At 62.3% G+C, this 51,693-nt stretch carries 70 protein-coding genes, 2 tRNA genes and 3 pseudogenes (2 of these 75 only partly in view); 42 read left to right on the top strand and 33 right to left on the bottom strand.

Going from position 1 to position 51,693, the window contains the following annotated elements:
* Nucleotides 1-583, top strand: partial view of a helix-turn-helix domain-containing protein gene (locus ACVWYI_RS19655; RefSeq protein WP_456662943.1) — the 3' portion only. It extends 269 nt beyond the left edge of the window; 583 of the gene's 852 nt are visible here — the last part of the coding sequence; its start codon lies beyond the left edge, outside the window; it ends in the stop codon at nt 581-583.
* Nucleotides 584-1,335: 752 nt separating this feature from the next.
* Here ACVWYI_RS19655 and ACVWYI_RS19660 read toward each other — a convergent pair.
* From ACVWYI_RS19660 to ACVWYI_RS19680, 5 genes are all read right to left on the bottom strand, one after another.
* Nucleotides 1,336-1,557 carry a hypothetical protein gene (locus ACVWYI_RS19660; RefSeq protein WP_456662944.1) on the bottom strand — a complete coding sequence of 74 codons (222 nt, stop codon included), beginning with the start codon at nt 1,555-1,557 and terminating at the stop codon, nt 1,336-1,338.
* A 160-nt stretch (nt 1,558-1,717) separates the two neighbouring features.
* A complete protein-coding gene (locus tag ACVWYI_RS19665; RefSeq protein WP_456662945.1) occupies nt 1,718-2,134 on the bottom strand; it encodes a hypothetical protein in 417 nt (138 codons plus the stop codon).
* An 84-nt stretch (nt 2,135-2,218) separates the two neighbouring features.
* Nucleotides 2,219-2,524, bottom strand: a complete 306-nt coding sequence (locus tag ACVWYI_RS19670) for a hypothetical protein (protein WP_456662946.1) — start codon at nt 2,522-2,524, stop codon at nt 2,219-2,221.
* A gap of 143 nt (nt 2,525-2,667) precedes the next feature.
* The gene (locus ACVWYI_RS19675) at nt 2,668-2,991 is read right to left on the bottom strand and encodes a hypothetical protein (RefSeq protein ID WP_456662947.1); all 324 of its coding nucleotides are present in this window, start codon (nt 2,989-2,991) and stop codon (nt 2,668-2,670) included.
* Between the two features lie 160 nt (nt 2,992-3,151).
* Nucleotides 3,152-3,226: transfer RNA gene (locus tag ACVWYI_RS19680), tRNA-Glu, on the bottom strand.
* Between the two features lie 223 nt (nt 3,227-3,449).
* Here ACVWYI_RS19680 and ACVWYI_RS19685 point away from each other — a divergent pair.
* The 3 genes from ACVWYI_RS19685 to ACVWYI_RS19695 all read left to right on the top strand — a co-directional run bounded on the left by ACVWYI_RS19685 (nt 3,450) and on the right by ACVWYI_RS19695 (nt 4,191).
* Nucleotides 3,450-3,704, top strand: coding sequence for a PilZ domain-containing protein (locus ACVWYI_RS19685; protein ID WP_247445634.1), 255 nt, complete (start codon nt 3,450-3,452; stop codon nt 3,702-3,704).
* Between the two features lie 67 nt (nt 3,705-3,771).
* On the top strand, nt 3,772-4,017 hold the full coding sequence (locus ACVWYI_RS19690) for a hypothetical protein (RefSeq protein WP_247342383.1): 246 nt from the start codon (nt 3,772-3,774) through the stop codon (nt 4,015-4,017).
* A gap of 6 nt (nt 4,018-4,023) precedes the next feature.
* Nucleotides 4,024-4,191: a hypothetical protein gene (locus tag ACVWYI_RS19695; protein ID WP_247342386.1), complete on the top strand. Its 168-nt coding sequence runs from the start codon at nt 4,024-4,026 to the stop codon at nt 4,189-4,191.
* Nucleotides 4,192-4,310: 119 nt separating this feature from the next.
* Here the strand turns inward: ACVWYI_RS19695 and ACVWYI_RS19700 are convergent, their stop codons facing one another.
* Both ACVWYI_RS19700 and ACVWYI_RS19705 read right to left on the bottom strand, forming a co-directional pair.
* Nucleotides 4,311-4,949, bottom strand: coding sequence for a glutathione S-transferase family protein (locus ACVWYI_RS19700; protein ID WP_456662948.1), 639 nt, complete (start codon nt 4,947-4,949; stop codon nt 4,311-4,313).
* Between the two features lie 333 nt (nt 4,950-5,282).
* Nucleotides 5,283-5,735, bottom strand: a complete 453-nt coding sequence (locus ACVWYI_RS19705) for a VOC family protein (protein WP_247445638.1) — start codon at nt 5,733-5,735, stop codon at nt 5,283-5,285.
* Nucleotides 5,736-6,406: 671 nt separating this feature from the next.
* Between ACVWYI_RS19705 and ACVWYI_RS19710 the strand changes: the two genes are divergently transcribed.
* Nucleotides 6,407-6,709 carry a hypothetical protein gene (locus ACVWYI_RS19710; RefSeq protein WP_456662949.1) on the top strand — a complete coding sequence of 101 codons (303 nt, stop codon included), beginning with the start codon at nt 6,407-6,409 and terminating at the stop codon, nt 6,707-6,709.
* Nucleotides 6,710-7,212: 503 nt separating this feature from the next.
* On the opposite strand, the gene ACVWYI_RS19715 is transcribed toward ACVWYI_RS19710, so the two are convergent.
* The 4 genes and pseudogenes from ACVWYI_RS19715 to ACVWYI_RS19730 form a co-directional block, all read right to left on the bottom strand.
* Entirely contained in the window at nt 7,213-7,485 is a 273-nt protein-coding gene (locus ACVWYI_RS19715) for a hypothetical protein (protein ID WP_354053209.1), read from the bottom strand.
* 110 nt (nt 7,486-7,595) lie between these two features.
* Nucleotides 7,596-8,346, bottom strand: a pseudogene (locus ACVWYI_RS19720) (IS5 family transposase).
* Nucleotides 8,347-8,400: 54 nt separating this feature from the next.
* On the bottom strand, nt 8,401-8,703 hold the full coding sequence (locus ACVWYI_RS19725) for a hypothetical protein (protein WP_354103420.1): 303 nt from the start codon (nt 8,701-8,703) through the stop codon (nt 8,401-8,403).
* Nucleotides 8,704-8,851: 148 nt separating this feature from the next.
* Nucleotides 8,852-9,037, bottom strand: coding sequence for a hypothetical protein (locus ACVWYI_RS19730; RefSeq protein WP_247349109.1), 186 nt, complete (start codon nt 9,035-9,037; stop codon nt 8,852-8,854).
* Between the two features lie 406 nt (nt 9,038-9,443).
* Between ACVWYI_RS19730 and ACVWYI_RS19735 the strand changes: the two genes are divergently transcribed.
* Together ACVWYI_RS19735 and ACVWYI_RS19740 are read left to right on the top strand one after the other, a co-directional pair.
* Nucleotides 9,444-9,740, top strand: a complete 297-nt coding sequence (locus ACVWYI_RS19735; protein ID WP_071914190.1) for an HU family DNA-binding protein — start codon at nt 9,444-9,446, stop codon at nt 9,738-9,740.
* 174 nt (nt 9,741-9,914) lie between these two features.
* On the top strand, nt 9,915-10,091 hold the full coding sequence (locus ACVWYI_RS19740; RefSeq protein ID WP_247349108.1) for a DUF2934 domain-containing protein: 177 nt from the start codon (nt 9,915-9,917) through the stop codon (nt 10,089-10,091).
* A gap of 129 nt (nt 10,092-10,220) precedes the next feature.
* On the opposite strand, the gene ACVWYI_RS19745 is transcribed toward ACVWYI_RS19740, so the two are convergent.
* Complete coding sequence (locus tag ACVWYI_RS19745; protein WP_456662950.1) at nt 10,221-10,448, bottom strand: hypothetical protein; 228 nt, start codon at nt 10,446-10,448, stop codon at nt 10,221-10,223.
* Between the two features lie 278 nt (nt 10,449-10,726).
* Between ACVWYI_RS19745 and ACVWYI_RS19750 the strand changes: the two genes are divergently transcribed.
* From ACVWYI_RS19750 to ACVWYI_RS19760, 3 genes are all read left to right on the top strand, one after another.
* Nucleotides 10,727-10,879 carry a hypothetical protein gene (locus ACVWYI_RS19750; protein ID WP_456662951.1) on the top strand — a complete coding sequence of 51 codons (153 nt, stop codon included), beginning with the start codon at nt 10,727-10,729 and terminating at the stop codon, nt 10,877-10,879.
* Nucleotides 10,880-11,472: 593 nt separating this feature from the next.
* Nucleotides 11,473-11,853: a GrlR family regulatory protein gene (locus ACVWYI_RS19755; RefSeq protein WP_456662952.1), complete on the top strand. Its 381-nt coding sequence runs from the start codon at nt 11,473-11,475 to the stop codon at nt 11,851-11,853.
* A gap of 165 nt (nt 11,854-12,018) precedes the next feature.
* Nucleotides 12,019-12,216 (top strand): hypothetical protein, encoded by a 198-nt coding sequence (locus tag ACVWYI_RS19760; protein ID WP_275174558.1) that lies wholly within the window; start codon nt 12,019-12,021, stop codon nt 12,214-12,216.
* A 189-nt stretch (nt 12,217-12,405) separates the two neighbouring features.
* Here the strand turns inward: ACVWYI_RS19760 and ACVWYI_RS19765 are convergent, their stop codons facing one another.
* Nucleotides 12,406-12,918, bottom strand: a complete 513-nt coding sequence (locus ACVWYI_RS19765) for a hypothetical protein (protein WP_456662953.1) — start codon at nt 12,916-12,918, stop codon at nt 12,406-12,408.
* On the opposite strand from ACVWYI_RS19765, the gene ACVWYI_RS19770 reads away from it, so the two are divergent.
* Complete coding sequence (locus ACVWYI_RS19770; protein WP_456662954.1) at nt 12,917-13,222, top strand: hypothetical protein; 306 nt, start codon at nt 12,917-12,919, stop codon at nt 13,220-13,222. The two genes, ACVWYI_RS19765 and ACVWYI_RS19770, sit on opposite strands and share 2 nt — an antisense overlap.
* A 68-nt stretch (nt 13,223-13,290) precedes the next feature.
* Here the strand turns inward: ACVWYI_RS19770 and ACVWYI_RS19775 are convergent, their stop codons facing one another.
* Entirely contained in the window at nt 13,291-13,455 is a 165-nt protein-coding gene (locus ACVWYI_RS19775) for a hypothetical protein (RefSeq protein WP_015686271.1), read from the bottom strand.
* A gap of 308 nt (nt 13,456-13,763) precedes the next feature.
* Between ACVWYI_RS19775 and ACVWYI_RS19780 the strand changes: the two genes are divergently transcribed.
* From ACVWYI_RS19780 to ACVWYI_RS19795, 4 genes are all read left to right on the top strand, one after another.
* Complete coding sequence (locus ACVWYI_RS19780) at nt 13,764-14,525, top strand: SIR2 family NAD-dependent protein deacylase (RefSeq protein WP_354103417.1); 762 nt, start codon at nt 13,764-13,766, stop codon at nt 14,523-14,525.
* 223 nt (nt 14,526-14,748) lie between these two features.
* Nucleotides 14,749-15,381 (top strand): cold-shock protein, encoded by a 633-nt coding sequence (locus tag ACVWYI_RS19785; RefSeq protein WP_247349100.1) that lies wholly within the window; start codon nt 14,749-14,751, stop codon nt 15,379-15,381.
* A gap of 112 nt (nt 15,382-15,493) precedes the next feature.
* Nucleotides 15,494-15,979 (top strand): DUF192 domain-containing protein, encoded by a 486-nt coding sequence (locus tag ACVWYI_RS19790; RefSeq protein WP_247349099.1) that lies wholly within the window; start codon nt 15,494-15,496, stop codon nt 15,977-15,979.
* A 117-nt stretch (nt 15,980-16,096) separates the two neighbouring features.
* A tRNA-Pro gene (locus ACVWYI_RS19795) sits at nt 16,097-16,173 on the top strand.
* Between the two features lie 286 nt (nt 16,174-16,459).
* Here ACVWYI_RS19795 and ACVWYI_RS19800 read toward each other — a convergent pair.
* Both ACVWYI_RS19800 and ACVWYI_RS19805 read right to left on the bottom strand, forming a co-directional pair.
* Entirely contained in the window at nt 16,460-16,642 is a 183-nt protein-coding gene (locus ACVWYI_RS19800; protein WP_354103416.1) for a hypothetical protein, read from the bottom strand.
* Nucleotides 16,643-16,753: 111 nt separating this feature from the next.
* Nucleotides 16,754-16,954: a hypothetical protein gene (locus ACVWYI_RS19805; RefSeq protein ID WP_456662955.1), complete on the bottom strand. Its 201-nt coding sequence runs from the start codon at nt 16,952-16,954 to the stop codon at nt 16,754-16,756.
* 582 nt (nt 16,955-17,536) lie between these two features.
* Between ACVWYI_RS19805 and ACVWYI_RS19810 the strand changes: the two genes are divergently transcribed.
* Both ACVWYI_RS19810 and ACVWYI_RS19815 read left to right on the top strand, forming a co-directional pair.
* A protein-coding gene (locus ACVWYI_RS19810; protein ID WP_456662956.1) for an IS5 family transposase occupies nt 17,537-18,288 on the top strand; the annotation gives its coding sequence in 2 pieces (ribosomal slippage) (nt 17,537-17,867 and nt 17,867-18,288; 753 coding nt in all).
* Nucleotides 18,289-19,073: 785 nt separating this feature from the next.
* Nucleotides 19,074-19,268, top strand: coding sequence for a hypothetical protein (locus ACVWYI_RS19815; protein ID WP_247349094.1), 195 nt, complete (start codon nt 19,074-19,076; stop codon nt 19,266-19,268).
* A 41-nt stretch (nt 19,269-19,309) separates the two neighbouring features.
* Here the strand turns inward: ACVWYI_RS19815 and ACVWYI_RS19820 are convergent, their stop codons facing one another.
* Entirely contained in the window at nt 19,310-20,485 is a 1,176-nt protein-coding gene (locus tag ACVWYI_RS19820) for an OpgC domain-containing protein (RefSeq protein ID WP_354107446.1), read from the bottom strand.
* A gap of 260 nt (nt 20,486-20,745) precedes the next feature.
* Here ACVWYI_RS19820 and ACVWYI_RS19825 point away from each other — a divergent pair, with 260 nt between their 5' ends.
* Complete coding sequence (locus tag ACVWYI_RS19825) at nt 20,746-21,051, top strand: ETC complex I subunit (RefSeq protein WP_247349091.1); 306 nt, start codon at nt 20,746-20,748, stop codon at nt 21,049-21,051.
* Nucleotides 21,052-21,285: 234 nt separating this feature from the next.
* Nucleotides 21,286-21,771: an Lrp/AsnC family transcriptional regulator gene (locus ACVWYI_RS19830; RefSeq protein WP_456662957.1), complete on the top strand. Its 486-nt coding sequence runs from the start codon at nt 21,286-21,288 to the stop codon at nt 21,769-21,771.
* Nucleotides 21,772-21,952: 181 nt separating this feature from the next.
* Here the strand turns inward: ACVWYI_RS19830 and ACVWYI_RS19835 are convergent, their stop codons facing one another.
* The gene (locus tag ACVWYI_RS19835; RefSeq protein WP_247349087.1) at nt 21,953-22,981 is read right to left on the bottom strand and encodes an AraC family transcriptional regulator; all 1,029 of its coding nucleotides are present in this window, start codon (nt 22,979-22,981) and stop codon (nt 21,953-21,955) included.
* Nucleotides 22,982-23,138: 157 nt separating this feature from the next.
* Here ACVWYI_RS19835 and ACVWYI_RS19840 point away from each other — a divergent pair, with 157 nt between their 5' ends.
* Genes ACVWYI_RS19840 through ACVWYI_RS19855 form a run of 4 tightly spaced genes read left to right on the top strand, consistent with a single transcriptional unit; the run spans nt 23,139 to nt 28,828 of the window.
* The gene (locus ACVWYI_RS19840; protein ID WP_276001465.1) at nt 23,139-24,266 is read left to right on the top strand and encodes an isovaleryl-CoA dehydrogenase; all 1,128 of its coding nucleotides are present in this window, start codon (nt 23,139-23,141) and stop codon (nt 24,264-24,266) included.
* Between the two features lie 24 nt (nt 24,267-24,290).
* Nucleotides 24,291-25,895, top strand: a complete 1,605-nt coding sequence (locus ACVWYI_RS19845; protein ID WP_456662958.1) for a carboxyl transferase domain-containing protein — start codon at nt 24,291-24,293, stop codon at nt 25,893-25,895.
* A gap of 4 nt (nt 25,896-25,899) precedes the next feature.
* Nucleotides 25,900-27,915, top strand: a complete 2,016-nt coding sequence (locus ACVWYI_RS19850; protein ID WP_456662959.1) for an acetyl/propionyl/methylcrotonyl-CoA carboxylase subunit alpha — start codon at nt 25,900-25,902, stop codon at nt 27,913-27,915.
* 1 nt (nt 27,916) lies between these two features.
* Entirely contained in the window at nt 27,917-28,828 is a 912-nt protein-coding gene (locus ACVWYI_RS19855; protein ID WP_247445656.1) for a hydroxymethylglutaryl-CoA lyase, read from the top strand.
* A 50-nt stretch (nt 28,829-28,878) separates the two neighbouring features.
* On the opposite strand, the pseudogene tnpC reads toward ACVWYI_RS19855, so the two are convergent.
* The 4 genes and pseudogenes from tnpC to ACVWYI_RS19875 all read right to left on the bottom strand — a co-directional run bounded on the left by tnpC (nt 28,879) and on the right by ACVWYI_RS19875 (nt 33,415).
* Nucleotides 28,879-30,338, bottom strand: a pseudogene (gene tnpC, locus ACVWYI_RS19860) (IS66 family transposase).
* A 148-nt stretch (nt 30,339-30,486) separates the two neighbouring features.
* Nucleotides 30,487-31,845, bottom strand: coding sequence for a TRAP transporter large permease (locus ACVWYI_RS19865; RefSeq protein WP_247349081.1), 1,359 nt, complete (start codon nt 31,843-31,845; stop codon nt 30,487-30,489).
* Entirely contained in the window at nt 31,842-32,396 is a 555-nt protein-coding gene (locus tag ACVWYI_RS19870) for a TRAP transporter small permease (protein ID WP_247445657.1), read from the bottom strand. The genes ACVWYI_RS19865 and ACVWYI_RS19870 overlap by 4 nt, the downstream gene beginning before the upstream one ends.
* Entirely contained in the window at nt 32,393-33,415 is a 1,023-nt protein-coding gene (locus tag ACVWYI_RS19875) for a TRAP transporter substrate-binding protein (protein WP_456662960.1), read from the bottom strand. The genes ACVWYI_RS19870 and ACVWYI_RS19875 overlap by 4 nt, the downstream gene beginning before the upstream one ends.
* Before the next feature lie 320 nt (nt 33,416-33,735).
* Here ACVWYI_RS19875 and ACVWYI_RS19880 point away from each other — a divergent pair, with 320 nt between their 5' ends.
* Nucleotides 33,736-33,972, top strand: a complete 237-nt coding sequence (locus ACVWYI_RS19880; protein WP_354107455.1) for a pentapeptide MXKDX repeat protein — start codon at nt 33,736-33,738, stop codon at nt 33,970-33,972.
* A 137-nt stretch (nt 33,973-34,109) separates the two neighbouring features.
* Here ACVWYI_RS19880 and ACVWYI_RS19885 read toward each other — a convergent pair whose 3' ends face one another.
* Nucleotides 34,110-34,457: a DUF6481 family protein gene (locus ACVWYI_RS19885; RefSeq protein WP_247349077.1), complete on the bottom strand. Its 348-nt coding sequence runs from the start codon at nt 34,455-34,457 to the stop codon at nt 34,110-34,112.
* Between the two features lie 268 nt (nt 34,458-34,725).
* Between ACVWYI_RS19885 and ACVWYI_RS19890 the strand changes: the two genes are divergently transcribed.
* The 3 genes from ACVWYI_RS19890 to ACVWYI_RS19900 all read left to right on the top strand — a co-directional run bounded on the left by ACVWYI_RS19890 (nt 34,726) and on the right by ACVWYI_RS19900 (nt 36,287).
* A complete protein-coding gene (locus ACVWYI_RS19890) occupies nt 34,726-34,959 on the top strand; it encodes a hypothetical protein (RefSeq protein ID WP_354107456.1) in 234 nt (77 codons plus the stop codon).
* 97 nt (nt 34,960-35,056) lie between these two features.
* Nucleotides 35,057-35,305: a hypothetical protein gene (locus ACVWYI_RS19895; RefSeq protein ID WP_354107457.1), complete on the top strand. Its 249-nt coding sequence runs from the start codon at nt 35,057-35,059 to the stop codon at nt 35,303-35,305.
* A 184-nt stretch (nt 35,306-35,489) separates the two neighbouring features.
* On the top strand, nt 35,490-36,287 hold the full coding sequence (locus ACVWYI_RS19900; protein ID WP_354107458.1) for a hypothetical protein: 798 nt from the start codon (nt 35,490-35,492) through the stop codon (nt 36,285-36,287).
* Nucleotides 36,288-36,387: 100 nt separating this feature from the next.
* Here the strand turns inward: ACVWYI_RS19900 and ACVWYI_RS19905 are convergent, their stop codons facing one another.
* The gene (locus ACVWYI_RS19905; RefSeq protein WP_354107459.1) at nt 36,388-36,549 is read right to left on the bottom strand and encodes a hypothetical protein; all 162 of its coding nucleotides are present in this window, start codon (nt 36,547-36,549) and stop codon (nt 36,388-36,390) included.
* Nucleotides 36,550-36,767: 218 nt separating this feature from the next.
* On the opposite strand from ACVWYI_RS19905, the gene ACVWYI_RS19910 reads away from it, so the two are divergent.
* A complete protein-coding gene (locus tag ACVWYI_RS19910) occupies nt 36,768-36,917 on the top strand; it encodes a hypothetical protein (protein ID WP_354107460.1) in 150 nt (49 codons plus the stop codon).
* Nucleotides 36,918-37,173: 256 nt separating this feature from the next.
* Nucleotides 37,174-37,392, top strand: coding sequence for a hypothetical protein (locus ACVWYI_RS19915; RefSeq protein WP_247349068.1), 219 nt, complete (start codon nt 37,174-37,176; stop codon nt 37,390-37,392).
* 126 nt (nt 37,393-37,518) lie between these two features.
* Here ACVWYI_RS19915 and ACVWYI_RS19920 read toward each other — a convergent pair whose 3' ends face one another.
* On the bottom strand, nt 37,519-37,746 hold the full coding sequence (locus ACVWYI_RS19920) for a DUF2171 domain-containing protein (protein ID WP_247349066.1): 228 nt from the start codon (nt 37,744-37,746) through the stop codon (nt 37,519-37,521).
* Between the two features lie 118 nt (nt 37,747-37,864).
* Here ACVWYI_RS19920 and ACVWYI_RS19925 point away from each other — a divergent pair, with 118 nt between their 5' ends.
* From ACVWYI_RS19925 to ACVWYI_RS19940, 4 genes are all read left to right on the top strand, one after another.
* A complete protein-coding gene (locus ACVWYI_RS19925) occupies nt 37,865-39,118 on the top strand; it encodes a hypothetical protein (protein WP_456662961.1) in 1,254 nt (417 codons plus the stop codon).
* Between the two features lie 4 nt (nt 39,119-39,122).
* Nucleotides 39,123-39,299 (top strand): hypothetical protein, encoded by a 177-nt coding sequence (locus ACVWYI_RS19930; protein WP_456662962.1) that lies wholly within the window; start codon nt 39,123-39,125, stop codon nt 39,297-39,299.
* Between the two features lie 24 nt (nt 39,300-39,323).
* Entirely contained in the window at nt 39,324-39,497 is a 174-nt protein-coding gene (locus tag ACVWYI_RS19935) for a hypothetical protein (protein WP_247445661.1), read from the top strand.
* A 483-nt stretch (nt 39,498-39,980) separates the two neighbouring features.
* A complete protein-coding gene (locus ACVWYI_RS19940) occupies nt 39,981-41,402 on the top strand; it encodes a DUF6056 family protein (protein WP_456662963.1) in 1,422 nt (473 codons plus the stop codon).
* Nucleotides 41,403-41,405: 3 nt separating this feature from the next.
* Here the strand turns inward: ACVWYI_RS19940 and ACVWYI_RS19945 are convergent, their stop codons facing one another.
* The 4 genes from ACVWYI_RS19945 to ACVWYI_RS19960 form a co-directional block, all read right to left on the bottom strand.
* Nucleotides 41,406-41,936: a hypothetical protein gene (locus ACVWYI_RS19945; protein ID WP_456662964.1), complete on the bottom strand. Its 531-nt coding sequence runs from the start codon at nt 41,934-41,936 to the stop codon at nt 41,406-41,408.
* On the bottom strand, nt 41,887-42,714 hold the full coding sequence (locus ACVWYI_RS19950) for a hypothetical protein (protein ID WP_456662965.1): 828 nt from the start codon (nt 42,712-42,714) through the stop codon (nt 41,887-41,889). Before ACVWYI_RS19950 ends, ACVWYI_RS19945 begins: the two co-directional genes overlap by 50 nt.
* 63 nt (nt 42,715-42,777) lie before the next feature.
* Nucleotides 42,778-43,113: a hypothetical protein gene (locus ACVWYI_RS19955; protein WP_456662966.1), complete on the bottom strand. Its 336-nt coding sequence runs from the start codon at nt 43,111-43,113 to the stop codon at nt 42,778-42,780.
* A gap of 12 nt (nt 43,114-43,125) precedes the next feature.
* Entirely contained in the window at nt 43,126-43,518 is a 393-nt protein-coding gene (locus tag ACVWYI_RS19960) for a hypothetical protein (RefSeq protein WP_456662967.1), read from the bottom strand.
* 50 nt (nt 43,519-43,568) lie between these two features.
* Here ACVWYI_RS19960 and ACVWYI_RS19965 point away from each other — a divergent pair, with 50 nt between their 5' ends.
* From ACVWYI_RS19965 to ACVWYI_RS19975, 3 genes are read left to right on the top strand one after another with little or no spacing between them, the layout of a single operon-like run.
* On the top strand, nt 43,569-44,132 hold the full coding sequence (locus ACVWYI_RS19965) for a glycoside hydrolase family 25 protein (protein ID WP_456664553.1): 564 nt from the start codon (nt 43,569-43,571) through the stop codon (nt 44,130-44,132).
* A gap of 42 nt (nt 44,133-44,174) precedes the next feature.
* Nucleotides 44,175-44,390 carry a hypothetical protein gene (locus ACVWYI_RS19970; RefSeq protein ID WP_456662968.1) on the top strand — a complete coding sequence of 72 codons (216 nt, stop codon included), beginning with the start codon at nt 44,175-44,177 and terminating at the stop codon, nt 44,388-44,390.
* Nucleotides 44,381-44,548, top strand: coding sequence for a hypothetical protein (locus ACVWYI_RS19975; protein WP_247349055.1), 168 nt, complete (start codon nt 44,381-44,383; stop codon nt 44,546-44,548). Before ACVWYI_RS19970 ends, ACVWYI_RS19975 begins: the two co-directional genes overlap by 10 nt.
* A gap of 15 nt (nt 44,549-44,563) precedes the next feature.
* Here the strand turns inward: ACVWYI_RS19975 and ACVWYI_RS19980 are convergent, their stop codons facing one another.
* From ACVWYI_RS19980 to ACVWYI_RS19995, 4 genes are all read right to left on the bottom strand, one after another.
* A complete protein-coding gene (locus ACVWYI_RS19980; RefSeq protein ID WP_456662969.1) occupies nt 44,564-45,019 on the bottom strand; it encodes a hypothetical protein in 456 nt (151 codons plus the stop codon).
* 82 nt (nt 45,020-45,101) lie between these two features.
* Nucleotides 45,102-45,572: a hypothetical protein gene (locus tag ACVWYI_RS19985; RefSeq protein WP_247349051.1), complete on the bottom strand. Its 471-nt coding sequence runs from the start codon at nt 45,570-45,572 to the stop codon at nt 45,102-45,104.
* Nucleotides 45,573-45,595: 23 nt separating this feature from the next.
* The gene (locus ACVWYI_RS19990) at nt 45,596-45,769 is read right to left on the bottom strand and encodes a hypothetical protein (protein WP_247349048.1); all 174 of its coding nucleotides are present in this window, start codon (nt 45,767-45,769) and stop codon (nt 45,596-45,598) included.
* 125 nt (nt 45,770-45,894) lie between these two features.
* Nucleotides 45,895-46,095: a hypothetical protein gene (locus tag ACVWYI_RS19995; protein ID WP_456662970.1), complete on the bottom strand. Its 201-nt coding sequence runs from the start codon at nt 46,093-46,095 to the stop codon at nt 45,895-45,897.
* An 840-nt stretch (nt 46,096-46,935) separates the two neighbouring features.
* Here ACVWYI_RS19995 and ACVWYI_RS20000 point away from each other — a divergent pair.
* From ACVWYI_RS20000 to ACVWYI_RS20025, 6 genes and pseudogenes are all read left to right on the top strand, one after another.
* On the top strand, nt 46,936-47,148 hold the full coding sequence (locus ACVWYI_RS20000) for a hypothetical protein (protein WP_456662971.1): 213 nt from the start codon (nt 46,936-46,938) through the stop codon (nt 47,146-47,148).
* On the top strand, nt 47,149-48,282 hold the full coding sequence (locus tag ACVWYI_RS20005) for an AAA family ATPase (protein WP_456662972.1): 1,134 nt from the start codon (nt 47,149-47,151) through the stop codon (nt 48,280-48,282).
* A gap of 153 nt (nt 48,283-48,435) precedes the next feature.
* Nucleotides 48,436-49,278 (top strand): bifunctional DNA primase/polymerase, encoded by an 843-nt coding sequence (locus ACVWYI_RS20010; protein ID WP_354107469.1) that lies wholly within the window; start codon nt 48,436-48,438, stop codon nt 49,276-49,278.
* A gap of 987 nt (nt 49,279-50,265) precedes the next feature.
* Entirely contained in the window at nt 50,266-50,586 is a 321-nt protein-coding gene (locus ACVWYI_RS20015; RefSeq protein WP_247447409.1) for a hypothetical protein, read from the top strand.
* Between the two features lie 36 nt (nt 50,587-50,622).
* A pseudogene (locus tag ACVWYI_RS20020) lies at nt 50,623-51,244 on the top strand (hypothetical protein).
* Between the two features lie 72 nt (nt 51,245-51,316).
* On the top strand, nt 51,317-51,693 hold the 5' portion of the coding sequence (locus ACVWYI_RS20025; protein ID WP_231190556.1) for a YidB family protein. The gene runs 82 nt beyond the window's last position; 377 of the gene's 459 nt are visible here — the first part of the coding sequence; the start codon lies at nt 51,317-51,319; its stop codon lies off the right edge, out of view.

Below are 51,693 nucleotides of genomic sequence, written 5' to 3' on the forward strand. Positions count from 1 at the left end.
TGCAGCGGGAGAATTCACCGATCCGGTTATGCGGCGCCTGTCCGATGCGCTCGCAGCGACCGAAGCCACGCACGACGCCCATTCCGCCATCATGGCCGACGCCCTGCGGCTTGCGATCCTCACCCGGACGTTCAGCCGGCAGGCCTCCGGCGCACGGGCCGAGCTCGACCCGGCCGACGCCATTCACGAGGAGGACGCCGGCCGGCCCGTACGGTCGCTGCAGAATTGGCGTCTCAAGCGTGTCCTGCAATATGTCGACGAGAATCTGACTGGCAAAATAGCACTTCAGGACATGGCCGCCGTCGCCGGCCTGAGCAGGATGCATTTCGCCGCGCAGTTCCGTGCGGCCGTCGGCGTTCGGCCTCATGAATATCTGCTGAGGCGTCGCATCGAGCGTGCCCAGGAGCTGCTCAAGCAGGCCGAAATTGCACTCGTGGATATCGCCTTGACCGTGGGCTTCCAGACCCAGGCGCATTTCACCACGGTGTTCAAGCGCTTTGTCGGCGATACGCCGTATCAATGGAGGAGCGCCTATCTCGCGCAATTCATGCCGCTGCCGCGCGCAGGAGCAGGCCCGTCATGAACAACATTGGCATTCAAGCCCTTCTGCTGCCGCTCGTGAGCACTCATTTGATGCCGACGCACCATGACCTCATGGGGATGATCGAGTTTGTCCGAGCTCTCGGCAGTTCGTACCGCCTGGCTGCGTCAGAGCCAGAGAGCAGCCTTTTCTATGGACGTCTCGCCCTCAACTTCTGTCGGGGCGCTGTGATGTGGCTAGCACGGTAGGCGGCTGAGCCTTTATGGCTACCTTGCCGCGATTCAGGCGCAAGCATCCCCGCACAAACGCGGCAGAAGCTGCCGGGTTGCGGGTCTTGGCGGACCGCTCAACGAAGCCTGTCCATATGTGTCGTCGGTTCAAGCGCACGTCGTCATGCGCCGAGCAAACCAACGCACAGGCGCGCTGATGATCTGGCGCGGCATCCGAACGACGAGCGGGATGCGCGGCAAAATTCCCAAACATAACAAACATAAGAAGAGAAAAACGGAAATTGCCGAGAGAGCGCACGTTCTGAGCCGAGGGCAGGAACCCTATTTCCTCACGCTCGATCCAATAGACGGTTGGCCGGGGGGAGTACGGCTCCCCTTGGCGTTTCGAGCAATGATCTCGCTAGCGTCGGAAGGCCTCGCGGCGCTGTCTAGCGCGCCGCGATCTCGTTGCGCCATGCCCAAGCTCGGGCACACGATGGGGTCGTCGCTGCGGGTGCAGCCATAGACCCAGAACTCGCCGCCAACCGACCAGATTTCGATGCGGGCCTTACCGATAGATCAGCCTCACGCCAGCGCTCTCTCAGCCGACGACCGCTTGGCGGCGACCTTCGCGATGGTAGCGCGGGAACAGTTGGTGACGCGCTGTATGGTGTTCCACGACTTGCCCTCGGCGAGCATGTCGGCGATGTCGCTGTTGCGCTCGGTGTTCTCGGGGCGGCCTTTGAACTTGCCTTCGGCCATCGCCCTGCTGATGCCCTGCGCCTGTCGGCGGCGGGCGATCTTCAAAATCTTTTCTTCCGATTGCGGCCAGCATGTCGAGCAGCATGCCGTTGATCTCATGGCGCGCGACGGCCCAGTTTACGCGCCGTACTTCGAAAGGCTGGAGCGCGAGATCGCCGCGAGGCCGACGACGTGATGGCCCGCGCCAAGCGCTTCCTGGATGAAGTTAAGCCGCCGCTCTCTTTGACGCATCAGTCGACGTGCTGAAGGCGATGGCAGTCAGATATTTCAGCTTCAACGCGAGCCCGCCGTCGCCATATTTGGGCTTGTCGATGCGATGGCCCATCATCTCGCCAATCAGCTCCTCCGGCGCCTCGACTGCCTTCAAGCGATCCTTGAAGCTGTGACGGAACGAATAGATCTTGTGCTTATCGGTTGGCAGCAGCTTCCTCTTGGCGAAGTGCTTCATCAGCGTTGCCGAGAGCGACGATCCCTTGTCGAAGTAGCGCGGGAAGCCCTGCGGATGCCGCTTCATCGACTCCAGCGCATAGCCGACCAGCGGAATGTCGCGCTCACTGTGCTCGGTCTTGAGGACGCGGCCCTCGGCCTCGATGCGGATGTAAGGAACCTCGGCATCAACCACGATGCGAGAGGCGGTGAGATTGACGACCTCGCTCGGCCGCGCCGGTCTCCATCACGACATAGACGACGTCCCGCGCCTCATCGTTCAATTCATCGAGCTTGCCGGGCGCGAGGATAACGTGGCGGATGAAGTCCACGGAGAAAGTGGCGCGTTGACCATCGCGACGGCCTCGATGCGGGTGCCGGCGAAGACGTCGTCGAGCCCCAGCTTGAGCCGCTTGTTGACCGCGCGGATCATGCCGCCGATGTGCGTGATGTCCTTGTTCGCGGTGCCGGCGCCGATGCCCTCGGTGATGACGCGCTCCTCCCACCAGTCGGCGAACGCCAGGGCGTCGTCGCGGATGAACTGGTGCAGGGCCTTGTCGCCGGTCCTCTCGATCAGGATTTCCACCGCGCGCTTCTTGGCAGCCTTCCACTTCCGAGCCTAATCCGGCGACATCCTCGACAAGGAGAGCTTCTGGCTGATCTCGTACTCGTCGAAGAACTGGAACAGCATGATCGCCGGCTTCTCGACCGCGCCCATGGCGGCCCTGCTCAGAGCTGGGTTGTCTCGATCGTCCCGCCGAGGATCAGCGTCTCGATGCGCCGGAGAACCTCCTCGACAGGTGCTGACGCGCCAACGGAGGGCGTCTGGTAGTCAAGCCCCAGCGAGCGCGCGAGCTTCACCGCGTCCAGATAGGACTGCTTCGCCTCGGCCGTCTTCTTGTCGGCCAGACCGCGCCAGTAGGATTCCAGCGTCTCGTTCATCCGGGCCGCGATCCGGCTCGCCTTGGTGCCGGTGCGGTCGGTCGCGACCTTGATCTTGGTCGAGAGCTTGACGTTGCCGCGCGTGTCCAGGTGCTCGTACTCGACCGGCACCCGCCGCAGGAAATGCCAGACGCCATGACGGACGGTCAGATACTGCGGCTCGCTCTTAATTGGCGCCCCTGCGCTGGACGTTTTGTGAGACGTTTCGTCGCATGAGCGTCAAGCAAATCGAGTATGCGGCTGATTTAACAGGATATTTTGGGAGTGGTGTTGGCGCTCCCTAGCGGAATCGAACCGCTCTCTCCACCGTGAAAGGGTGGCGTCCTAACCGATAGACGAAGGGAGCAAACCCAGGGCCCCGTCGCTTTTCGCGGCACGGCCACTGACCGCCCGAGTCGTGCCCGGCGGCTGCAGCGGGCGAACCTATAATGGCCTTTGGCGCCCTGGGCAAGCCGTTCGGGAACGCTCTTTTGGGCCGGTGGACAGCCGCCCCCGGGATCATTCGGGGGGCGAATTCAACGGTTTCTTAGGTTCCCTGGGCTAGCGCTGGAAGGGGAGAATTTGAGCCTATGCCACAGCCCAAGAAGCGCGCGGCCCGCAAGTCGCTGTCGCAGCACGCCTGGATCACGCTCGACGGCGGGTTCGCGGCACGGCAATGCCTGGTCCAGGATATCTCCGATACCGGCGCGAAGATCACGATGGACGAGGATGCGAGCCAGCTCCCGGGCACAATCCGGATGGCCTTCGCACGCGATGCGCGGACCGGGCGGAGCTGCCAGGTGGTCTGGCGCCGCGGCAAATCGGCCGGCATCAAGTTCATCTGACCGCGGGCGAAGCGACCCCAGCGGCTCACCATGGCGCGTGGCGCCGGTCCGGGCTAGAACGGCCCGCATGCGTGCGCTGCTCCTCATCCTCGTCTCGTTGCTAGGTACATCCGCGTCCGCGGCAGAGGCCTTGCGTCTTCCGCCCGCGGAGCGCCCACAGGCCGGCAAGGCCTTGCCGCTGAAGGGCGCGGGCGGGACGGCGAAGGCGGGCTCCTGCGCCTCCTATGGCCGTGGATTCTATATGGTCGAGAGCACCGGGACCTGCGTCAAGATCGGCGGCTCGATCAGCGTCGAAACCACGGTCAGGCGCTGAGGCCGCATGCCGCCGGATATCATGCGGCCCGAGATCATCGTCCCGTTCGTGATGTATTGCGCGCTGCTGTGGTGGGTCGGCCGCGGCCTGAGCTGGACGGCAAAGCTGGCCACCGCGGTCGTGTCGCTCGTGGTGATCGTCGGCGTGCTGCTGGTCGAGCGCGGCTGGCCTTGAGGCCCCCAAAACAAAAAACGCGAAAACAACCCCATGCACAGTAGCCGTCAAGTCCCGGCGGCGCGCGGCAAAATGGCGATTCATCGTGCTCTCAACGGACTTTAAGCCGCGTCAGCGGCTCACGACATCGGCGGGGCCACATATTGCGCAAAACCGGGCCGCTTGCCGAGTTCGGCGAGCCAGCGCGTCAGATGCGGCTGCGCGGGCCGGGTGATGCCCTCGACGCCGAGCCAGCGCCGCGCATAGGCGCCGATCGCGATGTCGGCGAGCGTGAACGCATCGCCGTCCATGAACGGGCGCGATGAGAGCAGGCGGTCGGCGATGGCCCAGACCTCGGCGGCGGCATCGGCATCCTGCTGCACCCTGATCATATCGCGCTCGGCGGGCGGCGTGCGCACAATGCCCCAGAACACCGGACGGTCGACCGGCTGCACCATCGACAGCGTCCAGTCGAGCCAGCGGTCGACACTGGCGCGCAGCTTCGGCGCTTCGGGATAGATCGGCGTGCCGCGCCCATGCGCGAGGCAGAGATAGCGCATGATCGAATTGGACTCCCACAGCGCGAAGTCACCCTCGACCAGAGTCGGGATCCGCGCGTTGGGGTTCATCGCGAGATAGTCGGCCTCGCGGGTCTTGCCAAAAGCCATGCCGGCGTCGATGCGCTCATAGGGCAGGCTGAGCTCGGTGAGGCACCACAGCACCTTCTGCACGTTGACTGAATTGGCGCGGCCCCAGATCGTCAGTTTTTGGTCCGGCACATCATCCTCCCGCAGCGTTTGTTTCGGCGCGGGTGATAGCGGAATTCACTGCGGCGAGCGATGCGCGATTGCGCCGATCCTCTTATGCAAAAAGGTCCTCGTGCAAAAGGTCCTCATGCAAAAAGCTCCGCGCAAGGCGGAGCTTTCATTGCAAGCAAGCCTGTCGCAAGTGAGCCCTACGTCAGTGGCCGAAGAACAGCCACAGCAGAATGATCACCGGGATCGGCACGCCAACCATCCAAAGCAATAATCCTCGTCCCATTGCGTCCTCCTCCAAATTGCATTGTCGAAGAGAGAACGCAGGGGGCGGGTGCTGGTTCCAAAGAGGCAGGCTTACCAGTGGCCGGTGTTGGGCATCGAGGACCACGGCTCCTGCGGCGCCTTCGGCTCGCCCTTCTGCAAGATCTCGATCGAGTGCAAATCCGGCGAGCGGACGAAGGCCATGTTGCCGTCGCGCGGGGGACGGTTGATGGTGACGCCGGCCTTTTGCAGCTTCTCGCAGGTGGCGTAGATGTCGTCGACCTCATAGGCGAGGTGGCCGAAGAAGCGGTCCTCGCCATATTTCTCCTCGTCCCAATTCCAGGTGAGCTCGACCAGCGGCGCGCCGCGCGATTGCGGCTGCTTCTTCAGCGCCTCGAGATCGTCCGACGAGCACAAGAACACCAGCGTGAAGCGCCCCTTGTCGTTCTCGATCCGCCGCACCTCCTTCAAGCCCAGCGCATCCTGGTAAAACTTCAGCGCGACATCGAGATTGCGCACGCGCAGCATGGTGTGAAGGTATCGCATGGTTGTTGCTCCCTGGGGTGGATGGAGGGGTTTTTGGTTTGGGCCGGGACGGCGGGTAGCAAATAGCAGGAAAGTCGGAGGAGGGGCAGGGGCCGCGTGCACATGCACGTGAGGAGGAAATGGCGGGTGGACCAAAGCCGCAGGGCCGGCAAGGTGGCGATCGCAAATGAATTTAATGCACTGGACTGCACCCCCTCAAGTGCGACACGGCAGAGACGGTGAGCGCATCATGTTGACTTATCCGTCAGGCGTTGCCCCGAGGCTCGCGGAGCGAGCAGGGTACCTAACTTATCAGACAACCGGGACCACCTCATGCGTCGCTGCTCCACGGGTGGAATCGCCACGATGGTGAAAAGTTGAAGATGTGAGTTAGTGGAAATCATGCGCCGTGTTTTGGAGCCTTCCAACAGGGCTGATTAAGGCGTTGGCAGATGAACTCCTGCGGAGATGACGCGACTAACCGCTATGGCCAGTATCTTAGGCGAGCTTCTGTTCGCACTTATCCGCTCGATTGTTGCTGGATGGGCGTATGCACTCTGGGTCAAACTGGCGACATGGCTCGACCCGAAAATCCAACCGCGTTGGGTCAAGGTTGCCGTAGGAGTCCTCCTCGGCTTGGCAGCCTTTTTTATGAGTCCGACAGTGATGGGGCTGTTGGGTCTTTGAAAACAATGAAATCCATTCTCATCGTCGCATTGGCGGCCGGAGCGCTCGTCTCGACGGTGCTGCTCGTCATCGAGCAGCTAACCGACCACTCCATCGCTGTGATGGCATGGGAGATGCCCGGCATCTCCGCAGCTTACCTTTTCTGGGGAGCGGTAGACAGTTCCGTTTTTTTGGGCGTAGCCATCGCTTGGGCCGTGAATGCAATCGTTTACGGGGCGCCCGCCTTCGTCGTCCTTGTCGTCGTCAAGCTGGCAATTCGCCGTCTACCGAAGTGGCCTCGCAATTCCGGTGACAGTGCTGGATGTTGACCTATCCGTGAGGCGTGGCCCCGAAGCTCGCAGAGCGAGCAGGGTCGCGTGAGAACTGACCGTTCCGGTGCGCCCATTGTTCCGGTGCGCCCATTATTGTGAGGAGTGCAGAGTGCATTGCAACGATGCGTTTGGTGAGGGTGCACTTGCCGGGAACAGTTAGTTGTCAGCGCGTACCGATGCGTTGATGTCGCGGGCAGAAACGGAAAATGCGTCCCGTCGAACATCCCTATTGCGTCCGGTTGTCACCCGGCAGTGCGTTGGACAACGCGGCTTCGCTCGACAGGTTTCGCAAGCTTCGAACGTGAGCTATCGGGTCTGAAGAAAGACTGTGGATAGCCCGCTCGTGGCCCATCCTTCGAGACGCCCGCCTGCGGCGGGCCCTCAGGATGAGGTCGGTCTTGCGGCGAGACATCAGTCCCCGTCAGACCCTCGCTACGAAACGGCCGCGCCGCTTTGTGGAAAGCGACGCGGCCGAAAGGCAAGCCGTGCAGGAGCCTGGCTTACTTCATGTTGCTGCGGGTCTTGGTGCCGCCCTGGTCGCTGCCGGGGCCGGAGCCACCCTGGCCGGAGGCGTCGGGCCTCACCATTCCGCCCTTGTTCATGCGGTCATGGCTCATGCCGGTCGTGCCTCTGGTCATCGTGCCCTTGTTCGAGTTGGACATGCCGGGCTTCTGCATGTTGTCGGTCTGCGCAGCGGGGCCGGTCTGGGTCTGGGCAAAGGCGGAGCCGCACATGACGCCGAGGGCGGCGGTCGCAATGATAAGCTTCTTCATCTCAAACTCTTGGTTGGTTGTGTGCGCCAACGGGAGCGCAGAAGCCCGGTTCCTAAACCGGGCGTTCCGGAGCAAAGAAATTCTCGTCTGCAGCTAGGGTCTGTTGGGATTCATCTGGAGTTTATCGCGGCCGCGGCCAGATAGATCATTGAAGTGAAGCTCTGGTCGGTCTTGTCGGCGCGCATTGCGATGCGTTTGAATTCCTTGAGCTTGCCGAAGAAGTTCTCGATGAGATGCCGCCATTTGTACATCTCCTTGTCGATGGCGAGAGGCTGTGCACGGCGCGGATGCTGGGAGATGACGACTTTGGCGCCACGCGCTTCGAGTTCGGCGATGATGGCGTTGCTATCGAAGGCCTTATCAGCGATCAGCGCGTTGAAGGCCAATCCCTCGATGAGCGGCGGCACGCCCACCGTATCGAAACGCTGTCCCGGCAGGAGCACGAAGCGCACGAGATTGCCGAGCGCATCGGTGAGCGCCAGAATTTTGGTGGTCATGCCGCCTTTCGAGCGGCCGATCGCCTGGCTTTGCGTCCCCCTTTTGCGCCCTGACCGTGGCGGTGGACCTTGACGATGGTGGCGTCGACCATGGCGTATTCCATGTCGGGATCGTCGGAGATGGCCTCGAACAGCCGCTTCCAGACATCCGCCTTCACCCAGTCGCGAAAGCGCGTGGATGTGGATTCCAGTGGCCGAACATCGCCGGCAGATCCCGCCAGGGACTGCCGGTTCGGGCGATCCACAGAACGGCCTCGACAAACAGTCGGTTGTCCTTGCCGCTGCGGCCCGGATCTCCCGGCTTGCCAAGACAATGCGGCTCCATCTTCGCCCATTGGGCGTCAGTCAAAACGAATCGGTCCATCCCAAGCTTGAATCACAACCAAGCCCCGATGAGAATCCTGAATCCCAACAGACCCTAGGCTGCGATCCGTTGCGTGATAGGCGCCGTCAGTTGCTTGAGCACTTCCGCGTGCTCCAGGTCGGGAACCGCGATGGCCGTGTGGCTGTACATCACATGGGTTCGTGATTTTGCAATCTGGTCCAGGATCTCGCCGCCCTTGATGACGTGGAGGCCCATGCCCTGTTCGGACGGGAAGATCGCCAGCACCACGTCATAGGCCGTGATGACGGCGCGAAGCGCTTCGGCCTTGTCTTCGGCAATGTCGACAAACACACGAACGTCAGCCGCGAGTTCACGCAGCTCGTTAAAATCCAGCACTGTGGGGTACTCCAACGCAACGATACTGCGAGGAGCTTGGCGGGGTTAGGTTACTGAAGTCTCAACGGGGCATGCCCAGACACAGGTTTCACGACGAGATGACTCCGCGAGGCAGGTCACCTGATACGCAGGTCACTTGATGCTCAGTTCACTTGGCGTACCCTTGGGAGCGGAGCCACGCGATCTTGCGATCTCCGTTGATCCAGTCGTCGGCATCTGCCTTGCTGGTGAAGCCCTTGATTTCGCGCTGTTCGCTGCCCGGGTAATCCGCCAGGATTTTCCAGTCGTTGTCTGCAATGCGGACGGTTTTGAAGGTCACTTTTGTTTTTGCCATGCCCCATTATGCAGGAGATGGCCTGAAAAGAGAACCTGCCTTGTGATGGTCGTCCGCGTGGCTCGGGCGCAGAGCTCGGGTCGGGCCTGATGGGCGTGGTCGGGTCGGTCCCGAAAAGGCGAAAGCCCCGCCTGGGGGAAAGCGGGGCTCTCTGATGGAGTGAAGTTTGGGGACTTCAAAGAGTTAGACGCCTCAGCCGGCGAATGGTTCAATCCAGTAGCGGCGCTGGCTGCGGCATCTTTTCGGGGGCGTCCGGGCCCCCCGCAGAACCCCTGCTTGCGTTTTAGGCCTCGATGGGTTCTAAGCCCCGTCACTTCATGAAAGTTGGCATGAATCAGAAGCGCGTTGCGCGGTCGGACCGCCTCCTGAGCAAAGCCTGCTCGCGCGCACAGAAGGAAATTCAGACATGGCGAAGATGACGAAGACCCAATTGATTGATGCAATTGCCGAGGGCACGCAGCTGTCGAAGAACGACGTGAAGTCGGTCATCGAGTACATGGCGACGGTTGGCTACAAAGAGCTCAACGAATCCGGCGAGTTCGTCATTCCCGGCTTCGCGAAGATGTCGGTGGTGAACAAGCCTGCGACCGAAGCCCGCATGGGCGTCAATCCCTTCACCAAGGAGCCGATGCAGTTCGCGGCGAAGCCGGCAAGCAAGTCGGTGAAGGCCTCGCCGCTGAAGGTGGCCAAGGACTCCGTTTAAAGAGCACTCCGTCTAAAAAGCACTCCGTCTAAAAAGAGCGCCGTCCAAGGCGCTGGCATTTTTCGTTGCGGCGGCTTGCTTCGCGAAGCGCCGCAACGAGCGCCGTGTGATGGCGCGGGCTGGAAGGAACTCTCGGGCTGTGTCAGGCTTTGCTTCCGACAGGGAGGAAACCCTATGGCCAGCTTAAGCGAGGAAGAGATTCGAAACCGCGCCTATCACCTCTGGAAAGAGGCCGGCGAGCCCGCGGGGACGATGGACACCTTCTGGTACGAGGCCGAGAAGGAGCTGCTCGCCGAGCGGCGCAAGCAAGGCGAAGTGCCGCCGGGGATGACCGACAATTTGCCGGTCTGACGGAGCCGTCAAAGAAAAACCCCGGACCTTCGGACCGGGGCTCTTCGAGCTGGACGGCCGCGTCGCGACACGCCGCCAGCACCACTGAATTCGCCGGGACAACGTGCAGCGGGACAAACGTTCCGGCCGCTACTCCGGCTTTGTCGACACGTCGATGATCGCCGGCGTATCGACCTGGCGCTCGCGCCAGACGACGAAATCGCATTTGGGATTGAGCCACTGATATTCGGAGCCGCGCACCTTCAGGTGCGCAAGCGCTGCATGGTGTGCACTGGTCTCGTCCGGCGCCTCGACCATGATCTCCACGGTCTCCTCGATCTGACGCACCACCTCGACGGCGTAGTATTTTCTGATCACGGTCCCCTCGCTCCGGAGAGTGTAACGGGGAGAGCCGAACTGCGTTCCCGCAAGAAAAACCCCGCGCTCGCGCACGGGGTTCTCGTGGCTGACGGCGTTTGGGATTTCAGCGCCTGGCCGCCAGCCGTCTCTCAAGCCTAAGGTTGAAACTCCAAAAAGCAACCGCGCCAGCGCGATGGATGGTTCAAGGCAATGTGCCCGGCGAATTTCGCGGGGAGGGGGACTGGACTTTTTGTTCTTATTTTGTTCTAGTGAATCATCTCTTTTGGAGGTGTGCCATGACCGTCGAGAAACAACGCGAAGTGATCAGGCTCTGGAATCAACTCAGGAAGCTCGAGGGCCCGGCCGCGGAAGAGCTCCGCATCCAGATCCTCGACTGCTTTTCGGAGAAGGCGTTTTCGGAGAAGGATTCGGCGAAGCGAGCGGCGTGACGAGCGTCGCGCTATTTCGCTGATCACGGGCGACTGCGCCCGGCTTCACTGATCGTTAGGAATCGTTTTGCGCTGATTTTCTCGACTCTGATTCGTTCTTTGCGAACGAAATGGAGTCGGATGCAGAACAAGCCGTGGCTTCTGTATCGATGCGGGACACGCGTCTCCAAGCCAAGCCGGAGTGATGCTTCGCACGGTCCGGTCCTTGCGTCCTCGTTACAAGATGAGGCGAGGGAGACGCGACCCGGATGCGTGCTGGTTTCTCGAGATGTTCGCCGAGATCGCAAAAGTGTTTTGGTACGATCGGCATCCGCGCTTGCGCAAAGGCAGGTCGTCGGTGCCGCAGGCGTCGCCGCGATCGACATCAGACGACACGATGTGATCGAGCGCTCGGTTGCGATGGTGCGCTCGTTCGCGTGCAAACGAATTGTTAAGGGTTGCTTCGCGTGGTTTCGTCTATTCCGATTCGTTCTTTGAGAACGAAAGGCAGGCGAAGCTGGAACAAAGCCGGTCGGCAAACGCGCGAATCGTCTCATCATCGTCTCGACGCTCTCCCTGTCCGGCGCTATCGTTGCTCCCGCGGCGGACGCAACATGAAGAACGGGCTTTATTCCATCCACATCCACATGCTCGACGGCGTAAAGGGCCGCGACAGCGGCGTGCTGATCTTGCGGGACGGCCTGCTGCTCGGTGGCGGCCCTTACTTCTGGTCGCGCGGCTCCTACACGATCGGCCGCGGCACGTCGAAGAACGGCCCTTCGAAGGACGGCACTTGGAAGGGCGAGCTTGCCACCAACCAGCATACGCCGTTCGCCGATGGCCTCACCCGGCCGCTGTTCGGCGGCGAGGAGGCGACGAGCGGCTTCTCCGGGACGTTCAGCGACGACGCGGCCGAGGTGTTCGGCACCGTGCTGGTCGCAGGCCATCGCAGCCTCGGGTTTCGCGCCAGCTTGAAGCGGCTCGCCGAGTTCTAAAGACGCTTCGCAAACTCCTAACGGAAGCTTGCCGCAAAGCCGATAACCCTATTCGGTTAGGTTAAAAACCCAATCGCGTTGCGCTTGCCTCTACTTGGGATAGGTCTGTCCGGCGAAGACAGGCAACGACTTTGCCAAAGAACCAATTTTGCCAAGAACGAATTCATGACACCATTTTCAGAACCGTCCTTTTATCAAGGCGACCGCCACACCTACCGGCGCGTCGCCATCGTCGGCACGCTGTTCTGTCTCGCTTTCGTGGTGATCAGCTTCTCGCTGCGCCCGCAGCTCGAAGACACGCGCGTCGCGGTCAAGGCTGACAGGCTGATGCGCACGGCAGGCCAGGCGCCGCACGCCAACTAGCGCTCGTCGACGGAACTATCCGGATACGCGACACGGCGGTTTGCGAGCGTCACGAAGCCGGCATAGCCGGACAGGTTGACTAAAATTTCAAGCCAAACGGGCATGTCGTGTCTCCTGTCGTGAAGGCAAGCTCAACGTGCGTATGCGCCCCCCGTTCCGGGCCTGCGAGAGTTCCGTTCGAGTGTGGCGTCAGAGCGGCGAGGAGGGGTCGATCCGCCGTCCTAGGGTCGCGACGGATGAGCTCGACGGTGTCTCTTTCAGAAACTCGGCAATGGCCCGCGCCAGCTCGCCGTCGCTCATTGGCGTCGGCGGCGGACGCAGCGTGCCGACACCGAAATTGCGGACGATCTCGTCGTAATGCTCGTTGCCGGATCTGGGAAGGAGCCTGCGAATTCGGGCCAGCAGCGCGGATATTGGCATTCTTTCCTCCTCGATCATCCGCCCCTTGGCAGCAATGATCGTCCGCTGCCATTTGCCTCCCGTGAAACTGAAAACCCCGCCAGCATCGCGAAGATACTGACGGGGGTCTTCGTGCTGTTGCCTCAACCGGATAGCGGAGGCTTCCGCACTTGCAGGTGCAATCGCGCCCGATCGATTTCGTTCCCCTCGTTTCGTAATTTTGACGGCGCTGAGTTCCGCAGCCTGCGCGCAACCATCGCGCGGCGGCGGCGTTGCCTCTGCGAATATCACGGAGGAGGTCATGAAGAAGACATTGGCAATTTTGGCTACCGTTGCGGCCGTCGGCGTGACCGCGATTGCTGCGCCTGCGCCCGCCGAGGCGCGTGGTCGCGGCATCGGCCCGGGCCTCGCGTTTGGCTTGGCTGCCGGCGCCATCACCGCGGGCGCTGTCGCAGCGTCCCGTCCTTACGGCTACGGCTACGGCTACGGCTACGGCCCGGGGTATGGCTACTATGGTCGCCCGGCCTATGGTTACGGCCCTGGCCCGTACGCCTATTATGGCGGTGGACCGTACTATCGCCGCCACCATTATTACCGTCACTGGTAACGGCTGGACCAAATGAAAAGCCCGGGGCAATGCTCCGGGCTTTTTTCATGGATGGGTGATCTGGTGTCTTACGGCCAGAGCGAGGGCCGCTCCACCTTGCGGGCATTGTCGAGCGTCGACACGAAATACTCTTCACGCTCGCGCTTGAATTTTTCCTGCGTGGCACGGAAGGCGGCGACACGGGCGGCGATCTCTTCGCGTTCGCGGATTTTGCGTTGTTCGTCCTCGGTCATGTCAAATCCCCTCTACACGTGGAGTATGTGTACACTCCTGAACTCAAGCACTGCCGCCGCAATCGCGTTGAGTCGCGTCAACATATGCATTGGCGCTTCTGATTGGGGCGTCAATGGGGAGGAGGCATTGCAGGATTGTGATATGCGAAGGGCGGAAAGAATTGCCGACCACGCTTGCGGGGCAGTGGATAAGAGCGTCAACAGTCTTGTCGCTTGCGCACATTGCAGCTAGCGCAAAAACAAATCAGCAAAATTAATCAGTAAAACAAACCGGCAAAACAAAAAGGCAAAACAAACGGGAGGCGGCGTTGATTGCATCGGATCTTCGCAGCGGCGTCGAATGTCTCGGCGACATGATCGCCGAGGCCAAACGGATCGTGCCGTTCACCGGCGCCGGCATCTCGACCGAATGCGGCATCCCCGACTTCCGCTCGCCGGGCGGAATTTGGACGCGCAACCGTCCGATCCCGTTCGATGAGTTCGTCGCCAGCCCGGAGGCGCGTGACGAATCCTGGCGCCGGCGCTTTGCGATGGAGGAGGTCTTCGCGGCCGCCAAGCCTGGCCGCGGCCATCGCGCGCTCGCCGCGCTCTACCGCGCAGGCAAGGTTCCCGCGATCATCACCCAGAATATCGACAATCTGCACCAGGCCTCGGGCTTCGCTGCAGAGCACGTGATCGAACTTCACGGCAACACCACTTATGCGCGCTGCATCGGGTGCGGGCAGGCCTATCCGCTCGACTGGGTGAAGCGCCGCTTCGACGAGGCGGGCGCCGCGCCCAACTGCACCGCGTGCGACGAGCCGGTGAAGACTGCCACGATCTCCTTCGGCCAGATGATGCCCGAGGACGAAATGCAGCGTGCAACCGCTTTGTCGCAAGCCTGCGACCTCTTCATCGCGACCGGTTCCTCGCTGGTGGTATGGCCGGCCGCGGGCTTTCCGATGATGGCGAAGAGATCAGGTGCACGTCTGGTGATCATCAACCGGGAGCCGACCGAGCAGGACGATATCGCCGACCTCGTGATCCGCCACGACATCGGCGAAACGCTCGGGCCCTTTGTCGCTAATTGAGGCGGTAGTTTGATTCGCGGCCGTGCAAGCTGTTCATAGGTTCCGGCGAATCTCTTTTTTGTCTATGCGTCGCAACCGGGAGTGTTATCTTTTGAGTCGAAAGATTCGCGTCGCGTCGAGTTGAGAAGATTCTCTGTTGGGAAGATTCTCTAGATTCTCTAAAGACGCGTGATTCGGCGCCGCTATTCAGGCGGGTCGCATGGCATGTGTGGGGTCCGGGGTTATGGGGTCGTCGGACGGATTTGAGTCCAAGAAGGTCGGAGTTCCCTCCGTGGGCGAACACGGCGGTGGTGGTCGCGACAGCGCGCTTAGTCCCTTCACCGAACTTGGTGAGGGCAGCGCCAATCTCGTCGCGGTTCACGGCGTTATCAAATGGTTCGATGCCTCAAAGGGCTACGGCTTCATCGTTCCCGACAATGGCTGGCCCGACGTGCTTCTGCACGTTACTGTGCTTAGGCGTGACGGCTTCCAGACCGCTTACGAGGGCGCCCGCATCGTCGTCGAGTGCATCCAGCGCGCCAAGGGCTACCAGGCCTTCCGCGTGGTTTCGATGGACGAATCGACCGCGATCCATCCGGCGCAGATGCTGCCGCCGCGCACCCATGTCTCGGTCACCGCGACCAGCGGGCTGGAGCGAGCCCAGGTCAAATGGTTCAACCGGCTGCGCGGTTTCGGCTTCCTGACCTGCGGCGAGGGCACGCCCGACATCTTCGTGCACATGGAGACACTGCGCCGCTTCGGCATGACCGAACTGCGGCCCGGCCAGTATGTCCTGGTCCGCTTCGGGCCCGGCTCCAAGGGCATGATGGCGGCCGAGATCCATCCCGAGACGGGGTCGCCGGTCTCGTCCCACTAATTCCAATTCCCGCGATCGTGAGCAGAGGCGCGTTGGCTGACCGGCGCGCCTCTGGCTTTTCCGGCGACCGCCGCGTAAGGACTGGCCCAGTCCCACGCCTCGAGTGCCGTCCATGAATTTCGATCGAAAGGCCGTCTTCGCCGTTGCGAAGGGCTGGCTTGCCGCCATCCTCGTCGTCGCCGGCTGTGCCGTCGCGAGCGCACCCGTCCGCGCCGCCAGCTTCCAGCCGCTCGAGATCGTCACCAAAAACGGTGTGCAGGTGTTCTCGGTCGAAATCGCGACGACGGAGGAGGAGAAGCAGACTGGCCTGATGTACCGCAAGGAATTGGCCGACGGCAAAGGCATGCTGTTCGACTTCAATCCCGAGCAGGAAGTCTCGATGTGGATGAAGAACACCTATGTGTCGCTCGACATGATCTTCATTCGCGCCGACGGCCGCATCCTGCGCATCGCCGAAAATACCGAGCCGATGTCGACCAGGATCATCTCATCCAGGGGGCCCGCGCGCGCCGTTCTGGAGGTGGTGGCGGGGACGGCGCAAAAATACGGCATCCGCGCCGGCGATCGCGTCGGCCACCCGCTGTTCGGTAGCAAGTAGGCGGGAAGGGGTTATTGCCCCCGTCCCTGGCGGTCTTTTTAGGAAGCTTGCGGGGGCGCCTTGGAAAGGCTTGCTGGCGCTTTGGGAAGCGTGTATCGACGGGGCTCGCCGGACATTCGGGGTATAGCGCAGCCTGGTAGCGCGGCAGTTTTGGGTACTGCAGGTCGTTGGTTCGAATCCAGCTGCCCCGACCAGCGATTTCAAGTACTTACGGCAGAAATGCAAAGCCCGATCTTCCCAGTAATTTGGATTGGGAAGACCATGGGAAGTCTGAACGCTTAGCGGGCTTGCGGGCTCGGCTGCCGCGGCACCGTACCGGCCGGCATCTCGATCAGGGCGACGCGCTCAAGGGACAGAGTGCTCTCCTCCGCCAGATCCAGGCAGATGCGCTCCATGCGCGCGAGCTCGTCGATGTCGCGCTGATGTTGTCACCCGGCCGATCAGACTCCGGCACCGCAACCGTCGTCAAGCCCCGCAGCCCTAGTTCTTATTTTGCAGCTGTTGCGCCCGCTCACGATACATCGTCATTTCAAGCTCGAACGTTTTTCGCTCGGCATCTGATCGCTGCCTGCGGCTCAATTTGCGAAGTGCAATGGCCTTGGCTATCGCGCGTTGAGCGCGGTCCAACAATTCCTGGGTCTTGGGACTGAATTGCTCTGTCACACAAGCACTCCCTGCTAGCAGGCGGGGGAGCGCTATGGCGTCTCTCAGTCAGCGGCGCCCGATACCGTGGCCGCTGATGGCAGCTAACGTATCACGAGCGCGGCGGAGGTCCTATTCAGGCGCCTGCAGGCCGGGAGACGCCAGCCACTCGCTCATGTACGAGCCGGTTTCAGCTTGTCGGGCCTTGCGGATCAGTGCCTCGCGGGCAGCGCCCGGTGGAAGTGTGTTGGCTTTCTCGCGAAGTCGCTTCGCTTCCTCGGTAAGCCGTACTTCGAGTGGGGAGGATTGGATGATCCTGCGTCGTGGCGCCATGGTCATACTCCAGCCAATGAACTCGCGCCCAACGTACAATGATGGTTCCGGTTCCCGCAAATCAGGCACCTGTGATCGTCAAAATGGTGAGAAGCGGGAATTGGTCATGAATGACCATGTCACCGAGGGGGCTTACTCTTTTTCCTCGGTCCAGGTCTGTGGTCCAGGTCTGCGCACCGCATTCGCACTTGAACATGCGAACTATTTTACCGTTTTGCGGGTTGAGCATTTTCAAGACGGAAAGAGGCTTCCTGCCGCACTCGTCGCAGGGCTTAACCGGGTTGGATCAAAACTGGAAAACACTTCGTTCTTGAAATCGCGATCCACTGCTATCACCACACCATCGAGCGACACTAAGTACCATAGTGCACACTCGTTCTCGAACTGGCGGAGCGATATCGGGTGGCGCTGGAAACGGCCACGGACATTTTCACGCGCCACCACCTCGAAGCGATGGAACACAGTTACCGGACTAGGCGGACAGCGAACGGGCGCTCCGAAAATCTGGACGGATGGTCGATGCCCTAGGGTCTGTTGGGATTCAGGATTCTCATCGGGGCTTGGTTGTGATTCAAGCTTGGGATGGACCGATTCGTTTTGACTGACGCCCAATGGGCGAAGATGGAGCCGCATTGTCTTGGCAAGCCGGGAGATCCGGGCCGCAGCGGCAAGGACAACCGACTGTTTGTCGAGGCCGTTCTGTGGATCGCCCGAACCGGCAGTCCCTGGCGGGATCTGCCGGTGATGTTCGGCCACTGGAATAGCACATTCACGCGCTTTCGCGACTGGGTGAAGGCGGATGTCTGGAAGCGGCTGTTCGAGGCCATCTCCGACGATCCCGACATGGAATACGCCATGGTCGACGCCACCATCGTCAAGGTCCACCGCCACGGTCAGGGCGCAAAAGGGGGACGCAAAGCCAGGCGATCGGCCGCTCGAAAGGCGGCATGACCACCAAAATTCTGGCGCTCACCGATGCGCTCGGCAATCTCGTGCGCTTCGTGCTCCTGCCGGGACAGCGTTTCGATACGGTGGGCGTGCCGCCGCTCATCGAGGGATTGGCCTTCAACGCGCTGATCGCTGATAAGGCCTTCGATAGCAACGCCATCATCGCCGAACTCGAAGCGCGTGGCGCCAAAGTCGTCATCTCCCAGCATCCGCGCCGTGCACAGCCTCTCGCCATCGACAAGGAGATGTACAAATGGCGGCATCTCATCGAGAACTTCTTCGGCAAGCTCAAGGAATTCAAGCGCATCGCAATGCGCGCCGACAAGACCGACCAGAGCTTCACTTCAATGATCTATCTGGCCGCGGCCGCGATAAACTCCAGATGAATCCCAACAGACCCTAGACAAGCTCGGCAACGGCGACAAAGCAAAATAGGCTAATGCGGCGGGCGCTGACGCCCTGCGCTTGCGGAGGCTTTTGAGCTCCCTCCAAACCCTTGGCGCTCATTCTCTGCGCAACGCGACTTCTGCGCGATTTTTCAAGGCATTGGGGCGAAGTGGCCGCGCAGAAATTCGCAAGATTTCGTCGAACCTTTGAGCGTCGCGATAGACATACGAGTGTTGGGGGATTTCAGCGCCCAATGCCTAACGGACGCCGCCAAGCGATGATATTCCGCTTGCGCGGCGTTGCGCTTTTCGAAGGTTCAGTTCGTGGCGTACCAGCCGAGCGGAAACGGCAGGAACGGCCAGACCAATTGATTGTCGTTGGCGGCCTTCCGCGGCTCTTGCTCCGGCGTCTTCGCGAACAGCGCAGGTGGCGTTGATCGCAGCGCTAGGCGCAGGCATGCACATTGCAAATTCATCGTGGTCGCCCCAGCCCATCTATGTTTCTCAAAATTTATGTCGGCTTAAAATCACTGCGCGCTCTCAAAACGGCGCGCTCATTCTCAAATCGTTCGTTCATTCTAGAAAAATTGGCGCCGGCTTTCAACCTGTCTTGCTGCTCCGTCCCGAGAAGTAAGGTTGATCGGTTAGGTTAAGGGCGAGCGATTGTTGCAGCAGGCTTAGCGATCGTCATCAGATCGGTCCCGGCGCGCGACGGACTGCCCGAAATTCGTGTTCACACGAGATCACAGTTCGTCGCGGCGCTCGTATCCTGTGAGTTCTGCATCATGTCTTTCGATCGCAACCTCCGAACCGTCGGTCCGCAGGCGAGCTGGACGGAGATCTGGCACCTCTGGACCGTGCTCGTGCCGCGCCGCTCGATCAACGGGCAGCTCGTTTACGGCAGGGTCTGGCGCCGCCATGACGGCCGCGACTGGATCTACAAGAGATTCACCGAGTTCGACAGCGAAGCCGCGGCCTGAACGGCATTGCTGCTGACCGGCGCGGTATCGCTGCCGCCCCTTCAAGTAGCCTTTGCCGCCGCGGCTGCCGGCTTGGGCGGCGGCGGCTTCAGCGGCTTGTCCTGCTTCTTCGACCACGAGATGTAATAGGCCACCGTCGTCATGATCGCGATGCCGGCGACGCTGACGAAGATCTGCGCGAACAGCGAGCCCGAGCTCATCGACAGCTCGAAATGGCCGACGAAGGACAGGAACACGCCGACGCAGAACACGGCGAGCGATTGCTGGCCGCAGACGATGATCGGATCGAACCCTTTCCATTCCAGGCCCGGCCAGTCCTTCGGCACGAAGCGGATCACCAGGATCACGATCACGACGAAGTGGATGAAGCGGTAGGGCGCGAGGTTGGTCTTGTCGTTCGGGTTGAACGCCGAGAACAGCCATTCCGGGAACATGCCGGCGAGGGTCGGGAAGCGGCCGGCCATGGTCATGACCAGCGCGAACAGCATGTAACCAAGACACAGCCACAGCGTGATCGGCGCGTTGATCAATGTCATCGAGCGCCGCGCGCCGCCCATGGCGCACCAGGCGCCGAACACGAACAGCACCTGCCAGCAATAGGGGTTGAAGTACCACTGGCCGGCCGGATAGGCGTTCAAGTTCAAGCCGAAATGGCGGGCGGTCAGCCACAGCGCGATGGACAGGACCATCGTCAGGTCAGGCTTGCGCAGCATGAACCAGAGCACCGGCGGAAACAGCCCCATCAGCACGATGTAGAGTGGCAGCACGTCGAGATTGAGCGGCTTGAAGCGCAGGAACAGGCCCTGGCGCAGCGTCTCGGTGGCGTTGTCGACGAGACCGGCGACGTTGAACTCGTTGATCATCTCGGAATCGCCGAAGCGCAGCGCCAGATAGCTGATCGAGGCGATGTAGATCACGAACAGGATGATGTGGGCGACGTAGAGCTGCCAGACCCGCTTGGTCAGCCTCGTGGCGCCGACGAGGAAGCCACGCTCGAGCATCATCCGGGCATAGACGAAGGAGGCGGTGTAGCCGGAGATGAAGACGAACAGGTCGGCGGCGTCGGAAAAGCCGTAGTTGCGGGTGGTGATCCAGTTCACCACGTTGTCGGGGATATGGTCGAGGAAGATCGCCCAGTTCGCGATGCCGCGAAACAGGTCGAGCCTGAGGTCACGGCCCTTCTCGGGGAGCGTGGCGTTGATGTTCAGGAAGGCCATGCGACGGGAGCTTTCGGAGGGGACGGACAGGCTGATGTCAGCGAGGCAGTAGCGCCGGGCGGGATCCCGGCGCGGAACGCGGGTACGCAATTGTCACGGTGCAGCATAATGACTATACCCGTCGGCGAGCCACCCCGGGGGCCGGAATCACCGATTCAGTTCCCAAAAGGCGTCTCTATACTATGCCCGCGGTTTCCACCAACTGCTACCGTGACGCATCGAAATCGAACGAAAAGACGAACAAGAGGCCCGGACCATCCATGACCGCACGCATTTTCAAGCCCGCCAAGAACGCGATGCAATCCGGCCGGTCGAAGACCAAGGAATGGCAGCTCGACTACGAGCCCGAGCAGCCGCGCGCGGTCGAGCCGCTGATGGGCTGGACCTCGTCCGGCGACATGAAGCAGCAGATCACGCTGCACTTCCACAGCAAGGAAGAGGCCGTCGCCTATTGTGAGCGCAAAGGCGTCGCCTACCAGGTGATCGAGCCCAAGGAGTCGGTGCGCCGGCCGGTTGCTTATTCCGACAATTTCTCGTTCCGCCGCGGCGAGCCCTGGACGCATTGAGGGGCGGGCCACGCGCCCAAGACTCTCGTCGTGCCCGGGCTTGTCCCGGGCATCCACGTTTTAGCATCCGCGTAAAAGCTTGGATGGCCGGGGCATAGGCGAGCGGAAACGACGGCGTCCTTCGTGCGGTTATGCCCGGCCACGACGCGGATTCTTCCCACCGTGCTGCCTCTTGGCACCAATTCCGCCGCGTGCTTCGCTGACGTGCATGACGGGCTCATGACGAGGTGGGGTATGGCGGGGCGTGACCAGCTCGACGGCGTCGACTTGAAGATACTAGCCGAGTTGCAGCAGGACGGGCGGGTTCGCAACAACGAGCTGGCGCTGCGCGTCGGCGTGTCCGCTCCGAATTGCCTGCGGCGGCTGAAATCGCTGTTCAGCCGCGGCGTGATCCGGACGGTGCGCGCCGTCATCGACGAGCGGCTGCTCGGCTACGAGGTGGTGTCGTTCGTCTCGATCCAGCTCGGCAGCCAGGCGCAGCCGGTGCTGGCGGCGTTCGAGAGCTCGATATCAGCGATCCCGCGCATCCAGCAGTGCTGGCGGATTTCGGGCGACACCGACTATCTTCTCAAATGCGTGGCGCCGAGCGTCGAGAGCATGCGCCAGCAGCTGCTGCATTTCGCCGCGATGCCCAACGTGAAGAACGTCCGCAGCTTCCCCGTGCTGGGCGTCGCGAAGGACGTGCCGTTGCCGCTGCAGGGGATCGCGGCGGCGGGATAGGCAGCATGACAGTCCGCGGTTCTGCGCACTGAAGCGTGGCGAATAAATACCTCGTGGCGCATCCTTCGAGACGCCCGCTTTGGGCGGGCTCCTCGGGATGAGGCCTTGTTTGGCGGCGAAATGTCAGAACCTGGTGAGGAGCGCCGCCTCGCGGCGCGTCTCGAACCATAACGCCCGCGTCTCACCGGTACCGGCCGCGAAACTCGCGTGGGGACGCGCCGGTCCACGTGCGGAAGGCGCGGGAAAAGCTCTTTTCGTTGCGGAAGCCGGCGATCTCCGCGATCCGCTTGATCGGGGTGCGCCCGCGCATCAGCTCTTGCTTGGCGAGCTCTAACTTTGCCTCTTCCTTGAGATCGCGCAGCGAGGTTGCCTCCTCGCGCAGGCGCCGATGCATGGTGCGGGTGGAGAGCGCGAGTTCTCTCGCAACATCCTCGGCGCCGAGACTGCGTCCGCGCGCATTGCGAAGCACGCGGCGGACGCGCTCGACCAGCAGCCGGTCGCGCCGATAGGGCAGCACGGTCAGCCGCAGCGCACCCTTGAGCATGTTGTCGAGATCACTGGCGCTGCGCGTGAGCGGCAGCGAGAGATAATGCTTGTCGAAGATGATGCAGGCGTGGTCCGCATCGAAGCGGATGGTCCGGCAAAAGATGGTCGGATAGACCGAGACATGGCCCGGCTCCGAGTAAGGGAATTCCGCGGCGCGGAGCGCAATTCTGGAATCGACCGCCCAGCAGGAGAAACCCAGGACATAGCGGAGCAGGGTGACCAGGCAGAATTCGCGCAACGGTCCGAGGTCGCGCAGTTCGCGGATGGAGACGACCGCGGTTTCCTCGCCGACCGCGAGATCGAGCAGCACGTCCTCGGTGAGGAGGCGATGATGCCGGCACCAGCGCTTGAGCGCGACCTCCAGCGTCGGGGCCGTGATCGAAGCGCGGCAGAGCATGCCATAGGTGCCGAAGGGCAGGCGCCGCGAGAACCAGCCGAGCGCCTCGTCATCGAGCTCGCGCATCGCATGGCCCGCCAGGGCCTCGAATTGGCCGGCTGTGACCCGGCCACCCGGAGAATTGACCAGGTCTGGCGCTACCTGACCCCGGCTCAGCGCCTCGGTCGGATCACGGCCGTAGCGTTCGTAAGCGGCAACGACGCCGCGGACGAAGGCGGCAGGGGTCACGGCGCGGCGCGGGATCGCGGTTGCGACTTGAAAGGGCATCGGAAATCCTTCGGGAAAATCCTCGCCAAGTTTGGCGGAAAATGCAACCTTTTCGACCGCAGAAGGGCCCTGATGCCGCTAGGTTCGGTCCCCAAAACACGGAGGAATCGCCTTGTACATCCCGAGCATCGATTTCGATCTGGGCGAAGACATCGGCATGCTGCGCGACACGCTGCGCGCTTTCGTGGAGGCGGAGATCGCCCCGCGCGCCGCCGACATCGAGAAAGCCAATCTGTTCCCCGCGGACCTCTGGAAGCGCCTCGGCGACCTCGGCCTGCTCGGCATGACCGCGCCGGAGCAATATGGCGGCTCCAACATGGGCTATCTCGCCCATATCGTCGCCATGGAGGAGATTTCGCGCGGCTCGGCTGCCGTGGGGCTGTCCTACGGCGCCCATTCCAACCTTTGCGTCAACCAGATCCGCCGCAATGGCACCGACGCGCAGCGGCAGCGCTACCTGCCGAAGCTGATCTCCGGTGAGTACGTCGGCGCACTCGCGATGTCCGAGCCCGGCGCCGGCTCCGACGTCGTCTCGATGAAGCTGCGCGCCGACAAGCGCGGCGACCGTTACGTGCTCAACGGCTCAAAAATGTGGATTACCAATGGCGGCGATGCCGACGTGCTGGTGGTGTATGCCAAGACCGATCCGGAGGCCGGCCCGCGCGGCATGACCGCGTTCCTCATCGAGAAGGGCTTCAAGGGTTTCACCCACGGCCCGCATCTCGACAAGCTGGGCATGCGCGGCTCCAACACCTATCCGCTGTTCTTCGACGAGTGCGAGGTGCCGGCAGAGAATGTGCTGGGTGAGGTCGGTGGAGGTGTCAAAGTTCTGATGTCCGGCCTCGACTACGAGCGCGCGGTGCTCTCCGGTGGCCCGCTCGGCATCATGGCAGCCTGCATGGACGCAGTGGTGCCCTACATGCATGAGCGCAAGCAGTTCGGGCAGCCGATCGGCGACTTCCAGCTGATGCAGGGCAAGCTCGCCGACATGTATTCGACCTGGCAGGCCACGCGCGCCTATGTCTACGCCGTCGGTCGCGCCTGCGACCGCACCGATCATGCGCGCACCCTGCGCAAGGATTCCGCTGCCGCAATCCTCTATTCGGCCGAAAAGGCGACGTGGATGGCGGGCGAGGCGATCCAGGCGCTGGGCGGCGTCGGCTACACCAGCGAATTTCCGGTCGGCCGTCTGTGGCGCGACGCCAAGCTCTACGAGATCGGCGCGGGCACCTCGGAAGTGCGCCGCATGCTGATCGGTCGAGAACTGATGGCCGAGACGGCTTAAAACCTTCACGAAATTGGAATCAACATGCCGCTCCATTCCAGCATCGATACGTCTTCTTCGGACTTTGCGCGCAATTCCGAGGCCATGCGCACCCTCGTCGCCGACTTGCGCGAAAAGCTGAGCCAGGTCGCCGGCGGCGGCGGCGAGGTCTCGCGCAACCGCCACACGTCGCGCGGCAAGATGCTGGCGCGCGAGCGCGTCGACCTCTTGGTCGATCCCGGCACCGCGTTCATGGAGCTATCGCCGCTTGCGGCCTATGGCCTCTATGGCGGCGACGTGCATTCCGCGAGCGTCGTGACGGGGGTGGGGCGCATCTCGGGCCGCGAATGCGTGATCGTCGCCAACGACGCAACTATCAAGGGCGGCACTTATTACCCCATGACAGTGAAGAAGCATCTGCGCGCGCAGGACGTGGCGCGGCAGAATAATCTTCCCTGCGTCTACATGGTCGATTCCGGCGGTGCCTTCCTGCCGCTGCAGGACGAGATCTTTCCGGACGAGCGGCATTTCGGCCGCATCTTCTATAACCAGGCGCAGATGTCCTCGCAAGGCATCCCGCAGATCGCGATCGTGATGGGCTCCTGCACCGCCGGCGGCGCTTATGTGCCGGCGATGTCGGACGAGAGCATCATCGTGCGCAATCAAGGCACCATCTTCCTAGGCGGGCCGCCGCTGGTGAAGGCCGCGACCGGCGAAGTCGTGAGCGCCGAGGAGCTCGGCGGCGCCGACGTGCATTCGCGGCAGTCCGGGGTGACCGATCATTACGCCCAGAACGATGCGCACGCGATCGGCATTGCCCGCCGCATCGTCGACACGTTCAAGCCATCCGTGCGGCCGAACCTTAACATGCATCCGCCGCGCGATCCGCTGTTTGCGGCGGAGGAGATCTACGGCGTGGTGCCCGTCGACGGACGCAAGCCCTTCGACGTGCGCGACATCATCGCGCGCGTCGTCGATGGTTCCGAGTTCGACGAGTTCAAGAAGCTCTATGGCACGACGCTGGTGTGCGGCTTTGCCCACATCTGGGGTTTTCCGGTGGGCATCATCGCCAATAACGGCATTCTCTTCAGTGAAAGTTCGCTGAAGGGCGCGCATTTCATCGAGCTGTGCTGTCAGCGCGGCATTCCCCTGGTGTTCCTGCAGAACATCACCGGCTTCATGGTCGGCAAGAAATACGAGGCTGGCGGTATCGCGCGTGATGGTGCGAAACTCGTGACCGCGGTCGCGACCGCGTCGGTGCCGAAATTCACCGTGGTGATCGGCGGCTCCTACGGCGCCGGCAATTACGGCATGTGCGGCCGCGCCTATAGACCGCGCTTCCTGTGGATGTGGCCGAACGCGCGCATCTCGGTAATGGGCGGCGAGCAGGCCTCGATGGTGCTGAGCCAGGTCCGCCGCGACAATATCGAGGCCAAGGGCGATAGTTGGTCCAAAGAAGACGAAGAGACATTCCGCAACCCGATCCGCGCGCAATACGAGAGCCAGGGGCATCCATATTACGCGACCGCGCGGCTCTGGGACGACGGCGTGATCGACCCGGCCGACACGCGGCTCGTGCTCGGCCTTGGCCTCTCGGCGGCGTCGAATGCGCCGATCGAACCGACGAAATTCGGCCTGTTCAGGATGTGATGCGATGGACCGCTCAAAGCTCTACCGCCGTTTTCGCACGCTCCTGATCGCCAACCGCGGCGAGATCGCCTGCCGCGTCATCCGCACCGCGCGCGCGATGGGCCTCCGCACGGTCGCCGTCTATTCCGAGGCCGACCGGGGCGCGATGCATGTCGCGCTCGCCGACGAGGCCGTGCTGCTCGGGCCCGCACGTGCCCGCGACAGCTATCTCAATGTCGAGCGGCTGATCGAGGCCGCGCGGAAGACCGGCGCGGAGGCGATACATCCCGGCTACGGCTTCCTGTCGGAGAATGCCGAGTTCGCGCGGGCTTGCTTCGATGCGGGCCTGGTCTTCGTCGGCCCGACTGCCGGGATGATGACGGCGATGGGCTCGAAATCCGGCTCCAAGGCGCTGATGGAGAAGGCCGGCGTGCCGCTGGTGCCCGGCTATCACGGCGAGGCCCAGGACGATGCAACGCTGGCGAAGGCCGCGGACAACGTCGGTTTTCCCATCCTGGTGAAGGCCTCCGCCGGCGGCGGCGGCCGCGGCATGCGCATCGTGCGCTCGGCGGACGAGCTCGCGCCTGCGATCGTCAGCGCCAAGCGGGAAGCAAAAGCCGCGTTCGGCGACGATCGCATGCTGATCGAGAAATATGTCGATAACCCGCGGCACATCGAGGTGCAGGTGATCGGCGACAGCCACGGCAATCTGGTGTCGCTGTTCGAGCGCGAATGCACGTTGCAGCGCCGGCACCAGAAGGTGATCGAGGAAGCGCCGTCGCCGACGCTCAATCCTGCGCAGCGCGAGGCGGTGTGCGCCGCGGCGCGAAAGGCGGCGGGGGCCGTCAACTATGTCGGCGCCGGCACCATCGAGTTCGTCTCCGACGGCAAGGACGTGTTCTTCATCGAGATGAACACCCGTCTCCAGGTCGAGCATCCCGTGACCGAGCTGATCACCGGGATCGATCTGGTCGAATGGCAGCTGCGGGTCGCCTTCGGCGAGGCGCTCCCCTTGAAGCAGGACGAGATCCGCTTCAACGGCCATGCGGTCGAGGCACGCGTCTACGCGGAAAACCCGACCAAGAATTTCATGCCGTCGGTCGGAAAGCTCTCGACATGGCGGATGCCCGCCGAGACCGGCGGCTTGCGCATCGACGCTGGCTATCGCGAGGGCGATACGGTGTCGCCGTATTACGATGCCATGCTGGCAAAAATGATCGCCTGGGCGCCGACGCGGGATGTCGCGATCGAGCGGCTGAACCGCGGTCTGGAAGAGTCCGACGTCCGCGGCATCGTCACCAACATCCCGTTCCTCTCGGCCCTGATAACGCATCCGAAGGTGCGGGCGAATGCGATCGACACCGGCTTCATCGAACGCGAGCTGGCGGTTCTGACGCAAGCCTCGCCGGCACCCGGAGAGCTCGAGCTCTGCGCCGCCGTCGCCGCTGTGATCAACGACGAGCGGCAGGCTGCGCAAGGCGACGCAAATTCGCCGTGGCAGACCTTTGGCTGGATGCCGGTCGGCCGCCGCCAGCGCAACTTTGCGTTTCGCGCCGGTCATGGTGTCAGTCATGGGCCCGAGCAGAAGATCACGCTGAATTATGGCAGCGGACCATCGACGCTGGTGATCGGCGGACGCGAGCTGGCGTTTGCGATCGCGCCCCGGGACGGCGGCTTCGACCTGACGCTTGACGGCGTCAAAACGTCGGTCGCGGCCGTGATCGACGGCCACGAGCTGTATTTGCGCACGCGCAATGGCCGCTTCGACCTGCATTTGGTCGATCCGTTCGGCGGCGAGACCGAGGAGCAGGCCGGCGCGGACAAGATCGCGGCGCCATTGCCGGGCACGGTCGTCGCCGTGCTGGCGGAGGTGGGTGCCAAGCTCGAGAAGGGCGCACCGATCCTGACGCTGGAAGTGATGAAGATGGAGCAGACGCTGCGGGCGCCCTATGCCGGCGTGCTGAAGTCCGTCAAATGCAAGGTCGGCGATATCGTCCAGGAAGGCGTCGAGCTGGCCGTGGTCGAGCCTTTGGAAGAGTGACATGAGCGACCAGGTCCGCATCATCGAAATGGGGCCGCGCGACGGCCTCCAGAACGAGAAGACGGCGGTCAGCGTCGAGGCGCGCATCGCCTTCATCGAGGCGTTGGTCGCGGCCGGGCTGACCACGGTCGAAATCGGTGCCTTCGTCTCGCCCAAGGCGATCCCGCAGATGGCAAGCTCGGATGCCGTGCTGCGCGGCGTGAGCCATTTGCTGGGTGCCGAATTCCACGTGCTGGTGCCGAACGAGAAGGGCTATGACGCCGCGCGCGCGGCCGGCGCGAAAGTCATCTCGGTGTTCGCGGCGGCCTCCGAGGGATTTTCGCGGGCCAACATCAACTGCACGGTCGCGGAATCGATCGAGCGGTTCAAGCCGGTACTGGCGCGCGCCAAGACTGATGGTGTGAAGGTGCGCGGCTATATTTCCTGCGTGCTGGGCTGTCCGTTCGACGGCGAGATCAAGCCGAAAGCAGTCGCCGATCTCGCCAACGCGCTGTGGGCGCTCGGTTGCTACGAAATCTCGCTCGGCGACACCATCGGGGTCGGCACGCCTGATAAGGCCAAGGAGATGTTACGCGCGGTCGGCGCCAACATTCCTGCCGACAAGCTGGCGATGCATTTCCACGACACCTACGGCCAGGCGCTCGCCAATCTCTACGCCGGCCTGGAGCAGGGCGTCCGCGTCATCGACGCCGCCGCCGGCGGCCTCGGCGGCTGTCCCTACGCGCCGGGCGCGACCGGTAACGTCGCGACTGAGGATGTCGTCTACATGCTCGAAGGCATGGGGATCAGGACTGGCGTGGACATGGACAAGCTGCTGGCGGCCACGAACGCGATGAGCGGCGTGCTGGGCAAGCCGCCCGTGAGCCGCGTGGCGTCCGCGCTGAACGCGAAGAAGAGGCGCGTCGCTTGCTAGTTCTCCGTCATTGCGAGCGGAGCGGTAACTGCCCAGGTCCGTTTGCTCGGTTAGGCGACGCTGAGTTTGTGGATGAGTTGTGTGGGGCATCGGGACAATGTTTCGAGCATGTTCCATCCGCGCTTTCGAGCGGTACCGATCAGGGTGCGAAGCGTGGCGAAATTGTCTGCGCCTTGTGAGGTGCGGAAGCCGGCAGAGATCTTCTGCCGCAATTTCATCATCCGAGCATCGCGCTCGGCCTCGTTGTTGGTAAACGGCACCGCCGAGTTGTGCAGGAACAGCAGCACCGCCGCTTTATGTAACTTGAGGCGCAACAGGAGATTATGGCCCGTGCGCCGTCTGATCCGCCCGCGCTTGATGTCGCGAGGCAGCGCGGGTAGCGCCTCGTGCCAGGCGATACCGGCGCGGATAATGCGGTCATAAAGTCGCTCGGCGGCGCGGATTCTGTTGGGACGCAGCGCGCCTGTCTGGTCGGTTGGATGCTCTGACGCCAGATTGACCTCGTGGCACAGGCAGCGGAGCAACCCGCGCATGCGCCGGGCCCAGGCCTCGCCATCGATGTCCACCAGCGCCGTCAACTCGCGCAGGTGATGCGCATTGCACAGCGCATGCGTGACACCGGACATCTGAAAAGAAAATAGGATGTCCAATGGTCGTGCACAACGATATGCGCCGCTTGCGTCAGCACCTCGCCGCGCCTGGGTGAGACGCGATAATGCACCAGCCCATTGATCCCGGCGGTGCCCGCGACATGCAGCCATTGCGGCGTGGCGCCCACCCAAAACCCGGTCTCATCCAAATGCTTGACCGGTGCCCGGCGGATTTGCTCGCAGACTGCCGCAGCGAAATCCTGCGTCCGGCTGGCAGCCCGGGCGATCATTTGTCCGATCGTGCCGGCCGAGATGGTCACGCCAAACAGATCGGAGAGGATTTGCCCGAGCCGATCTTCAGGCAGAAACTGTCCCGCCGACAGATAGGTCACCACAGCGGCCAACCGGACGCCATATTGCGCCGGCGCCCTTACCTCGGGTGGAAACGATCCTGTCGTGACCGCGCCACAGCCGCTGCATTTGCAACGATAGAGCTGATGCTCCGTGACGAGCAGCGGCGCCGGCGCCGGCAGATCGAACACCTGACGGCTGCCGACAAGTTCCAGCAGTTCACCCTCCAGCGCCATTCGGCAGCGCCCGCATCTAACAGGGCAATGCATGATCGTATGATCGACCCGTTCGGACCGCTTCAAGTGTTTGCCTGCATGGCCGGGCTGGCCGCCGGGCTTCTTCAACCCTCGCTCACGCAGGCTCTGTGTCCGGCGAGAAGCCTGGCCCGGTCCATCGCTCGAAGGCGGCTTGCTGCTATTGGAGCTATCCAGACCAAGCCGACGCTCCAGATCGGCCACACGCACCGTCAGCAATGCGTTCTGCTGCTCCAACATCAGGTTGCGCTCCTGCAACTCCCCAATCAGGGCCAGCAGGGCATCCACAGACAATGAGGAATTTGGCGGCGTCACCCATACCTTGACTCACAAACACATGTGGTCAGTCAAGAGAATACAAACGGCCACCTGGGCAGTTACGCGTAGCGAAGCAATCCAGACTGTCAACGCGGAAAGATTCTGGATTGCTTCGCTCCACTCGCAATGACGGGGGGAGAGAGCGTCACCTGCTCCCGTCCGGCCCCATCACCAGATCCGGCAGTGCGGTCGAGATCCCCGGCACGAAGCACAACAGCAGCACTGCAAGCATCATCAGCAGCACGAAGGGCAGGGTGCCCCAGATCACCTCGCGGAGCGGGATGTCGGGCGCGACGTTGCGGATGACGAAGATGTTCAGGCCGACCGGTGGATGGATCAGCCCCATCTCCATCACGATGGTCATGACCACGCCGAACCAGATGATGTCGAAATTGGCGGCGCGGAGCGGCGGCAGGATGATCGGCGCGGTCATCAGGATGATCGAGACCGGCGGCAGGAAGAAGCCGAGCACGACGACCATGACGAGGATCGCGAACAAGAGGCCCCAGCGCGGCAGGTGCATCGCGACGACGGATTCGGCCGCCGATTGCGAGATGTGCAGATAGCTCATCACGTAGGAATAAAGCAGCGACATGCCGATGATCATCATCAGCATGGTCGATTCCCGGATCGTCGACTTCAGGATGGGCGCAAGGTCGCTCGGCCGCCACACACTGTAGATCGCCGCGATCAGCGCCAGTGCCAGGAGGCCGCCGAGGCCGGCGGTCTCCGACGGCGTGGCATAGCCGCCATAGAGCGCGATCATGACGCCGGTGAGGAGCAGCACGAAGGGGATCACGCGCGGCAGCACGCTAAAACGTTCCGCCAGCGTGTACTCGTCGCGGGCGAGAATCGCGGCCTCCGGTCCGCCGTTCTTGTAGATCGCTTCGGCCGCGGCATATTCCTGGCGGAAGCGGATCACGGCGTAGGTGCCGAACAGCGAGACCAGCAGCAGGCCGGGGCCGATGCCGGCGAGGAACAGCCGTCCCAGCGATTTTTCGGCGGCGACCGCAAACAGGATCATGGTGATCGAGGGCGGCAGCAGGATGCCGAGCGTGCCGCCGGCGGCGATGATGCCAGCGGCAAAACCGCCGGAATAGCCGCGCTTGCGCATCTCGGGGATGCCGGCCGAGCCGATCGCCGAGCAGGTCGCGGGCGAGGAGCCCGCCATCGCCGCGAACAGGGCGCAGGCGAACACGTTGGCGACGCCGAGGCCGCCGGGCACGCGGTGCAGCCAGGCGTGGAGGGCCGAGTAGAGATCCTGGCCCGCGCGCGACTTGCCGATCGCGGCGCCCTTCAGGATGAAGAGCGGGATCGACAGCAGTGTGATCGAGGCCATTTCCTCGTAGACGTTCTGCGTCACCGTATCGAGAGAGGCGGCGGGCATGTAGATGCCCATGAACACGACCGCCACTGCGCCGAGCGCGAACGCAATGGGCATGCCCGAGAACATCACGACAAGCGTCGCAATGCCGTAGGCGAGGCCGATACCGAAAACGCTCATGGACGCCTGGCTCCTGCGAAGGGCAGCGCAAGCTGCACGATGATCTGGACGCAGAGCAGACTCATGCCGAACGCCATCAGCGAATAGGGGATCGCCAGCGGCGGCGACCACATCGAGTTCGAGACCTGGCCGTCGACATAGGCTTCATGCGCCAGCGTCCAGGATTTCCAGGCGAAGAAGGCGCAGAACAGGAACGTCACGGCATCGACCAGCCAGAGCCTGATCCTGTTCGCGAGCGGCGAGAGCAGGCCGACGAAGGCCTCGATGCCGATGTGACCGCGGTTCTGCTGCACATAGGCGGCCGTCATGAAGGTGGCGCCGACCAGCAGGAACACCGCGGCCTCGTCCTGCCAGTAATTGGCGGCCTTGAACAGAGCGCGGCTGAGCACGCTGTAGCTCAGGATGGCGCAGGCCGCGATCAGTGCGATCGCGGCGAACACGACGATGATGTTGTTGAGGACGGCGAGACCGCGATCGATCGCCGCTGCAAGGCCGGTCCTTGCGGCAGCGTTTGCCTGGTCGTCACGATCCGGAAGCGGACCGTGGCTCATGCAGCGACGTCGGTAGCGAGCTTGAGCAGGTTGGCAGCGGTCGCGGTCTTGGCGCCGTAGTCCTTCCAGGCGGTGTCGCGGGCGATGTCGCGCCACTTGCCGACAGTCGCGGCATCGAGCACGGAGACCTTGGCGCCGGCCTTCTCGTAGACCTTGGCGACCTCGATGTCGTCGTCCTGCGCGCCCTTGCGGCCGAAGGCTTCGAGCTCGGTGCCGACCGCGAGCAGGACGTCCTGCTGGTTCTTCGGCAGCTTGTCGAAAATCGCCTTCGACATCATCAGCGGCTCGAGCATGAACCAGTAGGACGCGCCTGCGCCCGAGGTCAGCGACTTCGCGACCTCTTCGAGGCGGAACGAGATCAGGCTGGTGGATGAGGTGATGCCGGCATCGCAGGCGCCGGTCTGCATCGCCGCGTAAATTTCGTTCGAAGGCACCGACAGCACCGAGGCGCCGGCGGTCTGCAGCACCATGTCCATCTCGCGTGAGCCGCCGCGCACCTTCAGGCCCTTGGCGTCCTCAGGCGACACGATCGGCCTGGAGCGGCTGGCAACGCCGCCGGCCTGCCAGACCCAGCTGAGCAGGATGATGCCCTTGTCGGCGAGGAAGTCGGTCAGCGCCTTGCCGACTGGCTCCTTCTTCCAGCGCATGCCCTGGTCGTAGGTGGTGACGAGGCCCGGCATCAGGCCGATATTGGTCTCCGGCAATTCGCCGCCGGCGTAGGGCATCGGATAGAGGCTGATGTCGAGCGCGCCCTTGCGCATCGCGGAGAACTGCGCGTTGGTCTTGATCAGCGAGGAGTTCGGATAGATTTCAGCAGCGATGTCGCCATTGCTGCGCTTGGCGACTTCGGCGGCGAACATGCGGCAGAGGCGGTCGCGGAAATCGCCCTTGTCGACTGTGCCGCCCGGGAATTGATGCGAGATCTTCAGCGTAGTCGCGGCATGCGCGGTACCGGTGCCGAAACGGAGAATGGCGGGTGCGGCGACGGCGGTCGCGATCAGGTGGCGGCGCGTGAGCATGGTGTTATCCCCTTGAACTGTTTCTTGATGGTTCTTGTTTGCTGTGATTTTCAGTTGGTCTTTGAGACTGCGCTGAGGCCCATCCTAGCCGGTCTTTCAGGCAATGTTCTCTCATCTGATAGTTCGAGACCCAATGCCGCGGCAAGTGCCGGGTATGTTGCGTTGCACACTTTCAATCCTCGTGTGTACGCCGAACGAAGGGCGGCGACGGGCGCGCAGAAATTTATCAGCGTCCGCGTAACAACGCCCCGTGGCAATCCGTCGAGATCAGATAGCGGCGTCCGTCGCTGACAAACATCATCTCGAAGGGAAGACCAGTCATGACCATTCGTACCCGCATCGCGCTCGGCGTCTCGGCGGCCGTTCTCTCGCTCGGCCTCGCGATGTCGCCGGCCGCCTTTGCTCAAGACAAGATGGGCAAGGATGACGGTATGATGAAGAAGGACACGATGTCCAAGGACGGCATGAAGAAGGACACCATGTCCAAGGACGGAATGAAGAAGGATACGATGTCGAAGGACGGGATGAAAAAAGACGACGGGATGAAGAAAAACTGATCTTCGGTCGTCATCGGGCGTTTGCGGAAAGGCAAACGCGCGCCCAAAAACTCCGGGGCGGTCACGTGGACCGCCCCGGATTATACTTCAGCTCAAATTCAAATGAACGTGACTTTGCGAAACGTGGCCTGCGAACGTTACTTGCGCTTGGCCTTGCGGGCGGCGTAGCGAGCGTCGCGCCTGGCCTTTTGCTCGGCCTCGGCTTCAGCCGCCTTCGCGACGGCTTCTTCGGCTTCGCGGGCGATCCGCGCGGCTTCGAGCACCGAGGCTTCTTCCTCGTGACGCTTCTGCTCGGCCTTCTCCGCCTCGCGCGCAGCCTTCGCCTCGGCCCGCTTGGCCGCGAGGGCCTCGCGCTCGGCACGCTTCGCCGCGACCGCGGGATCGTCGATCCCTGGCTGCGACTTGAATTTGTTCAAAAGATTTTTGCGTGCTTCCTGCGCGGCCTTTTGCCGGTCGGAGAAGCCTGGTTCCCTGAATCCACTCATCGACGAGCCTTGTCTTCCTCGCTTCCGATCCTACATCACTTCGGTTGGTACGTCGGCTGGGCATAGCAGGCGCCACGCGACGCAGAAGCCTTTACATCGCCACGCGTCGCGACGCCACCCATAAATTGCAGCCGATCAGGCAGACGAAATATCGCCACCCCCCGACGATGCCTCGTAGCCCGGAAAAACTGCCGAATTGTGATGTCCCTCATAGGGGGCCACGCGGAGCGACGCCTAGCGTCCGCCCGATACGCGACGGAGCACGGGTATGAGGATCTTCCGACTGAGCCTGAAGGCGCTCGCGATTGCCGTGACGGTGGCAGCCCTGGTCGGTGCAACGCTACTCCTCGGCCGTCCGCAGCCGATCGAAAGTGCTGTTCTAGGCGCGGATTGGGAATGCACCCAGACCGCGTTTGTGCTCACGACCTGCGCGCGGGTCCAGCACGCGATCCCGGCGGTCGAAACCTCGCGCAAGGATGCGATCCGGCCGACCCGGGGCTGAACCGGCGAGGCTGAACTGAGAAGACCGAGCCGGAGGCGGGATGTGACGCCCCGTCGCAGAGCTGATAAAGCCCGCGTGCCCGAGCGACCAGGTAGCCATGTCCAGCCCCGAGCCCAAGCCCGAACTTAAGCCTGAACTCCAGCCCGAACCGGGTGGGAAGCCCAAAACCCGGCCCAAGCCTCAATCCGGTGACAGCCGCCGCGGCGCCGTCGCCGGCTTGATCATCGCGATTGTGATCCTCGGAATCGGCTGGTGGCTTGCCCGCGATCTCACCTCCGCCAGCAAGATGCAGGATTGCCTGATGTCCGGGCGAAGCAACTGCAATGTGATCGAGCCGGCGCGTTAGAAGCACTCCAGCGCAACCCGCGCGAACGAAAAATGCCGTGATCTTAATCATTTGTAACGGGACTTAGCCGACCGAAGCAGGTCAGTTATGTCAGCCGGCATCAGCTCAGCGCGAGGCGAATCGTCTATCGCGCCAGGCACCACGGCCGTTAACGGCAATCGAGAGAGTAGGGGGTCAAGCACGCATGAGTGCGTCCAGCCGCATGAAGATCATCATTCCCTTGGTTTCGGCCATGTCGTTGCTCGCCGTCTCGGCGCAGGCTCAAGACGCCCGGCCGCCAAGAGACTCCGCCCAGCCATCGGCCGGGCCGGGCGCCGGTGCGCCGCCGCAGAACTCGCGCAAGGGTCCGCCGCCGCAGCAGGCGGCACGGCCCGGGCCACAGCCTGGTGGCCAGCCTCACGCTGGCGGTCCTGGTCCTGGTTCTGGTCATGCAGGTCCAGGCCTTCCAGGTCCTGGCCCGCGCAATGCCGGCGGTCCGCCGCCCGGACGCAATTACGCCAGGGGTCCCGCACCGGCGCGCGATTGGGGCGGACACGCCTATCGCGGCAATGTCGCCTGGGATGGCGGACGCTGGCGCCATGAAGTCCATAACGGCCGCTCCGGCTGGTGGTGGGATGTCGGCGGCGTCTGGTACTATTATCCGCAGCGGATGGCCGGCCCGCCGGGCTACATTTCGGAGGACTATTACGACGACGTGCCGGTAGCCTATGCCCCGCCGCCCGTCGCCTATGAACCGCCTCCGCCACCGGCCGATCCCGGCGCAAGTGCGCTTGGCGGCGCCATCGTCGGCGGCGTGCTGGGCGGCCTGATCTCGGGCAACGCCTCGGGTGCGGCCGCAGGCGCCGTGATTGGCGGCGCCACCGGCGCGATCGCCGGCGCCACGGCTGCCTCGCGTCCCGGCTACTATCTGGCCCAGGGCAACTGCTATTACCGCTATCCGAGCGGCCAGTATGTGCAGGCCGATCCCCGCGCCTGTTACTGAGACCCCAAGCGAGACCTGAAACGAAGAGGCGGGCAAAAAGCCCGCCTCTTTTTCGTTTTGGCGTTGGCCGAGAATTGAGAGAGACTGATCCTCCCCCGGGTCAGGATACCAGCCAGTTGAAGAACGCGATCGCGGCCCAGACCAGACCTGCGATCCAGGCCAGCATCACGATGCCGATGGTCGCAAGATATGCGATGCCGAGCGGGTCGGATCTTTCGCGCTGCGTCGGGACGGCAACTTCGGCTGCGGCTTCTTGTGTCATGACGGGAAACACCTCCCATGCCTTCTCGCTCTCCTGGGAGCGATGAAGGCTGTTTAGCGGAGACGCCGGGCGCAGGCTGTGACGTACTTCACAGTTCGGTCTGTGTGGAGCGGCCTCTCGGCTTCGCGCGGCATATCCCTGGGGTGGGTGGTAACCCCGCAATCATCCGGACGAAATTGCCATGCGTTTGTCCAGATCGTCCGGCTAGTCTGAGCCCCATGTGTACCACGTACGATCCACAGCACGAAGCCGAGGCGGCGATGAAGCGCGCCGTGGCAGCCGACGGCCCCGACCGGCAGCGCCTCATCGAGCTGGCCCTGGCCTGGCATCAACTCGCCCGCGACCGGCGCGAGGATGGGGCGGCCTGAGCGGACGCTCTCACGAGAAAAGCCCGTGTGCATACGAAAAACCCCGCGCTCGGGGGGACAAGCACGGGGCTCTCCAGGGCCGATCGGGGCTGGCAGATCGGCACCATTCAATATTCAACACACTATTCAACACGCTGATCGCAGGTTCGTTCCGCGTCCCTCAATTCCATCCTCTCGGGATCATGAAGGGCGGCCGGGAGGGAGCCGATTGCGATTTGCCGTAGGAACGTCCGTTCCCCGCCGACGTTGAGCGGCCATGACCGACCCCGAATTACGCGCACAGTCCTTCGAGATTGCCTGGAAATATCTCGACCACTCCGGCCTGCTCACCGGTGAGCACAGGGAGGCGGCCCAGTTCATCCTGAACAGGATCGACCGCATGATGCTCCGCGGAGAACGGCGAAGATTGCTACTGTCAAACGCCGCGATCGATGCCTACCGGTTGCGGCCCGTGCTCGTGACGTTCGACGCCTGAGGCGAGCCGACGAAACGCGGCGTTAAGACTCGTTCCGAAGGCGATTTCCTGATCGCGATTCGTTTCGGAGAACGAAGCAGAGCGAGACCGTGAACAAACAAGAAGCCCCCGAAGGGGTTCATTGTGTCAGGCCGCTTCCGACTTCGGCACCGCGTCGGCATTCACCGAAAGCTTGACGACATCGCCTTCAACGGCACCGACATATTTCGTGTCGATGTAATGATGATGGTCCTTGTGACCCTCCGGGCTGTCCTTCCGCGTCAGCTTGATGCGGTTGCCCTCGACGCGATCGACGGTGCCGACATGGGCGCCGTCCTTGCCGATGATTTTCATGTGCTCTCTGATTTCGCTCATGTTGTTCTCCTTATGCAGCATTAACAGCGAAGACCGGTCTTCGTTGCAAAGCGGCAGTCGTGGTAGGACCCAGCGCGCCTCCGAAACGTTGAACGGCAGTTGCACTTTTCGGGTCCGCATGGAGAGCATTGAGGCCTATCTGGAACGGAAGCACAGGGAGATCAGGCTGTTGAACGATTGCCTGAGTCATCCAGTGCATCTCGCATGTCCGCGATCTGTCGACGACGTCATCAAGTCCAAATTCCGGGTCACGGCGGCGTTGCGGGCAGAGCACGAGTTGCATCAGTGGAAGGCCACGGAGACGGCCTGGTCGCACGCGTCGCCTCCCACCAGCGGCCCATTCACGTTCAGCTACGACTACCAGCGCGCCGACCTTAAAGTACGCGGTCCGTCATTTTATCAATGCGGCCGCACCGAACAGGCGATCTACACTGCCTCGGGCATGGCCGCGATCTCGGCTCTGCTGCTGGCCTCGACGCTGGTCATCGGAAAGGCCGATATTCTGGTGATGCCGGGCTGCTACGGCGAGACGATCGAGTTGATCGAACGCTTCGTTCCGCATTTGCGGCTTGTCAGCTTGAAGCTGCCGCTCGGCGATGCGTTGGCGCGGGCGGGCTCGCGGCGGATTCTGCTGCTGGATTCATGCGTCCCGGCCGGCGCGTTCGAAGCGGCGCTTCGCGTTGATCCATCCGCGCTCGATCTGCTGGTTTTCGATACGACATGTTTTGCCGGCGGATCGGGCCGCATCCGGCGTGTGCTCGGTTGGGCCCGGCGATACGGAATCCCCGTCGTGATGGTGCGAAGCCATACCAAGCTGGATTCGCTCGGGGCGGAATATGGCCGGCTCGGTTCTGCGGTTTTCGTCACACCAGGCGAGGGCGCGAACGCGTCGCTCTGCGAGCACCTGGCGCGGGAAACGAGCGAGGCCGTGCGCCTGCTCGGCGGCGCGGCGCTCCCGGCGCACTTTCCGCCCTATGTGGGCACCGCCGCCTATTGGAGGCTGACAAGACAACGCATCGCCGCGATGCTGCGCAACGGCCGACGCATGCGCCGATACTTTGCCTCCGAGTTGGCGCAGCTTTCAGCGGAGCTCCACTTCACCCACGGCCTCTATGTCACGCTGCGCGGCCAGCGTCCGCTCGACCAGGCCAGCGCGCAGCAAGCCGCCGAAGACATGAGCCGGGACCTGAGCGGGAAGGGATTTCCGATCCGCCACGCCGGCAGCTTCGGTTTTGATTTCGCCGCGACGGAGTGGTTTCACAACGCGACCACGGGTGAGTACAGCGTGCGGGTGGCGGTGCCCGATTTGCCGACGGAGCTGTGGGATGAGCTTGGCGTGGCTATCGCCGCGTGGTGGGCGTCGAGTCAATGACGGCTTGAAGATGAGTGAAAGAAGGGTGTCAGGTACGGCTGAGTTTGTTACTCTGGATAAAATGACCGACCGGTCGGCCGATTTATTGCCGCGCCTGAATCAATCGGTCGCCAAGCATGCTTCCAAGGCCGGCTTCTGGTGGCCGCGACCCGCCCATGCCTGGACGGCGAAGGCGAGCTGATACTGACTCACCGCCGTGCCCGCGATGGAAGCCCGCGCCGTCTCGATTCGTTTTGTGATACCGCTGGAGCTCACGACGCCTGCGTCGATTGCCAAATACGACATTGCGATTACAGCCACCGCAGATGCGATCGCCATTCTCGTCCACTCGGATAGCGGCATCGGAGTCCTTATCGAGCTCAATTCGCCCGGCGCGTAGATAAGGCTGATCTGGCCGGTTGAAAGTTCGGGGCGACGATTCCCACGCATTCGTGAAGGACGATGGATCGGCAGCTGCGCCGCATTGCGCTGCTTGGCGGGCGCTGTCGCCGATGTCCCGGGTCTTGGAGACTGGCGATCCCGGCAGGGGCTCCAGAAAACTGGAAATCAATGAGTTACGAGGAAGTGGGTCACATGGGCCCTCCATAGAATTCGAAGCGGTTTTTTGCGCGTGTGCCCCACTTTCACGCATCGTTCTGCCCTCCCGGCGTGAAGGCGAGGAGGTTCGTGGCGCCGCCGGCCATCGCCGCCCATGGGTGCTCATGGCTGGCTCCGATGGCGGGAATGGACTGGGGCTCTACCCCCAGACAGCAAAAAGCCGCCCAGGCGGGCGGCTGCCTGATTGAACGCGTAGTGGTTGTGGTGATAGAAACCCGGCCGACGACACATCCATCAGATCGATGCATGGCGCCCGGGGAAACACATGTTCAAGGACCGCGCGCTGCGCCTGCTGCCATTCCTGGCTGCCGTGGCGCCTATCGTCATCCTGTCTTGCCTGGCCACCATCGCACTCTACGGGGCACCGGAAACGGATGACTTCTGCCTGGCAAACCACTTCAACGCCGACGGCCTGATCGGCACGCTCGAAATCTACTATCGGACATTGATGGGACGGCTTGTTCCGCTCGCCCTCATCACCGTTCCGGCGATGCTCGCAAAGGCATTCAACCTCGACTACTTCGTCATGTATCCTTCGATCCTGATCGCCGGCATCGTTACTTTTATCGCGTCTATCACGCTTGCGATCGGGCGCCTGTGGCCTGGCATTGCCGTCCCGGAGAGGGTCCTTGTCGGGACGACGCTTGCGGCAACGATCGCGGTCCTCGCCATAAGCCTGCGGGAGATGTTCTATTGGGTCTCCGGCAGCGCTCCGTATATGGTCCCCGCAGTCATCGTCACGATCGTCCTCGTCGAGATGGTGAGATCGGCAGCGAACGAAACCCTGCTATCGCCGGCCGCGATTGCCCTGCTCAGCCTGCTCTGCTTTCTTGGCGCCCTCTGCAACGAGTTCACGCCGCTGTGGCTCATCGCCTTCATCACGGCGTCACTGCTGTTTCGAAAAGCCTGCCATCATCCCACCCCACAGGCCAGAAGCCACCTTGCGATGGTGGCCGCCACTGTGGCCGGCCTTGCAATCCTGCTGCTCTCGCCCGGTAACGCGCTGCGGATGGAAGCCTATCCAGCCGGTCAAAAGCTCGCCGAGTCCTTCATGATGGCGGCCTATTACCTCTGGCTTGATCTGTGGTGGCTATACGACGAAGCCGCGGCGCGGGCGTGGGTCCTGTTCCTTGTTATCTTCTCGCTCCTCGTCGTGCCTGCGCGCCGCGCGCCGACGAAACCAACACTGCTACTTGCCGCGGGGCTCATCTTCCTGATCCTCGGTTGCGCCTATGCTGCTTACTTTGTCGCATATTTCGCCACCGGCGAGGATCTGGCGACGCGCGGGCGCAACGAGGTGATTGTCCTTCTCCTGGTCGGGCTCGGCTGCGTCGTTGCGACATCTGCCCGGCTTCTCCCCCGAGGCGCAGCGCCTGGCAAGCGGAACGGCACCGTCCAGGTTATCGCGTTGCTAGCCTGCGCCGCGGCTTCCACGCTTCTCTTCCGAGGTCGCGCACTGGTCGCCGTCAACGCGGAGAGCTCGCAATTCGCGACGTTCCAACAGGAGACCATGGAGCGGCACACGCTGCTCCGGACAACAGCAGAAAAATCCGTCGTCGTCCCCGAGCGCTCCGTCAAGCCCCTCGTCCTGATGTCTGCTGATCTCACCGCTGACCCGAGCCGCATGCCAAACGATTGCATTGCCGCTTTTTACGGGAAGAGAGCCGTCGTCGTTCGCGCCCGTTAAACCCTACGAGCAGACACCTGCGTTGGGACAAGTGAGAGCCTTGAGAACATTGACGGTGGTATTGTTGGTCCCGCCTTGGAGATTGCTAATTGTGTTGGTGCAGCCGCCTATGGGTATCTGGCTCATGAGAGCGTTCAATGGGTTGTTGCCGTTGTCGATCTGAACCACCGAAGTGCAAGCAGGAGCTGGTGCTCCGGTGGATGCATTGTTTGCATTGGTGATGGTGATCAGGTCGCCATTGCCCGTACCGGATGGCGTATTGATCTCGATACAAACGGCCATGTTCTCGCAGCGGCTATTCTCGATCCTTGGGAAGCCGCCATTGAGAAGAAATCCGGGGCCGGTTTGGTATGTGCCGCCGCTCGATGGGCCACCGAGAACGATGTCACGAAGCGCCAGAATGGTGCTGCCGAAGTTGACCCCGGAGCCCGTCGTGTTCCCCATCCAAACCATTGGCAATGTCGATAGCGCCGTGCAGCTTAGCTTATCGATAGAGGCGCGGCTCGCGCCGCCATAGCCTTTTTCGAAATGCACACAGCCTCGGGTGCCGGCGTAAATGTAAACGTTGTCTATGCCGCCGGAGTCCTGTGTGTTGTTGGAATAGACCATATAGGTGCTGCTCGATGCGACGGAGGTTCGAGCGGCAAGCTGAAGATTGCGGAGGACTGTGCCGAAGCACGCGGTATGCCAGTTGACGTCGCACAGGGCGAAGAAGTGAGACGTGCTGGTGAACGTGTCGCACATCCGAATAGCCGAGCGTGGTGATCGAGGTGAACGCCGACAGATTGAGCGTCGCGGCGATCGCGCGTGATGGCAGCACCGGATTGATGCCGCACTGCCAGCCAGTGCCTGACACCCACTGAGTAAAATTGTAGAGCGCCGAGCAGGAGGCAATTGCGAGATCGCTGGTCGTGATGCCGTCGAGCGACCCCTTGAGCGTGTTCGCCGCGCCGGGCGCCAGCTTGGTGTTGGTGACGTTGCCGTTAAGAATCTTGCTGGTGGTGACGGCGTTCGGCTGGATCGTGGCGACGCCGGTCGACGTGTTGACCGTGACGTCGCCGCTCTGGGTGAAACCGCCGAACGTGGCCGCCCCGGCCTTGTACTGCTGCTGGCCAACACTGCCACCGGGCGCCGCGGTCGTGACCGCACCTTGCACGAACGCCGTCGACGCGGCCTGGTTGGTGCTGGTGCCGGGCGGTGCCGTCGGCACGATGCAGTTCGGGTTCGGTGATCCGCAGCCCTGTGCCTGGGCGGCGGACGGGATTGCCAGCGCAAGCAGGGCTGCGACCAGCAGCGATTTCAATTTCGACATTCAGACGACTCCAAAAATGCGAAGTCGTCGCGCGAGAGCCGGCGTAGCCGCGCCGGCGTGAGGTCAGAGCAGTTCGAGAATTTCCAGCGGGGTGTTGGCGCCGGAGGAAATCACGTTCCAGCCGGCGTTGAAGTTGATCAGCTTGCCGTCGCCGATAAAGGGCTGCTGTTCCTGTGACAGGATCGGAATGCCGCGCCCGACGATGGCGGCCTGGTTCGCTGGCACGACGTAGAGCGTGTCCACGGCGCTGCCGTTGATGAAGATGATGCCGCGGCGCGCGGCGTTGGCGCCGATCGCGATGATTGACGCACCACTGACCAGGACGCTCGTTCCCTGCGGCGAGGCGATCTGCACGCTGAGGTTCTGCTGGATGGTAGGCAGGATTCCGTTGGCACTCATCTGTTGTCTTTCCTAGATGTTGTCGGTCCAGCCGTAGCAGGCCGTCGTGGTCGAGCCGAACGAGCCCTGAGTCTCGACGAAAATCTGGCCACTCTCCAACGTCAGTTCCGCGGACTGATTGATGGTCGAGGTCGTGGTGACGTTCGTGTTGCCCATCGCCACGTTCTTGGCATAGGCGATGATCTCCTCGAAGTTCTCCTTCGGCTTCGATCCGAACACCTTCATCAGCGCGTAATGATCGGCCGACTTGTTGACCGAGTTGAGCCATGCGTCGGTCGGGTTGTGACGGTCGAACTCCTTGTTGTAGGCTAGCCAGTCGTCGGCGCTCTTCCAGTGCTGCGTGCGTTCCTGCGAGACATGGCGGGCGACGTTGGTGAACATCGGCTCGCCGGAGACGGTCTCCATCTCGAGGTGATCGCCCGTGACGAAGCCGCCAGACCCCGCGCGTCGTCGACATCTCGCATCACAACATCGTCAAGGATTTCGGCCTGGTCGCCGCGGCCGGCGTCTGGGGTGTGATCCACAAGGCCACCCAGGGCCGCGCCTACCGCGACCCCGATTATGCCACCCGGCGCAAGGCGGCGACCAACGCCGGGCTGCTGTGGGGCGCCTATCACTTCGCTACGGGCGATGCGGTCGAGCTCCAGATCGAGAACTTCATCAAGACCGCGCAGCCCGACGAGCGCACGCTGATGGTGCTCGACTTCGAGGACAACAGGCCCTCGAACATGAGCGCGCAGCAGGCGGTCGAATTCCTGCGCCAGCTCGAGGCCCGGCTGGGCCGCCCTGGCGCGATCTATTCCGGCAACCGGCTCAAGGAGAGCCTGGCCGCGCTCGGCCCCCAGGACCGCACCTACGTCACCTCGCACAGGCTCTGGCTGTGCCAGTACGGCCCGACCCCGCGGCTGCCGACGGGCCTCGAGAACTGGTGGCTGTGGCAGTACACGGGCGACGGCATCGGCCCCCTTGCCTCACAACGTTCCCGGCATCGTCGCCGGCAATGGCGGCATCGACCTTAACGCCTTCGACGGCACGGTCGACGAGCTCGCCGTGAGCTGGGCGTGAGCGAGGTGCCATTCCTGCCGCCGAACGATGCACTGATCGCATCGTTCTGCGGCATGATCTATCACCCGCTGGCGCTGGTGAAGTTCGATCATTTCGACGCCGGCGAGGACGACGGCGTGTGTTGGGCGCTGAAGCGGCTGCCCGGCTTCGACGTCGTGGTGCTGCGCGGCTCGGTGAGGCGGGCAACGACCGCACGCTCATCGTGTCGGTGATTGGTTGTGGATTGCTGGGCGCGGCGTTCGGAGCATTGACAGCCTCAGGCCCGATCATGATGATTGTCGCTGCGGCCTTCTACGGCCTGATCGGATTGCTGCTTGGCGCCCCGATCAGCTTCGTCATCAATATGACCCGTCACGTCGGCCGACGCTGAGACACCGGTCGCCAATCATTTCGGCGGCAAGCACCTGTTCAGCCGCGCATCCTGATTTGAGTGTACGAACCTGCAGATTCCGAGAATTTTCTCTTCGAAGACCTGATCGGAAGTTGGGGCGACATTGCTCTCTAACATCAGGCCTAGCGGCGTACCTCGGCTACATTCCGCTGAATGTCGTTCGCGATAGACGAAGTCGCTACATAGCTGCGCGCTGGCGGCAACCTCTTTGAAAGCCTTTTCGCGCATGTCCTGGTCCATCGCCTTGTACCGAATTGCATCCGTGACGGCCTGTGCGTGGATCGCTCGAACTTCCTCATCCGTCATGAGCGATACTCGATGCGCTCGCATACTTCTCAAATCCGGCTCGGCCCGGTCATCGCGTTTGACCCAATAGAAGGTGCCGCCGCAGATTGTAGCTGCGAGCACGACCGCTACGAGGATGGCGAGTGTGTTGCCTGTAAGTCTCATGTGTTGGACCGCTTCGCTTCAATGCAAGTCTGTCCCTTGGTCCTTGCTGGCGCGAGACGACGCGCGCTCGCGGACGACCCCGCTACAGGTCTACCCACCAGTCCTCTTCCAAGCCTAAGGTATTGGCGATGCGCTGGCCAAGTTGGCGGGCAACTGCTTCGTCATAGGCTGGTCTCGGCAAAGGGCTTTTTCTAATCGGGTTGGATATCCAGTTTCCAAGGTTGATCTGTCCGTCTTTTATGAATTTTGCAAACGATCGGATTTGGCAAAGCTCCAGCATCAGCCGATTGAGAGAGACGCCGTAGATTTCACGCGACGACAGGTAAACTCGCATGCAATCCGCGAGAGTTGCCTTTCCATCGCTCGGCCCAAAGCTAGTCCACGCGCAATCGTCAGATCCGATCTCCCGACGGGCGCGCGCCCAGAGCGTGCGTTTACCGCTCGCGATGACAAAACGGTCGTCTGACCGCTCGAACGCCTCTGGATCGGAAACACGCCCGCTATCTGCTGCCCAGTACCACTGCGGCGCGTCATCGAAAGTTGGATCACTCATTTCGCAATGCCCTTCTTGCTGCCCTAGGAGATGCCCAACAACCGCTTCAGCGTGGCGCGGTCTTTCTCAGTGGGCGACACCTCGAGGGCGTTGTGGCCGCCGAATCTGATGAAGACTTGGAGGTCGCTCCCAGCAAGATCGAGTTCGCGAGCGATCTCGTCATAGACGTGTAGTTGGTGGTCGGTCGGATCGTCCAAGATACGACGATGCACGTGCTGGATGATCCGCCGTGCCGTCTCGTTGTGTTCGATGACCTTTCGGCTTTTTTTGGATCGGAGCCTCGGTAGTCCTTCAGCCGTGGTTGCAGAGGAAGGCCGGGCATTTAGAAGGCCGTGCCGCGGGCGTTCATCTGCCGGCAGTAGTTTCCGATCTCGGCTTCGAACCAACCCTCGGCTTCCGTTTGCGCGCCGATCTCAGAGCGGAAGTTCAAATACAAGCTGCGGTGGTTGGCTTCGAGCCATTGTTTGAAATCAGAAAAGCTCGGATACCATCCCGGCTTGGGTCGGTAGTCGGTTTCGCGCATCCACTCTAACGCGAGCCGCCGAATCCCGTCCTCGGCTTCCCTCCTCTTCAACATGTTTCGCAGCCTTGAGCCGCGGCGGCAAGTCGCGCCCCGATCTGACTATCAGCTGCCGGCTTGTCCGGCTTCCAAGCCAGGCCTTTTCAAAAAAACGGCGCACATCGCTCTGCATCAGGGGCTTCTCCTTTCCGCGTGATTCGGTCCCGCGAATGGGATGCCAGTCTCGCGCTGTGTAGTGGAGCGCTGGTTCGTTTATCCCGGTTGTTCACAGGTCCGGCGCAGAGGCTGTATTCCACCTGATTGCGAACGAAACAAGAAGGCCTGTGTTGCGTCCGTGTTGCGCGGAGCGATTTGTAAGAATGCGTAAGCCGTTGATTTCCATGAAAGCGATTGGCACTGCCTCGCAACACGAAAATCGGCTCAGAACGAAAGCGGTTCAGGTCGAAGCCATTGAGTTGTAAGGCTAAAAGCTGGCGATCCCGGCAGGAATGATTGAATTCAACGATCTCAATAGCTTAAGGGCGAGGTTAGGCAATTTTACTGCCATTGTTTCCCATAGAGAAATTTGGCGATTGCCTAACCAGCGGGCAAGAACCTGGAGGCCATAGCCGCCGTCCCGGCATATTTCCTTTGCCGCCTTTAGCGTCCCTCTCGCAGGTTAATGTCGGATGCAGCGCCGTGCGCGTTGGCACTCCCATGCGCGCCGACTGCACACATTGCGATCTCGGCCGCCATATTACTCATGGGCGGAAATGAACTGCCGCGAAAAAGCAATCTGCGGCACCTTTAGTGTTTCAGCGGCAAACTCGTACTGATGAAATAGCAAACCATTCGGAGGTGAGGATGCAAGCTCAGACGCTATCCGACAACGGCTCGACCGGCATGGCGCATTCAAGACCGAAAGTCCCAGAGGGATGGATTGACGACGGCGCCAGAGCGATTGCGCGTCGGCAGGAGAAAGAGACTGACGCAATGCTGGAGCAATTCGGCGAGGCGGTAGCGAAGGTTTACAATCTCGCGAGCTACCGGGTGGCGCGCATTGAGGGCTGGTTCTAAGTGAGCATTAAAGCGAAGGCCCAAGCGGGCGAGCAGACAATCGTTCACGCCAACGATAACGAGCCAGATAAGGCAGCCAAGTTCAAGAAGGACTTCACCTTCACGCGCTACTGCGAACTGGGGCAGACGACGAAGGCCAAGGAATTTGTAATCGATGGCGTCATGGCTGCCGGTGAGTCATCGTACACGGTGGCGAAGCCTGACAGCGGTAAATCCGTCATCACGCTTGACATGGACTTCCATATCGCGGCCGGCCTGGATTGGCACGGCTATCGCGTGACGAAGGGACTCGCCGTCAATTTCGCCTTTGAGCGATACGATTTGCAGCTCCGTCGCGGCATGGCACTACGTCAAAATCATTCCGACGTCGAGCCGAACATCCCGCTAGTGGTTGTTGGCGGTAAGTTTGACCTGCATGGCAACACGCTTTCGGTCGGGCGGATGGTCGACCTGATTAATTATCTACAGGACGACTACCAGACCGTGCTGCGAAGCGCGACGCTGGACACTCTCACAAAGTCCTTCGGCCGCGGGAAGCAGAACGTTGCCGAAGACATGAAGGCGTACTTCGATAGCGTTGCGCATCTGCTCGAAAAGTTCCCGACCGCCCACTGCACCATAGTTCACCACGAGGGGCACGACACCGGGCGGGCTAAGGGCGCCATCGACCTGGATGGCCTCGTCGACGTCAGCCGCAGGGTCGTTCGCAAGGGTGATTTTTTCCGACTTGAATGCGATGGCGCCAATGACGGCGGCGCATCTGGAACGCTGCTCACCTACGGCATGAAGTCCGTCGAGGTGACGGATGCCGACGGTAACACGTTCACGGCCCCTGTCGTGTTTAAGGCGGCTGATACCGAGAAGTTCGCGGCTGCACTTAGCGACCGAGCCGCGGAGACCGTGAAGGCAAAGACCAAGGCCGAGTTGATGGACATCCTGACCGAGCTATCTGCCGGCGGGCATCCTGTCGGCGGTGGCATGTGGCAAGCGAGATATCATGAGCAATATCCCGAAGTGAACAAAAACACCGTCGATTCGAGGTTTAAGCGGGCCATCGCAGAGCTTGAGGAAGACGGGAGAGTTACGCCTTCCGGCAGGCCCAAGGTCTATGTGCCGGCTCAGGTGCAAACCTAGGTGCAGCACCCAGGTGCACTTGCACCTGCACTAAGCGACCATTCTTACGCGGGGTGCAAGGTGCGCATGCATATCCCCCTTTAGGGGATGCGTGCACCTGCACCCCCGCGTGGTTTGAGATTTGAGGGAATTAGAAGATGAAACCTTCCGACCGTGCTTAGTCTCGCCCTCACGCTGGCCGCGGCAGGCACACCCGTATTTCCATGCCGGGCAGACAACAAGCGCCCGCTGACTTCAAATGGATTTAAGGCGGCCTCGGTCTTCCCGCATGTGCTGCGCCGCTGGTGGCGTGACTGGCCAGACGCGCTTGTCGGCATGCCGACCGGCGAGCGGACGAGCGTTTGGGTGCTGGACATGGACTCGTATAAGGGCGCCACCGAAGCCGACCTGCCGCACTGCCTGCCGCCAACCCGCACGGTCACGACGCGCAGCGGCGGGAAGCATTTTTACTTCAATCACGTTGGACTTGGTAATTCGCCTGGCCGCTTGCCGGCGAGCTGGGACGTTCGAGGCCAGGGCGGGTTTGTCCTCGTGCCGGGCAATCCCGGCTACGTGCTGGACCCAGACCTGCCGCTCGCGGAGGCGCCCGAGTGGCTATTGGCCATGATCCGGCCCAAGCCCTATACCCCGCGGCCGAGCCAGCCGTATCAGCCGCATAGCCACGACCACTACGTAGACGCCGCTGTGCTGGCAGAGCTTGCGGCGCTGTCTGGCGCCGCGGCAGGCAGCAGAGGCACGCTGCTGAACCGCGTCAGCTTCACGCTTGGCACGTTCATTGGCGCCGGTGCATTGGACCGAAGCGAGGCAGAGCATGGCCTGCTGGCCGCCGCACAAGGTTGTGGCCTGATAGCTGTCGACGGTGAGCGTCCTGTGCGGGCGACTATCAGGCGCGGCCTGGACGCGGGCAGCAGGCACCCACGCGCACTGCCCGAACGGGATAATACTCCGCTAATCGACGTCACCAAGCTGCTGCGGAAGAGCAGAGCGTCAGCCTAGGCGGACAGGGGTAGGGGTGGGTGAAATCTCTTGGGCGTTTGCCCGTGGAAACCGGCCGTATAATCGCACGCGTTGTTCCGCAGATATTCAGATTATTTTCCAGGCCGCGCAGCAGCACGCCACGGAGACAGTGGTGATGTTCTCGCCGACTCTCCGAGGCTGCCTTCGGGTGAGATACCGGTGCGGAACGAACGAACCCTCGTGCGCGTCGCCCTCGGTCCCTACGCCTTCGACCAACAGGATCTCGGGCCCCAACACCTTACGGAAACGGTGCCCCTGACCTGGCGCAGGCGCGCAGCACCTTCTCCAGTCAATGTCGTAACTCGGTCGCCGCAGCAGCTGCCGCCCGGTCACGCGGCCGATGATTGTGGTGTGGATTGGAGATCGCCGGACGAGGCGCTGCGTCTGCGCCTTCCTTTCCAACTTGAAGCCGCCGGGAATGCTCGCGACGATGAACTCGAAACGCTCCAGGACCTCATCGCGACAGTCTAGCTAGCCGGCGGCGAGGATATGGCTTTCGATCCCCTTCAGGATTCGGAAAATGCTTGCCAAAACGGTTGTTCAGGCGGTCGGGCTCGCGGTGCTGTTGCTCGATCTGCTCGACAGAGAGCCCGCTGGCTTAGTGCGCTGACTTCCAGTGATCGGCCGAGTTGAAGCTGGAAGAGGCGCTCCTGCGTAGGCTCGGCGACGCTTTGCAGCGTCTGTCGCGGGGCAGGCTTGGAGGACACGGTAGGGGCTCGAATCCTGCCGTACACCAACAGGACCCGTCCAACGTCAAGGGCCCGCCTGGGAACACGCGCGGTCGGAGGGTGCCGTGAAGGAGCACCTTGCTGCCTCACGCTCACGGCGATCAGGACCGATTACCGGAAATGCACAGCCGGCGCCCGCTGCCGTCTTCTTGCAGATCCTGCATCGCCCCCAGGACCGGGAAAACCTGGAACTTCTCAGCCCGGCGTATGTTGTGCCGTGCCACTACTGGAGGACGAAATGAACAAGAAATCTTTTCTGCTGCTGATGGCTGCCTCGCTTCTGGCGGGTCCGTCGTTTGCGCAAAATCCGACGGCGACCGATCGGCCGAACAATAATGCTGTCAACAGTTCCGGCCAGAATAATTCCAGCAAGCCGGTTGAAGGCGCCAACAGCTTCACCGAAGGCCAGGCCAAATCGAAGATCGAGGAGGCGGGCTACACCAACGTCACATCCCTGAAGAAGGACGACAACGGCGTTTGGCGCGGAAAGGCCAGCAAAAGCGGCGCCTCGACCAATGTCAGTCTGGATTTCCAGGGCAACGTGAACGCGGCCAAATAACCTGGCGCGCGGCAGCGAAATTGAGAGGGATTGAACATGACCGTTACCATTTCACGTCTATACGACAATTATTCCGATGCGCAGCGCGCCGTGACGAGCCTGGAGGCCGCGGGCGTGCCGCATTCGGATCTGAGCATCGTCGCAAACAATTCCGACAACTGGTACAGCACCGACAAGAAGGTCGATCGCGATCGCGATGGGGTTGACGATCGGGCGGAAGGTGCGGCTACCGGAGCGGGCGTCGGCGCAGGTCTCGGTGGCGCGGCCGGCTTGCTCGCTGGCCTTGGTTTGTTGGCTATCCCCGGCCTAGGTCCGGTCGTGGCGGCCGGATGGCTCGCATCAACCGCGCTCGGTGCCGTTGCCGGCGGCGCGACGGGCGGAGTCGTCGGGGCGTTGACGCAGGCCGGCGTATCCGATGAGGAAGCACCACTCTACGCTGAAGGTGTGAGGCGCGGCGGCCACGCTGGTTTCGGCTCGTGTGCCGGATGCGGAGCGCGCGCGCTACGACGCGATCCTGAACCAGTCCGCCGTTAATCTGCGCGACCGGAGCGCAGCCTGGCAGAAGGCAGGGTGGAAGAGTTACGATCCATCTGCCCAGCCTTATGGCGCGGACGAGGTCCGCAGAGAGCGCCAACTCTATGGCACCGGAATGCGCTAAATTACCCGGCGGCCCGCCACCGGGCGGGCCGCCATTCTTGCGCATGATTATCATCCAACTCAGGAGCCGAAAATGAGCCGGGGAATGCCATCAATGACCGCCCTCTTGGGTATGCTCGCAATCGCCGGTTACCAAAATCGGGACAAGCTGGCGGACATGTTTCGCAATGCCACCTCCGGTCAGCCGGCGGGTGCCAAGGATTCCCTGAGCGGCATGCTCGGCAATCTTGGCGGCCTTGTGGGAGGCGGCGGCGTGGGTTCGCTGCTGAACGGCGGAATCGGCGAGTTGCTCGAGCACTTCAAGCAGAACGGACAGGGCGACGCGGCCCAATCCTGGATCAATCAAGGGCCAAACCGCGAAGTCACCCCGCCCGAACTCCAGCAGGCTATCGGTCCGGACGTTCTTCAAAAACTGGAGCAGCAGACCGGCCTGTCGCAGCAAGAGATCCT

The sequence above is a fragment of the Bradyrhizobium sp. LB13.1 genome, assembly GCF_054056815.1.

Bases quoted from the DNA above. Each gene is read 5' to 3' on its own strand.
- ACVWYI_RS19690 (WP_247342383.1), top strand. From the start codon at position 3,772: ATGCGTGCGCTGCTCCTCATCCTCGTCTCGTTGCTAGGTACATCCGCG.
- ACVWYI_RS19960 (WP_456662967.1), bottom strand. From the start codon at position 43,518: ATGGAGACCGTCTCCGGCGAGCCGATGTTCACCAACGTCGCCCGCCAT.
- ACVWYI_RS19935 (WP_247445661.1), top strand. From the start codon at position 39,324: ATGGAAGCCCGCGCCGTCTCGATTCGTTTTGTGATACCGCTGGAGCTC.
- ACVWYI_RS19940 (WP_456662963.1), top strand. From the start codon at position 39,981: ATGTTCAAGGACCGCGCGCTGCGCCTGCTGCCATTCCTGGCTGCCGTG.
- ACVWYI_RS19790 (WP_247349099.1), top strand. From the start codon at position 15,494: ATGAATTTCGATCGAAAGGCCGTCTTCGCCGTTGCGAAGGGCTGGCTT.
- ACVWYI_RS19865 (WP_247349081.1), bottom strand. From the start codon at position 31,845: ATGAGCGTTTTCGGTATCGGCCTCGCCTACGGCATTGCGACGCTTGTC.
- ACVWYI_RS19695 (WP_247342386.1), top strand. From the start codon at position 4,024: ATGCCGCCGGATATCATGCGGCCCGAGATCATCGTCCCGTTCGTGATG.
- ACVWYI_RS19890 (WP_354107456.1), top strand. From the start codon at position 34,726: ATGAGGATCTTCCGACTGAGCCTGAAGGCGCTCGCGATTGCCGTGACG.
- ACVWYI_RS19985 (WP_247349051.1), bottom strand. From the start codon at position 45,572: ATGAGTGATCCAACTTTCGATGACGCGCCGCAGTGGTACTGGGCAGCA.
- ACVWYI_RS19705 (WP_247445638.1), bottom strand. From the start codon at position 5,735: ATGCGATACCTTCACACCATGCTGCGCGTGCGCAATCTCGATGTCGCG.
- ACVWYI_RS19885 (WP_247349077.1), bottom strand. From the start codon at position 34,457: ATGAGTGGATTCAGGGAACCAGGCTTCTCCGACCGGCAAAAGGCCGCG.
- ACVWYI_RS19950 (WP_456662965.1), bottom strand. From the start codon at position 42,714: ATGTCGAAATTGAAATCGCTGCTGGTCGCAGCCCTGCTTGCGCTGGCA.
- ACVWYI_RS19735 (WP_071914190.1), top strand. From the start codon at position 9,444: ATGGCGAAGATGACGAAGACCCAATTGATTGATGCAATTGCCGAGGGC.
- ACVWYI_RS20000 (WP_456662971.1), top strand. From the start codon at position 46,936: ATGCAAGCTCAGACGCTATCCGACAACGGCTCGACCGGCATGGCGCAT.
- ACVWYI_RS19750 (WP_456662951.1), top strand. From the start codon at position 10,727: ATGACCGTCGAGAAACAACGCGAAGTGATCAGGCTCTGGAATCAACTC.
- ACVWYI_RS19910 (WP_354107460.1), top strand. From the start codon at position 36,768: ATGTGTACCACGTACGATCCACAGCACGAAGCCGAGGCGGCGATGAAG.
- ACVWYI_RS19875 (WP_456662960.1), bottom strand. From the start codon at position 33,415: ATGCTCACGCGCCGCCACCTGATCGCGACCGCCGTCGCCGCACCCGCC.
- ACVWYI_RS19710 (WP_456662949.1), top strand. From the start codon at position 6,407: ATGAAATCCATTCTCATCGTCGCATTGGCGGCCGGAGCGCTCGTCTCG.
- ACVWYI_RS19685 (WP_247445634.1), top strand. From the start codon at position 3,450: ATGCCACAGCCCAAGAAGCGCGCGGCCCGCAAGTCGCTGTCGCAGCAC.
- ACVWYI_RS19765 (WP_456662953.1), bottom strand. From the start codon at position 12,918: ATGACCTCCTCCGTGATATTCGCAGAGGCAACGCCGCCGCCGCGCGAT.
- ACVWYI_RS19775 (WP_015686271.1), bottom strand. From the start codon at position 13,455: ATGACCGAGGACGAACAACGCAAAATCCGCGAACGCGAAGAGATCGCC.
- ACVWYI_RS19980 (WP_456662969.1), bottom strand. From the start codon at position 45,019: ATGAGACTTACAGGCAACACACTCGCCATCCTCGTAGCGGTCGTGCTC.
- ACVWYI_RS19755 (WP_456662952.1), top strand. From the start codon at position 11,473: ATGAAGAACGGGCTTTATTCCATCCACATCCACATGCTCGACGGCGTA.
- ACVWYI_RS19870 (WP_247445657.1), bottom strand. From the start codon at position 32,396: ATGAGCCACGGTCCGCTTCCGGATCGTGACGACCAGGCAAACGCTGCC.
- ACVWYI_RS19955 (WP_456662966.1), bottom strand. From the start codon at position 43,113: ATGAGTGCCAACGGAATCCTGCCTACCATCCAGCAGAACCTCAGCGTG.
- ACVWYI_RS19840 (WP_276001465.1), top strand. From the start codon at position 23,139: ATGCTGCGCGACACGCTGCGCGCTTTCGTGGAGGCGGAGATCGCCCCG.
- ACVWYI_RS19740 (WP_247349108.1), top strand. From the start codon at position 9,915: ATGGCCAGCTTAAGCGAGGAAGAGATTCGAAACCGCGCCTATCACCTC.
- ACVWYI_RS19855 (WP_247445656.1), top strand. From the start codon at position 27,917: ATGAGCGACCAGGTCCGCATCATCGAAATGGGGCCGCGCGACGGCCTC.
- ACVWYI_RS19760 (WP_275174558.1), top strand. From the start codon at position 12,019: ATGACACCATTTTCAGAACCGTCCTTTTATCAAGGCGACCGCCACACC.
- ACVWYI_RS20015 (WP_247447409.1), top strand. From the start codon at position 50,266: ATGAACAAGAAATCTTTTCTGCTGCTGATGGCTGCCTCGCTTCTGGCG.
- ACVWYI_RS19805 (WP_456662955.1), bottom strand. From the start codon at position 16,954: ATGGCGCCACGACGCAGGATCATCCAATCCTCCCCACTCGAAGTACGG.
- ACVWYI_RS19825 (WP_247349091.1), top strand. From the start codon at position 20,746: ATGACCGCACGCATTTTCAAGCCCGCCAAGAACGCGATGCAATCCGGC.
- ACVWYI_RS19820 (WP_354107446.1), bottom strand. From the start codon at position 20,485: ATGGCCTTCCTGAACATCAACGCCACGCTCCCCGAGAAGGGCCGTGAC.
- ACVWYI_RS19900 (WP_354107458.1), top strand. From the start codon at position 35,490: ATGAGTGCGTCCAGCCGCATGAAGATCATCATTCCCTTGGTTTCGGCC.
- ACVWYI_RS19845 (WP_456662958.1), top strand. From the start codon at position 24,291: ATGCCGCTCCATTCCAGCATCGATACGTCTTCTTCGGACTTTGCGCGC.
- ACVWYI_RS19995 (WP_456662970.1), bottom strand. From the start codon at position 46,095: ATGCGCGAAACCGACTACCGACCCAAGCCGGGATGGTATCCGAGCTTT.
- ACVWYI_RS19785 (WP_247349100.1), top strand. From the start codon at position 14,749: ATGGGGTCGTCGGACGGATTTGAGTCCAAGAAGGTCGGAGTTCCCTCC.
- ACVWYI_RS19715 (WP_354053209.1), bottom strand. From the start codon at position 7,485: ATGAAGAAGCTTATCATTGCGACCGCCGCCCTCGGCGTCATGTGCGGC.
- ACVWYI_RS19730 (WP_247349109.1), bottom strand. From the start codon at position 9,037: ATGGCAAAAACAAAAGTGACCTTCAAAACCGTCCGCATTGCAGACAAC.
- ACVWYI_RS19850 (WP_456662959.1), top strand. From the start codon at position 25,900: ATGGACCGCTCAAAGCTCTACCGCCGTTTTCGCACGCTCCTGATCGCC.
- ACVWYI_RS19880 (WP_354107455.1), top strand. From the start codon at position 33,736: ATGACCATTCGTACCCGCATCGCGCTCGGCGTCTCGGCGGCCGTTCTC.
- ACVWYI_RS19920 (WP_247349066.1), bottom strand. From the start codon at position 37,746: ATGAGCGAAATCAGAGAGCACATGAAAATCATCGGCAAGGACGGCGCC.
- ACVWYI_RS19770 (WP_456662954.1), top strand. From the start codon at position 12,917: ATGAAGAAGACATTGGCAATTTTGGCTACCGTTGCGGCCGTCGGCGTG.
- ACVWYI_RS19830 (WP_456662957.1), top strand. From the start codon at position 21,286: ATGGCGGGGCGTGACCAGCTCGACGGCGTCGACTTGAAGATACTAGCC.
- ACVWYI_RS19915 (WP_247349068.1), top strand. From the start codon at position 37,174: ATGACCGACCCCGAATTACGCGCACAGTCCTTCGAGATTGCCTGGAAA.
- ACVWYI_RS19895 (WP_354107457.1), top strand. From the start codon at position 35,057: ATGTCCAGCCCCGAGCCCAAGCCCGAACTTAAGCCTGAACTCCAGCCC.
- ACVWYI_RS19815 (WP_247349094.1), top strand. From the start codon at position 19,074: ATGTCTTTCGATCGCAACCTCCGAACCGTCGGTCCGCAGGCGAGCTGG.
- ACVWYI_RS19905 (WP_354107459.1), bottom strand. From the start codon at position 36,549: ATGACACAAGAAGCCGCAGCCGAAGTTGCCGTCCCGACGCAGCGCGAA.
- ACVWYI_RS19925 (WP_456662961.1), top strand. From the start codon at position 37,865: ATGGAGAGCATTGAGGCCTATCTGGAACGGAAGCACAGGGAGATCAGG.
- ACVWYI_RS19835 (WP_247349087.1), bottom strand. From the start codon at position 22,981: ATGCCCTTTCAAGTCGCAACCGCGATCCCGCGCCGCGCCGTGACCCCT.